Annotated in this window: 44 protein-coding genes and 1 pseudogene (1 of these 45 running past the window's edge); 19 read left to right on the top strand and 26 right to left on the bottom strand. The window is 69.3% G+C overall.

The window, feature by feature from the left end:
• Window positions 1-1,113: the 5' portion of a plasmid pRiA4b ORF-3 family protein gene (locus ACYVD1_RS16990; protein WP_460773388.1), read on the bottom strand. It extends 972 nt beyond the left edge of the window; 1,113 of the gene's 2,085 nt are visible here — the first part of the coding sequence; its start codon is at window positions 1,111-1,113; its stop codon lies off the left edge, out of view.
• A gap of 217 nt (window positions 1,114-1,330) precedes the next feature.
• On the opposite strand from ACYVD1_RS16990, the gene ACYVD1_RS16985 reads away from it, so the two are divergent.
• The 8 genes from ACYVD1_RS16985 to ACYVD1_RS16950 all read left to right on the top strand — a co-directional run bounded on the left by ACYVD1_RS16985 (window position 1,331) and on the right by ACYVD1_RS16950 (window position 15,160).
• Window positions 1,331-3,022, top strand: coding sequence for a TIGR02677 family protein (locus tag ACYVD1_RS16985; RefSeq protein ID WP_460773386.1), 1,692 nt, complete (start codon window positions 1,331-1,333; stop codon window positions 3,020-3,022).
• Window positions 3,012-4,220 carry a TIGR02678 family protein gene (locus tag ACYVD1_RS16980; RefSeq protein ID WP_460773384.1) on the top strand — a complete coding sequence of 403 codons (1,209 nt, stop codon included), beginning with the start codon at window positions 3,012-3,014 and terminating at the stop codon, window positions 4,218-4,220. The genes ACYVD1_RS16985 and ACYVD1_RS16980 overlap by 11 nt, the downstream gene beginning before the upstream one ends.
• Window positions 4,217-8,434, top strand: a complete 4,218-nt coding sequence (locus tag ACYVD1_RS16975) for a TIGR02680 family protein (RefSeq protein ID WP_460773382.1) — start codon at window positions 4,217-4,219, stop codon at window positions 8,432-8,434. Before ACYVD1_RS16980 ends, ACYVD1_RS16975 begins: the two co-directional genes overlap by 4 nt.
• Window positions 8,425-9,693: a TIGR02679 family protein gene (locus tag ACYVD1_RS16970; RefSeq protein ID WP_460773379.1), complete on the top strand. Its 1,269-nt coding sequence runs from the start codon at window positions 8,425-8,427 to the stop codon at window positions 9,691-9,693. Before ACYVD1_RS16975 ends, ACYVD1_RS16970 begins: the two co-directional genes overlap by 10 nt.
• Window positions 9,694-9,771: 78 nt before the next feature.
• The gene (locus ACYVD1_RS16965; RefSeq protein ID WP_460773377.1) at window positions 9,772-10,788 is read left to right on the top strand and encodes an SEC-C domain-containing protein; all 1,017 of its coding nucleotides are present in this window, start codon (window positions 9,772-9,774) and stop codon (window positions 10,786-10,788) included.
• Window positions 10,789-10,920: 132 nt separating this feature from the next.
• Window positions 10,921-14,106, top strand: coding sequence for an SNF2-related protein (locus tag ACYVD1_RS16960; RefSeq protein WP_460773373.1), 3,186 nt, complete (start codon window positions 10,921-10,923; stop codon window positions 14,104-14,106).
• Window positions 14,106-14,840 carry an SWIM zinc finger family protein gene (locus tag ACYVD1_RS16955; protein ID WP_460773371.1) on the top strand — a complete coding sequence of 245 codons (735 nt, stop codon included), beginning with the start codon at window positions 14,106-14,108 and terminating at the stop codon, window positions 14,838-14,840. The genes ACYVD1_RS16960 and ACYVD1_RS16955 overlap by 1 nt, the downstream gene beginning before the upstream one ends.
• Window positions 14,841-14,926: 86 nt before the next feature.
• Window positions 14,927-15,160 (top strand): hypothetical protein, encoded by a 234-nt coding sequence (locus ACYVD1_RS16950; protein WP_460773368.1) that lies wholly within the window; start codon window positions 14,927-14,929, stop codon window positions 15,158-15,160.
• A 107-nt stretch (window positions 15,161-15,267) separates the two neighbouring features.
• Here ACYVD1_RS16950 and ACYVD1_RS16945 read toward each other — a convergent pair whose 3' ends face one another.
• The 12 genes from ACYVD1_RS16945 to ACYVD1_RS16890 all read right to left on the bottom strand — a co-directional run bounded on the left by ACYVD1_RS16945 (window position 15,268) and on the right by ACYVD1_RS16890 (window position 28,086).
• Window positions 15,268-15,825, bottom strand: a complete 558-nt coding sequence (locus ACYVD1_RS16945; protein ID WP_460773365.1) for a dihydrofolate reductase family protein — start codon at window positions 15,823-15,825, stop codon at window positions 15,268-15,270.
• A 158-nt stretch (window positions 15,826-15,983) separates the two neighbouring features.
• Window positions 15,984-16,787 carry an SAM-dependent methyltransferase gene (locus tag ACYVD1_RS16940; protein WP_460773363.1) on the bottom strand — a complete coding sequence of 268 codons (804 nt, stop codon included), beginning with the start codon at window positions 16,785-16,787 and terminating at the stop codon, window positions 15,984-15,986.
• A 116-nt stretch (window positions 16,788-16,903) separates the two neighbouring features.
• Window positions 16,904-17,944 carry a hypothetical protein gene (locus tag ACYVD1_RS16935; RefSeq protein WP_460773360.1) on the bottom strand — a complete coding sequence of 347 codons (1,041 nt, stop codon included), beginning with the start codon at window positions 17,942-17,944 and terminating at the stop codon, window positions 16,904-16,906.
• Between the two features lie 293 nt (window positions 17,945-18,237).
• The gene (locus ACYVD1_RS16930; RefSeq protein ID WP_460773357.1) at window positions 18,238-19,410 is read right to left on the bottom strand and encodes a methyltransferase domain-containing protein; all 1,173 of its coding nucleotides are present in this window, start codon (window positions 19,408-19,410) and stop codon (window positions 18,238-18,240) included.
• Window positions 19,411-19,619: 209 nt separating this feature from the next.
• Window positions 19,620-19,766, bottom strand: coding sequence for a hypothetical protein (locus ACYVD1_RS16925; RefSeq protein WP_460773354.1), 147 nt, complete (start codon window positions 19,764-19,766; stop codon window positions 19,620-19,622).
• A gap of 213 nt (window positions 19,767-19,979) precedes the next feature.
• Window positions 19,980-21,209, bottom strand: coding sequence for a phenylacetate--CoA ligase family protein (locus ACYVD1_RS16920; RefSeq protein WP_460773352.1), 1,230 nt, complete (start codon window positions 21,207-21,209; stop codon window positions 19,980-19,982).
• Between the two features lie 24 nt (window positions 21,210-21,233).
• Entirely contained in the window at window positions 21,234-22,079 is an 846-nt protein-coding gene (locus ACYVD1_RS16915) for an ABC transporter ATP-binding protein (RefSeq protein WP_460773349.1), read from the bottom strand.
• A 5-nt stretch (window positions 22,080-22,084) separates the two neighbouring features.
• Window positions 22,085-23,239 carry an ABC transporter substrate-binding protein gene (locus tag ACYVD1_RS16910; RefSeq protein ID WP_460773347.1) on the bottom strand — a complete coding sequence of 385 codons (1,155 nt, stop codon included), beginning with the start codon at window positions 23,237-23,239 and terminating at the stop codon, window positions 22,085-22,087.
• Window positions 23,240-23,305: 66 nt separating this feature from the next.
• Window positions 23,306-24,367 carry a branched-chain amino acid ABC transporter permease gene (locus tag ACYVD1_RS16905; protein ID WP_460773345.1) on the bottom strand — a complete coding sequence of 354 codons (1,062 nt, stop codon included), beginning with the start codon at window positions 24,365-24,367 and terminating at the stop codon, window positions 23,306-23,308.
• Window positions 24,368-24,371: 4 nt separating this feature from the next.
• Entirely contained in the window at window positions 24,372-25,244 is an 873-nt protein-coding gene (locus ACYVD1_RS16900) for a branched-chain amino acid ABC transporter permease (protein WP_460773342.1), read from the bottom strand.
• Window positions 25,245-25,246: 2 nt separating this feature from the next.
• Window positions 25,247-27,250, bottom strand: coding sequence for an AMP-binding protein (locus ACYVD1_RS16895; protein ID WP_460773339.1), 2,004 nt, complete (start codon window positions 27,248-27,250; stop codon window positions 25,247-25,249).
• Window positions 27,247-28,086, bottom strand: coding sequence for an ABC transporter ATP-binding protein (locus ACYVD1_RS16890; protein WP_460773336.1), 840 nt, complete (start codon window positions 28,084-28,086; stop codon window positions 27,247-27,249). The genes ACYVD1_RS16895 and ACYVD1_RS16890 overlap by 4 nt, the downstream gene beginning before the upstream one ends.
• Window positions 28,087-28,254: 168 nt before the next feature.
• Between ACYVD1_RS16890 and ACYVD1_RS16885 the strand changes: the two genes are divergently transcribed.
• The 4 genes from ACYVD1_RS16885 to ACYVD1_RS16870 all read left to right on the top strand — a co-directional run bounded on the left by ACYVD1_RS16885 (window position 28,255) and on the right by ACYVD1_RS16870 (window position 32,933).
• A complete protein-coding gene (locus ACYVD1_RS16885) occupies window positions 28,255-29,037 on the top strand; it encodes an IclR family transcriptional regulator (protein WP_460773333.1) in 783 nt (260 codons plus the stop codon).
• Entirely contained in the window at window positions 29,030-30,841 is a 1,812-nt protein-coding gene (locus ACYVD1_RS16880) for an AMP-binding protein (protein ID WP_460773330.1), read from the top strand. Before ACYVD1_RS16885 ends, ACYVD1_RS16880 begins: the two co-directional genes overlap by 8 nt.
• Window positions 30,842-31,044: 203 nt before the next feature.
• Entirely contained in the window at window positions 31,045-32,001 is a 957-nt protein-coding gene (locus tag ACYVD1_RS16875) for a type IV toxin-antitoxin system AbiEi family antitoxin domain-containing protein (RefSeq protein ID WP_460773327.1), read from the top strand.
• Between the two features lie 47 nt (window positions 32,002-32,048).
• Window positions 32,049-32,933: an oxygenase MpaB family protein gene (locus ACYVD1_RS16870; protein ID WP_460773323.1), complete on the top strand. Its 885-nt coding sequence runs from the start codon at window positions 32,049-32,051 to the stop codon at window positions 32,931-32,933.
• Between the two features lie 155 nt (window positions 32,934-33,088).
• Here ACYVD1_RS16870 and ACYVD1_RS16865 read toward each other — a convergent pair whose 3' ends face one another.
• Together ACYVD1_RS16865 and pglX (ACYVD1_RS16860) are read right to left on the bottom strand one after the other, a co-directional pair.
• Window positions 33,089-33,214 carry a hypothetical protein gene (locus ACYVD1_RS16865; protein WP_460773319.1) on the bottom strand — a complete coding sequence of 42 codons (126 nt, stop codon included), beginning with the start codon at window positions 33,212-33,214 and terminating at the stop codon, window positions 33,089-33,091.
• Window positions 33,215-33,321: 107 nt separating this feature from the next.
• The gene (gene pglX, locus ACYVD1_RS16860; protein ID WP_460773317.1) at window positions 33,322-36,864 is read right to left on the bottom strand and encodes a BREX-2 system adenine-specific DNA-methyltransferase PglX; all 3,543 of its coding nucleotides are present in this window, start codon (window positions 36,862-36,864) and stop codon (window positions 33,322-33,324) included.
• 245 nt (window positions 36,865-37,109) lie between these two features.
• On the opposite strand from pglX (ACYVD1_RS16860), the gene ACYVD1_RS16855 reads away from it, so the two are divergent.
• The gene (locus ACYVD1_RS16855; RefSeq protein ID WP_460745940.1) at window positions 37,110-37,313 is read left to right on the top strand and encodes a hypothetical protein; all 204 of its coding nucleotides are present in this window, start codon (window positions 37,110-37,112) and stop codon (window positions 37,311-37,313) included.
• A gap of 217 nt (window positions 37,314-37,530) precedes the next feature.
• Window positions 37,531-41,814 (top strand): BREX system serine/threonine kinase PglW, encoded by a 4,284-nt coding sequence (gene pglW, locus ACYVD1_RS16850; protein ID WP_460773315.1) that lies wholly within the window; start codon window positions 37,531-37,533, stop codon window positions 41,812-41,814.
• 67 nt (window positions 41,815-41,881) lie between these two features.
• Here the strand turns inward: pglW and ACYVD1_RS16845 are convergent, their stop codons facing one another.
• The gene (locus tag ACYVD1_RS16845; RefSeq protein WP_460773312.1) at window positions 41,882-44,221 is read right to left on the bottom strand and encodes an AAA family ATPase; all 2,340 of its coding nucleotides are present in this window, start codon (window positions 44,219-44,221) and stop codon (window positions 41,882-41,884) included.
• Between the two features lie 339 nt (window positions 44,222-44,560).
• Here ACYVD1_RS16845 and ACYVD1_RS16840 point away from each other — a divergent pair, with 339 nt between their 5' ends.
• Complete coding sequence (locus ACYVD1_RS16840; protein ID WP_460773309.1) at window positions 44,561-44,995, top strand: transposase; 435 nt, start codon at window positions 44,561-44,563, stop codon at window positions 44,993-44,995.
• A 132-nt stretch (window positions 44,996-45,127) separates the two neighbouring features.
• Here ACYVD1_RS16840 and ACYVD1_RS16835 read toward each other — a convergent pair whose 3' ends face one another.
• The 7 genes and pseudogenes from ACYVD1_RS16835 to ACYVD1_RS16805 form a co-directional block, all read right to left on the bottom strand.
• A complete protein-coding gene (locus tag ACYVD1_RS16835) occupies window positions 45,128-46,003 on the bottom strand; it encodes a DUF3800 domain-containing protein (protein WP_460773438.1) in 876 nt (291 codons plus the stop codon).
• Between the two features lie 326 nt (window positions 46,004-46,329).
• The gene (locus ACYVD1_RS16830; protein WP_460773306.1) at window positions 46,330-47,238 is read right to left on the bottom strand and encodes a phosphotransferase; all 909 of its coding nucleotides are present in this window, start codon (window positions 47,236-47,238) and stop codon (window positions 46,330-46,332) included.
• A 199-nt stretch (window positions 47,239-47,437) separates the two neighbouring features.
• Entirely contained in the window at window positions 47,438-47,614 is a 177-nt protein-coding gene (locus tag ACYVD1_RS16825) for a hypothetical protein (RefSeq protein ID WP_460773440.1), read from the bottom strand.
• A complete protein-coding gene (locus tag ACYVD1_RS16820) occupies window positions 47,559-48,020 on the bottom strand; it encodes a helix-turn-helix domain-containing protein (RefSeq protein ID WP_460773303.1) in 462 nt (153 codons plus the stop codon). Before ACYVD1_RS16820 ends, ACYVD1_RS16825 begins: the two co-directional genes overlap by 56 nt.
• A complete protein-coding gene (locus tag ACYVD1_RS16815) occupies window positions 48,021-48,575 on the bottom strand; it encodes a DUF6879 family protein (protein WP_460773300.1) in 555 nt (184 codons plus the stop codon).
• Window positions 48,572-48,778 (bottom strand): hypothetical protein, encoded by a 207-nt coding sequence (locus ACYVD1_RS16810; RefSeq protein ID WP_460745968.1) that lies wholly within the window; start codon window positions 48,776-48,778, stop codon window positions 48,572-48,574. The genes ACYVD1_RS16815 and ACYVD1_RS16810 overlap by 4 nt, the downstream gene beginning before the upstream one ends.
• 160 nt (window positions 48,779-48,938) lie before the next feature.
• Window positions 48,939-49,103: pseudogene (locus ACYVD1_RS16805) on the bottom strand (DUF397 domain-containing protein); the annotation flags it as partial.
• Window positions 49,104-49,204: 101 nt separating this feature from the next.
• Here ACYVD1_RS16805 and ACYVD1_RS16800 point away from each other — a divergent pair.
• Window positions 49,205-52,735: an nSTAND1 domain-containing NTPase gene (locus ACYVD1_RS16800; RefSeq protein WP_460773297.1), complete on the top strand. Its 3,531-nt coding sequence runs from the start codon at window positions 49,205-49,207 to the stop codon at window positions 52,733-52,735.
• Here ACYVD1_RS16800 and ACYVD1_RS16795 read toward each other — a convergent pair.
• The 3 genes from ACYVD1_RS16795 to ACYVD1_RS16785 form a co-directional block, all read right to left on the bottom strand.
• Window positions 52,729-53,028 carry an NIPSNAP family protein gene (locus ACYVD1_RS16795; protein ID WP_460745973.1) on the bottom strand — a complete coding sequence of 100 codons (300 nt, stop codon included), beginning with the start codon at window positions 53,026-53,028 and terminating at the stop codon, window positions 52,729-52,731. The genes ACYVD1_RS16800 and ACYVD1_RS16795 overlap by 7 nt on opposite strands.
• A gap of 103 nt (window positions 53,029-53,131) precedes the next feature.
• Window positions 53,132-53,311, bottom strand: coding sequence for a DUF397 domain-containing protein (locus ACYVD1_RS16790; RefSeq protein WP_460773295.1), 180 nt, complete (start codon window positions 53,309-53,311; stop codon window positions 53,132-53,134).
• Complete coding sequence (locus ACYVD1_RS16785) at window positions 53,308-54,171, bottom strand: helix-turn-helix domain-containing protein (RefSeq protein ID WP_460773294.1); 864 nt, start codon at window positions 54,169-54,171, stop codon at window positions 53,308-53,310. The genes ACYVD1_RS16790 and ACYVD1_RS16785 overlap by 4 nt, the downstream gene beginning before the upstream one ends.
• 231 nt (window positions 54,172-54,402) lie before the next feature.
• Between ACYVD1_RS16785 and ACYVD1_RS16780 the strand changes: the two genes are divergently transcribed.
• The 3 genes from ACYVD1_RS16780 (at window position 54,403) to pglX (ACYVD1_RS16770) (ending at window position 57,598) form a co-directional block, all read left to right on the top strand.
• Entirely contained in the window at window positions 54,403-54,966 is a 564-nt protein-coding gene (locus tag ACYVD1_RS16780) for an ATP-binding protein (RefSeq protein ID WP_460773293.1), read from the top strand.
• Between the two features lie 115 nt (window positions 54,967-55,081).
• Window positions 55,082-55,420 (top strand): hypothetical protein, encoded by a 339-nt coding sequence (locus ACYVD1_RS16775; protein WP_460773290.1) that lies wholly within the window; start codon window positions 55,082-55,084, stop codon window positions 55,418-55,420.
• 183 nt (window positions 55,421-55,603) lie between these two features.
• The gene (gene pglX / locus ACYVD1_RS16770) at window positions 55,604-57,598 is read left to right on the top strand and encodes a BREX-2 system adenine-specific DNA-methyltransferase PglX (RefSeq protein WP_460773288.1); all 1,995 of its coding nucleotides are present in this window, start codon (window positions 55,604-55,606) and stop codon (window positions 57,596-57,598) included.
• The last annotated feature ends 73 nt before the right edge of the window (window positions 57,599-57,671 follow it).

The raw sequence follows: 57,671 nt of genomic DNA, 5'->3' as shown, positions 1-57,671 counted from the left end.
ACGGACGGCGAAGTCGGTCACCTGCGGATCGAGCGTGTGCGCCTCCTTGCCCAGTGGTTCGCCGTCGAGGGCGTTATCGAAGAGCTGGGCCCACATGCCGAGGATCTGCTCGTCGGGCAGCCCTTTGAGGACCCCGTCCGCCCCGCGTGCCCGCTTGCCCAGGGTCTCGATCAAGCGCAGGTCGAGGGCGACCTCCCACAGTTCCGGGAAGCCGGGAAGATCCCGGGCCGAGCGGAGCCGTCGCAGCTTCTCGTCCCAGGCCGCGGCCTCCTCCGCGGCGGCGGGCCGCAGCAGTCCGAGCTCGGTGACGGCGGCGCGCACGTCCGCGGGTTTGGGGACACCGCTGCCGGTCAGTTCCCTGCCGGACCCGAACCACCGGGCCAGCGCCAGCAGTCCGCGCAGCGGTTCGGTCTCCGCGGCCGTGCGGGCCAGTTCCTCTTCGGGTGCCAGTGACACCGGACGCATGGGCAGCGGGGTCTCCTCGGGCAGGAGCTCCGGGTCGGCCTGAGGCAGCTCCCCCTTCTCCAGAGCCTCGAACATCGCCCGCACATCGGCCCGGAGCTCGTCGAGGTCCAGGTCGTCTGGTTCGACCAGCTCCACCCAGGCACGCTCTGCGTCGGTGTCCCCGCCGAAGTACACGCCGTCGATCTTCTCGGGGTGGTCGCGCAGGTGGCGCAGGTGCTCGAAACCCCCGACGCCGCCGCAGTCCTCGGGCGGCCCGGCCCCGGCAGCGTCCAGCAGCCGGGGGTAGAAGGTGTCGGGCTCGGCCTCGACGGTCGCCTCCACGGTGATGAGGAGTAGCCAGTCGTCGCCGAAATCGTAGGTGTAGGTGCCCTTGGAGCCCTTGCGGCTCAGCACGTCGCCCACCCGGTACTCGTACTCGTCGAGATCGCCGTGGTCGAACCCGGGGCCTTCGCTGCTGTACCGGCGCCGGCCGAACTCGAAGGAGTGCAGGTGGAAGTTCTCCCAGTCCATCACGGCCTGGATGAGCATGTGCAGGTGGACCAGCGGCATGGCCGCCGGCACTTCGACCCGCCGCCAGACCGAAGGGTGGGTGCCGTCCAGTTCGATCAGGAGCCGGTAGACCCGGTTCTCCGGTTTCCGCTGCGCCATCGTCGCTTCCCGTCCCGCTGCTGTGCTCCGCCGCCGTGTTGTGTGTTCTCCTTCCTACCGGCTGTGGCGGTCCTTGGCACCCTTTTCCGCCGCAGAAGACACCGCCTCCCGATGCGGGCAGCCCTGGTTCGTGTGCTCGTACCATGACCCGACGGCAGGGACACCGATACGGCCGAACCGGCACCGCCGGTCCCCACCGTGGGCGATACTGGACGCGATGTCTCCGCTCCCCCACCACCAGCCCGGTGACCCCTCGAGCCAGGACTCGCGCGAGGGCCCGTACAGCACCTTCGCCCACCTCAACGCGCCCAACTCCGAGCTCTACCGTGCCGTGATGACGGTGTTCGTCGGCGCCAAGGAACGCTTCCAGGTGCACCTGCGCCCCGAGGAGGTCCACACCGGCCTGCCCGAGGAACTCCGTCCGGCCACCGCCGACCCCGTCGCCGAGGCGCTCGTCAAGCTCGCGGGCTGGGGCAACCTCCGTCAGGACCCGGACACCGAACGGGTCACCGCGGTGGAGGACTTCTACCGGCGACGCCACATCTACCAGCTCACCCGGGAGGGCGAAGCCGCCGAACGGGCTCTGACCGCCTACGACGAGGCGCTGGGCCAGCGCGGCGCCCTCCAGACCGTGGCCCTGGCCGATATCGCCACCCACCTGCGGGCCCTGCTCGAACTGGCCGGCAAGCCCGATCCCGACCCGGCCAAGACCCACGCGGCGCTGCTCATGCTGGTCGACCGGTTCACCGGCCTCGCCGACAACGCCCGCGCGTTCATGGGCTCGCTCCAGCGCACCATCGACCTGCACGACGCCGACGTCGACGCGTTCCTGGCCTACAAGGACCGCCTGATCTCCTACCTGGAGCGGTTCATCGCCGACCTCATCACCCGGGGCGCCGAGATCGCCCACGTGCTCGGCGAACTCGACCGGGACGGCACCGGCACCGGCCCGGTCGGACGCCTGCTGCGCACCGCTGCCGCGCGGGAGGCCGCCGACGCCGCCCCCGGCAGCCAGGAGAGCAACAGCCAGGTAGCCGACAGCCGGGGCACCGGTGGCCGGGAAGCCGATGGTGCGTCGGCCCAGGCGCCCGCCGAGGACTCCCCGCAACTCCAGGAGGCCCTGGAGGCCTGGCGGCGCCGCTGGGAAGGCCTGCGCTCCTGGTTCGTCTCCGAACCCGACCGGCCCGCCCAATCCCAGCGGCTGCGCGTCAGCGCCCGCAGCGCCATCCCCCAGCTGCTGCGGGTGGTGTCGGTGATCAACGAACGGCGCACCGGCCGCTCCGACCGCTCGGCCGACTTCCGCGCCCTCGCCCGCTGGTTCGCCGAGGCCCCCGACGACGATTCCCGACACCGGCTGTGGCGCACCGCGTTCGGGCTCCACGCCTCCCGCCACCTGACCGTGGACGCCGCCACCCTGGACGCCCGCGACCGGGAGCCGGTCCCGCCGCACACCCCCTGGTCCGAAGCCGACCCGCTCACCATCAGTCCCCGCCTGCGCCGCACCGGCAGTTACGAGAGGCGCGGCCGCGCCCGCAAGGTCGTCGACCGCAGCGAGGAACGCCGCTACCTGGCCGAACTCGCCCGCAAACAGGCGCGGGAGATCGCCGCGGCTCGGGCCCGGCTGGCGACCGACGGCACCGTGCGCCTTTCCGAGCTGGGTGAACTCGACCCCGTCGCCTTCGGCCTGTTCCTGCAACTGCTCGGCGACGCGTTGGCCCGGTGGGGGCACGACACCAGGGAAACCTTCGCGACCAGCAACGACGGAACCATGGAGATCCACCTGAGCACCCTCACCGACGGTGAGGCGGCGGGGAAGGCCACCATCCGCACCCCGGGCGGCACGTTCACCGGCCCCGACCACCTGGTGCGCATCATCGACGTGACCGGAGGGCAGGACCGTGGCCGCTAGCGCCTCGCACGACCTCGACCGGGCCCGGCTGCACCGCGCCGCCCGGGCTCTGCTGCGCCGCCCGCTCCTGCGCGTCAGGGGAGACGACGCCGACTTCCGGCTGGTGCGCGAGCACGCCGCCCAGCTGCGGGCATGGTTCGACCGCAATACCGGGTGGGCCCTGCACGTGGACGCCGAGACGGTGCGCCTGCGCAAGGTCCCCGGCGACCCGCACGACCCCACCCACCCGGCCCGGGAGCAGGGCCGGGGCCGCCTGGCCTTCGACCGGCGGCGCTACGTCCTGCTGTGCCTGTCCCTGGCCGTCCTGGAGCGCGCCGAGGCACAGATCGCCCTCGGCCGCCTGTCGGAGCAGGTCATCCTGGAGGCGGCCGCCCCCGAGTTCGACTTCGCCTTCACCCTCGCCACCCGCGACGAGCGCATGGACCTGGTGGCCGTGGTCCGCCTGCTGCTGGACCTGGGCGTGCTCGCCCGCGTCGCCGGAGACGAGGACGCCTTCGTGCGCTCCTCCGGCGACGTCCTCTACGACGTCGACCGCCGGGTCCTGGCCGGGATGCTGGCCGGGGCGCGGGGACCCTCCACCGTCGCCGACACCGACCCGCAGGAGCGGCTGCGCGCCCTGGCCGAGGACTCGGTGGCCCACCACCTGGACAGCGACGATTTGCGCAACATGGCGATCCGCCATCGCCTCACCCGCCGCCTGCTCGACGACCCCGTGCTGTACTTCGACACGCTCACCGACGCCGAGCACGCCTACCTCACCAGTCAGCGTGCCGCCCTCACCCGCAGGATCACCGAACTCACCGGGCTGGTCCCCGAGGTGCGCGCCGAGGGTATCGCCATGGTCGACCCCGATGACGACCTCACCGACGTGCGGATGCCCGAACAGGGCACGCAAGGGCACGCCACCCTGCTGCTGGCCGAACACCTGGCCGCCGCCCAAGGGCCGGTCACCGTCGAGGCGCTGTGCGACCGGGTGCGCGCACTCGCCGTCGAACACGCCTCCTACTGGTCGAAATCCGCCCGAGCCCCCGGCAACGAACCCGAACTGGTTGCCCGGGCCCTGGAACGGCTCCGCGCCCTGGGCCTGGCCGCGAACACCACCGTCGACGGCCGCGCCGCCGTCGTAGGACGCCCCGCCCTGGCCCGCTACGCCGTGGCCGAACCCGTCGTCACCGCACCCAAGGGAGGCACCCCGTGACCGCACCGCTGCCCGCAGCCGCACGGCTGCCCCAGCCCGGACGCGAACGCTGGCAGCCCCTCCGGGTGGGATTGATCGACCTGTTCTACTACGAGGACGAGCAGTTCTGGTTCCGCGACGGGCGACTCCTGATGCGCGGCAACAACGGCACCGGCAAGTCCAAGGTGCTCGCCCTGACCCTGCCCTTCCTCCTGGACGGCGAACTGTCCGCGCACCGGGTCGAACCCGACGGCGACCCCAAGAAACGGATGGAGTGGAACCTCCTCCTGGGCGGCGACCACCCGCACGGCGAGCGCCTCGGCTACACCTGGATCGAGTTCGGCCGCCGCACCGCCAACGGCGGCACCGAGTTCCGCACCCTGGGCTGCGGCCTCAAGGCCGTCACCGGACGCGGTATCGCCCGCCACTGGTACTTCACCACCACACAGCGCATCGGCGACCCGGACGGTCTCAGCCTGCTCGACGCCACCCGCACCGCCCTGTCCCGGGACCGCCTCGCCGACGCCGTCGAAGGCCACGGCATGGTCTACGACCGCGCCCGCGACTACCGCAGGGCCGTGGACGAGGCCCTGTTCGGGCTGGGGGAGCAGCGCTACGGGGCCCTCGTGGACCTCCTCGTGCAGCTGCGCCAACCCCAACTGTCCAAGCGACCCAGCGAGGCCGCCCTCTCCAAGGCGCTCACCGAGTCCCTGCCGCCGGTGGACCAGGCCATCATCGCCGATGTCGCCGAGGCCTACCGCGAACTCGAGGACGACGAAACCGAGCTCAACGCCATGGCCGAAGCCGAACGCGCCGCGTCCGCCTTCCTCGGCCACTACCGCGACTACGCCCGCGTCGCGGCCCGAAGGGCGGCCCGCCCGCCCCGGACCGAACACTCCCGCTACGAAAAGCTCACCTCCGACCGCAACGAGGCCGAAACCGCCCGCACCACGGCCGAGACCGAACTGGCCAGCGTCGACACCCGCACCGCCGAACTCGACGAACGGGTGGCCCGGCTGCGCGGACAGGACCAGACCCTGCGCCGCAGCCCGGAAATGGACAGCGCCCGCGACCTGGACCGCGCCCGCGTCGAGGCCCACCAAGCCGCAGACCGCGCCGAGCAGTCCTCGGGTGACGCCGCGCGGGCCGGACAGGACGCCGCCCGCGCCGAGCACCGCGGCGCCCAAGCCCGAGAACGGCTCGACCGGGCCACCGAGGCGTTGGAGGCCGCCCACCTCCGCGCCGCCCGCGCGGCGGCCCAGGCGGGCCTCGAGGCTGGCCACCGCGACACCGTCGACGCACCTCTCAGCACCCTCTCCGCAGGAGAGTCCGCGCACGCCGCACAGATCAGCCCGGTTCTCGCCGCCGCGGAACGGGGAGCTGAAGCGCTCGCGGAACGCCGCACCCGCGCCCTCGACCACACCGCCTCCCTCCTCACCGCCGCCGAGAACGCGGCGGCGGCGCACCGCACCGCCCTGCAACGGCTGGAGGAGACCGAGGGCGAACTCAACGAACTGGCCGACCGCAAGGCCGAGTCCGAACAGCACCTGACCGCGACCGCCGACGCCCACGTCCGCGCCGTCCGCGACCACCTCAGCAGCTGCTCCGAACTGCGCCCCGAAGACCTCGAAGGCACCCTCGACCAGGTCGAGGCCTGGGCCGGCGCCCTGGACGGACCCGATCCGGCCCGGGGCCGCGCCCAGGAAGCCGCCCAACTCGTCGAAGCCGGCCTGGCCTCCCGCGAAGCCGAACTCGACCTGACCCGTACCGCCCTGCGAGACGAACGCACCGGACTGCAGGAAGAACAGAGCCAGCTCGTCGCCGGCGGCCCCGCCGCACCGCCCGCACCCCACACGCGCACCGCCGACCGCGCCCCCGGGCGCCCCGGCGCGCCCCTGTGGAAACTCGTCGACTTCGCCGACCACCTCGACGAAGGCGAGCGGGCGCTGCTGGAGGCGGCCCTGGAGGCTTCCGGCCTGCTCGACGCCTGGGTCGGCCCCGACGGCGCCCTCACCGACCCCGACACCCACGACGTGTACGCGGTCAGCCACACCCCGGCCGCCGGGGACCACCTGGGCACCCTCCTGCACCCGGCGGTCGATCCCCGGGACCCCGACGCCAGCGCGGTCAACCCCGACACCCTGCACGACCTCCTCGCCGGAATCGGGGTGGGCCCCGACTCCGCGGCCGCCACCCGGGTCGGCACCGACGGCTCCTTCCACGTCGGAGCCCTGCGCGGCACCTGGGCCAAGGACACCGCCCGCTACCTCGGCGAGGGCGCCCGCGAACAGGCGCGCCGGGACCGCCTGGCCCGCATCGAAGAGGAACTCGGCGCGATCGCGCACCGGATCCAGGCGACCGTACACGCACTCGACACCCTGGGGCAGCGGCGCCGCACCCTGCGCGCCGAACTGGCCGCGCTGCCCGACGACACCGCCCTGCGCGCCGCCCACGCCGCCGTCGCCGACGCCGTGCGCGCGAAGGTCGCCCTCACCCGCCGCCGCGACGAACGCGCGGCCCGCACCGAACAGACCCACCGCGACCGCCAAGGGGCCGAACGCGAACTCGCCGACACCGCGGCGGAACTGGGCACCCCCGCCGACCCCGACGCCCTGAACGGGCACCGCGAAGCCCTCTCCGCCTACCGGGTCGCCCTGGCCGGGCTGTGGCCCGCGGCCCGCACCCGCTCAGAAGCGCAACACGCCCTGTCCGACGAGCGGGCCGAGGCCGAACGCAGCCGCGCAGTCGCCGCCGACCTCTCCGAACGGGCCGAACAGGCCCGGTTGGAGGCCAGCGCCGCCGACCAGCGCCACACCACGCTCCGCGACACCGTCGGCACGGCCGTCGCCGAACTCAACCGCCTGCTCGCGCAGGTGGCAACGGACCTGGAATCCTGCCGCACCGAGGAGCGGGCCCTCGCCGCCGCCCGCGCCGAAGCCCTGGACCGGCGCGGCCGCGCCGCCGGGCTCCTCGAGCGCCTGGACGAGGACATCGAGGACAGCCTGAAGGCCCGCGCCGACGCGGTCGAGGGGCTACGGGCCTTCTGCGCCACCGGCCTGCTGGACGTGGCCCTACCGGACCTGGAGGCCCCCGATCCAGGCCAGCCGTGGGCAGCGGGACCGGCCGTGCGGCTGGCCCGGGCCGTGGAGCGTGAACTCGACGGCACCGACGACGCCGAGCAGGTCTGGGACCGGTTGCAGAAGAACCTGTCCCAGCAGTTCAAGAACCTCCAGGACGCCCTGTCCCGGCACGGGCACAGCGCCTCCTCTTGGCCCGTGTCCGGGGTCATCATCGTCCGCGTCACCTTCCAAGGGCGCGAACAGCCCGTGCCCGAACTCGCCGAAGCGCTGGCGTCCGAGGTCGCGGCCCGCCGCGAACTGCTGTCGGCCCGCGAACGCGAGGTCCTGGAGAACCACCTGCTCACCGAAGTCGCCGGAACCCTGCAGGACCTCATCGGCACCGCCGAACGGCAGGTGCTGCGCATGAACGGCGAACTCGAGGAGCGGCCCACCAGCACCGGGATGCGGCTGCGCCTGTCCTGGCGGCTGAGCGGGGACGCCCCCGAAGGCGTGGCCACCGCACGCGACCGCCTCCTGCGCCAGAGCGCCGACGCCTGGTCGCCCCAGGACCGGGCCGCGGTCGGGGACTTCCTGCAGCGCCTCATCGAACAGGAACGCGCCAAGGACCCGACCGGATCCTGGTTCGACCGGCTCACCCGGGCGCTGGACTACCGTTCCTGGCACCACTTCGCCGTCGAGCGCCACCAGCACGGCAAGTGGAACAGCGCCACCGGACCGGCCTCCGGCGGCGAACGGGTGCTGTCGGTGTCGGTGCCCCTGTTCGCGGCGGCCTCCTCCTACTACGCGACGGCGGCCAATCCGCACGTGCCCAGGCTCATCACGCTCGACGAGGCGTTCGCCGGGGTGGACGACGACTCCCGGGCCAAATGCCTGGGGCTGCTGCGCGCCTTCGACCTCGACGTGGCCATGACCAGTGAACGCGAGTGGGGCTGCTACCCGCAGGTGCCGGGGCTGGCCATCGCGCAGCTCTCCCGGGTGGACGGGGTCCCCTCGGTCCTGGTCACCCGGTGGGAGTGGGACGGCCGTGAACGCTTCCTGGCCGTCGACCCGGGCGGGGCCGACGACTCGGCGGTGCCCGAACCGGACCACTCCGGAGTCGGCGCTGGGTCGGACACCGATGCGGGGGCGGGAGAACAGGAGGGCCTGTGGGACTGAGGGATTCTGACGCTGACCCGGGCCCGGACTCGCACCGTCTGAAGCGGCTGCTCGGCACACCCGAGACCGCCCGGCTCCTGGCCCGGCTCCGCCGCCGGATGGCGGACGGCGCACCCCTGACCGGAGCTCTCACCCTCAGCGGCGTGGGGGAGGGTGAACGCGCGGCAGTGGAGTCCCTGCTCGGCCGCCGCCCCGGAACGGGCAGCTCCCTGCGTGTGCCCCTGGACGCCCTGGACGCGGTGCTGCGCTCCAGCGGCGCCAGCCCCGGCGGGCTGGCGGCCGCCGTCATCCACCTGACCGGTCCGGTTCGGCCCCGCGCGGATGTGGCCGAGGAGCGCCAGCGCGCCTGGAACGCTGCGTTCGCACCCCTGGAACGGGCCTGTGCACGCGAGGCAGTCCTGGCGGCATGGTGCGCCGGGGTGCGCGCCGACGGCCGGGTGCGCCGCCTGGAACCCGACCCTGTGGCCGCCGCTGACCTGCTGGAAACCGTGGCCGCCGCCGTGTCCGCGCTGCCGGCTGACGGGGTGGCCCTGACCGAATTCTCCGCCCGGGTGCTGGGCGACTCCCACGCCCTGGACGACGACCGGCCCGCGTCCGGCCTGGTCCTGGGTGCGGCCCGGGCCCTGTTCGGCGAACCCGAAGGCAGCGGGGCCGCCTGGCGCCGACGCGTGTGGGCGAGCGCGGGGGTGCTCAAGGACGAGCTTTCGTCCACGGTGCTCACCCTCAACCTGCCCGGTGAAGACGCCACCGCCACCGGGCGGGCCCTGACCGCCCTGGGCGGGGCGGGCCAGCCCGCCGTGCTCACTCTGCGCCAGTTGGTGCGGGACCGCCCGAGGCCGGACTGGTCCGGGGTGACCGTCTCGGTGTGTGAGAACCCGACTGTCCTCGCTGCCGCGGCGGACCGCCTAGGCGCCGACTGTGCCCCGTTGGTGTGCCTGCAGGGGCAGCCGAGCGCGGCGGCGCTGACACTGCTGCGTCAGGCCGCCAGCGGTGGTGCGCGTGTGCGCCTGCACGCCGACTTCGACTGGGGCGGGGTGCGGATCGCCTCGCGCGTGGCCGCGCAGGTGGGATGGACGCCGTGGCGGTTCGGGGCCGCCGACTACACGGCGGCGGACTCGGAGGCGGGGCCCGCGCTCACCGGCAGGCCGTCCCCGACCGAGTGGGATCCGGCGCTGGCCGAGGCGATGGCCGAGCGCGGCCGCCGGGTGGAGGAAGAGGCGGTGCTCGGGGACCTGCTCACCGACCTGTCCCTCGGATAGTGGGCCGTGAGGCCGACTTCTCGCGTCCAGATGGCCGGTTCCGCCCCGGACCCGGGACACGCGGGTTAGCTTGGCACCATGGTGTACAACTCCCTGTCTCCCCAACACCCCGTGGACGCCTCCGGATCGGCTCTGGCGGTCTCCTGTACCCGACTGGGCCTGCCCGACCACGTGCTCAGCGAACTGAAGCGGTACCCGGAATCCGCCGGGGAGATCCTCCTGGAAGAGGCTGGAGCACACAGCGCCACCGGAAACACGGAGCTGGCAGTCCCGATCCTCGACGCGCTGATGGAGCACGCCCCAGATGTCGACGACCGCCAGTACGCGGCCGCGGAGAAGCTCAAGATCCTGCTTGAAGGGGACGGCCCCGAAGCTCGCACAGGGATCGAACGCCTCGTCTCCGACCTGACCGCGCCCCGGGTGATCCAGGACGGTCCCGCGAACATGGTGGCCGAGGTCCTGGCCGAACACGGATGCCTGGAGCAGGCGTTGAACTGCTACAACGCCGCTGCGCGCACGTATCTGCGGGGCAGCGCCGAGGACCTGGGCCAGGTGGAGCTGATGCTCGCATTCCCCCTGATCGGTCGTGCCAACGTCCGTGCGGAGCTCGGGTACGCACCCGACGAGTTCGACCGGGCGGTGCGCGACCGGGACGATCCCGAGAAAGTCCTGCAGGGGTTGGCCGGCCCTCCCGGGCCGGGCCCGCACCAACCCGTGCACAACAGGGCGCGCCAGGTGCTGTGTTCCCGGAAGGACTTCGCCTTGGCGAGCGAGCGCGGACTGATCAGTGGAGAGCATGTCGACGAAGGGGCCGACGCCTACTTCCGGGCCGGGGAGCGGACACTGCGCGAGTACGCGGTGGAGCGGCCGGACCTGTGCTGGGAAACGGTGCTGTTCTCGGTGGAGGAGATGGAGGAGTTCGCCCGCAGCAGGGGAGGGGATGCCTCTGACCGCCAGCTCCGTGGTGCGTGGGCCGAGTCCCTGCCCCACGACGACAAGCGACCGCAGCCTTGGCCGCCCGAACGCAACAAGCCGTGCTGGTGCGCCTCGGGACGAAAGTACAAGAAGTGCTGCGGGTCCCCGTCCCTGCACTGACCATTCGCGCCGGCCTCCGCGCTGAACGGCCCTCGGCGGTTTCAGTCACCGAGGGCCTCAGCCGGGCGCTACGGTCCCCGGATTGCGCGAAGACGGACTCGCCACCCGGTCCCAGGGCTGACAATGGAACCCGTGCGTGCCATCGAAGCCTTCTGGGAAGCGGACCTTCTACGCGTGTGGGGGCTGGACTCCGGTGCGCCAGCCGCGACGTACTCACGTAAACGGGTCCGTCCCCACCCCTACGCCCTCGACCACGACGCGCTGTCCCGTGCGCTGTCCGAGGTGCTCGGCCCGTCCGCTCTGACGGCCGCCTCCCCCTCGGAGGAGGTGCTGCACCTGCCGGGGATTCCCCGACACCCGGTTCCACCGCCCTGGTTCCCCGCCATGGACGGAGTACCCGCATACGATCCCGGCCGAGTATCGGTCCGTCCCTGGCGCGTGCCCGCTCTGGACCTGGCCGGAGCCGACGCTCTGGCCCTGCTGCGCGGCATTCGGGCACACTCGGACAGCGTCTCGCTGCCGCACCTGGCCGCCCTGCTGGACGCCGCCGAGGGCTTGGTCGAAGCGCGCCGGGTCCTGCCGCGCCTGGTGGAGGAGAACGTCCCCTACGGCGACTCGTACACGGCTGTGCGTCCCCGTGCCCGGTGGCGGCCCCTGTTGGATGCTGCGGCCTTCGCCTGGCTGCGCGCCCACGTCGAGGCCCTGCCGCCCGCGGCCCGCGCCCACCACGACCCGGACCTCGACGCACACGGCGCGGGCGCTGACGCGATGGCGTCCGCTCTGAGCACCCTGCGCGCCCTCACCGACCTCGTCGCCCGCGAACACCTGGTCGGCCACGATGTCGCGCTGCCCGAACGCCCGAGTGTCCAGCACCGGTGGTTGGACGCGCTGGTCAACGCCGACGGCGATCTGGGCCACTCCGTCCGTTTGCCGACCACCGGTACGCACCGGCTCGCCGAGGACCTGCAGGACTGGTTCGCCGCGGCCCACCAGTTCGCGGGTGCGATTCGGCTCGTCTTCCGCCTGGTCGAACCCGAACCCGCACCCCAACAGGTGAGTGCGGAGTGGGACGTGCACGACGAGTGGCACGCGCACGAAGAGTCGTCCGAACCAGCGCACGACGTGTCGGACGGGGGGAACGGAGCCGGGCTGTACGCACCGGCCGACGACCCCTGGCAGTTGCAGGTCTGGGTCCAGTCCGTGGAGGAGCCTTCCCTCATGGTCCCCCTGAGCCAGCTGCGTGCGGGGGAGGACGTTGACTGGCTGCCCCGCGACGCCGCCGAACCGGTCAACCGGGACCTGGTTCGGGCCGCGCGCGCCTGCCCGTCGCTGGCACGCGCCTTGCAACCCGAGCACCCGGGAACCCTCGAACTGGCCCTTGAGGAGGCGTGCGACTTCCTGGACCGGCACGCCACCGCCCTGCGTGATGCCGGGTTCGGCGTGCTCCTGCCGCCCTGGACCGGCGACGTCGGGGTGGCGACCCGGCTCGCCCTCTCCGAACACGGTCCCCACCGGGCCGAGGACGGTACGGGGATCGGGCGCACACTGGTCGACTTCGACTACCGGGCCGCGATCGGCGACGTGGAACTGACCCCCGGCGAGCTGGCCGAACTGGCCCGGCTCAAACAGCCCCTCGTGCGGCTGCGCGGCGAGTGGGCCCGACTGGACCCGGACCAGCTCCGCCGCGCCGCCGCCTTCCTGTCGGGCAAGGAGAGCGGGACGGTGGGGATGGCCGAGGCTCTGCGGATGGCCGTGCTCCCCGACCCCACCGCCCCGGAACCGGTCGAGGTCGAAGCGGACGGGGACCTGGGCGCCCTACTGGCCGGACGCGCCGAGAAGGCCTTCGCCCCCATGGCCGAACCCCCCGGCCTGGAAGCCGACCTGCGCCCCTACCAGCAACGCGGGGCCGCGTGGCTGCGCTACCTCGACGGACTCGGGCTCGGCGCGGTCCTGGCCGACGACATGGGCTTGGGCAAGACGGTGCAGCTGCTCGCCCTGCTAGCCGACGAACGTACCGGAGGGCGCGGCCCGGCGCCCACACTGCTGGTGTGCCCGACCTCGGTCGTCGGCAACTGGCGCAAGGAGGCCGCCCGGTTCACCCCCAAACTCCGGGTGCACCTGCACCACGGATCCGGGCGGCCCAAGGGGGAGGAGCTGGCGCGGACGGCGTCCGAGACCGACCTGTTCGTGACCACCTACGGGGTGTTGCTGCGCGACGCCGAAGAGCTCTCCGCCCTGGACTGGGCACGGGTGGTCTGCGACGAGGCCCAGAACATCAAGAACTCCCGTACCAAGCAGGCCGGGGCGGTACGCGCCGTCCCCGCGCCCTCGAGGATCGCGCTCACCGGCACCCCGGTGGAGAACCACCTGGGCGAGCTCTGGTCCATCCTGGACTTCGCCAACCCCGGGCTGCTCGGTTCCCGCGAGGCCTTCGAGAAGGGTGTGGCGGCCGACATCCAACGCGACCTCAAGGCGGACTCCGGCCGTTCCGCCACCGCGCGGCTGCGCCGGGTCACCGACCCGTTCGTGCTGCGCCGCCTCAAGACCGACGCCTCCATCATCTCCGACCTGCCCGCCAAACAGGAGATGCGGACCTGGTGCACGCTCACCCCGGAGCAGGCCTCGCTGTACAAGGCCACCGTCGACGAGATGACCGCGCTCGTCGACGAGGCCACCGGTATCCGGCGCAAGGGCCTGGTCCTGGCGACCATGACCAAACTCAAGCAGGTCTGCAACCACCCCGCGCACCTGCTCGGTGACGGTTCCCGGCTGCCGGGGCGTTCGGGCAAGCTGGCCCAACTGGAACAGCTGCTCACCGAGATGGCGGCCGAGGGCGACAAGGCGCTGTGCTTCACGCAGTACACCGACTTCGGTTCCCGCCTGGCCCCCTACCTCGAAGGCAGGCTGGACATGCCGGTGCTGTGGCTGCACGGCGGCACCCCGAGGAAGAAGCGCGAGGCCATGGTCGAGCGGTTCCAGACCAGTGCCGAACCGGCGCTGTTCCTGCTCTCCCTGAAGGCGGCGGGGACCGGGCTGAACCTGACCGCCGCCAACCAGGTCGTGCACTTCGACCGGTGGTGGAACCCGGCCGTGGAGGACCAGGCCACCGACCGGGCCTTCCGCATCGGGCAGGAACGCAACGTGCAGGTGCGCAAGATGGTCTGCGTGGGGACCTTGGAGGAGAGGGTCGACGAGATGATCGAACGCAAGAAGAGCCTGGCCGAGGCGGTCGTGGGCTCCGGCGAGGACTGGCTCGGCGACATGAGCGTGGCCGAGCTGCGCGACGTCGTGCGCCTGGCGCCGGAGGCGGTGGCCTGATGGGCACCGGGAACCAGATCTGTACGAGCTGGTGGGCGCACCGGCTCATGGAAGGGATGGCTGACGGCGACCACGCGCGGTTGGCCAGGGGCCGCACCTACCTGCGCAAGGGAGCCGTCTCCCAGATCACCGTCGACGTGGACCGGTCCGCGGTCGTGGCCAGCGTGGGGGGCTCGCGGGGGCGTCCCTACCGGGTGTCCGTCGTCTACCAGAGGGTCGAGGACCACCGGTGGGAACGCATCCTGGACGATCTCGCCCGGGACGGGGAGGCCGTCGCCGACCTGCTGTCCGGCGAGATGCCTCCCGACATCGACGAGGTCTTCGCCGACCACGGGGTGCGGCTCTTCCCCGACAGCATCGACGACTTCGGTTTCCGCTGCACCTGCCCGGACTGGGGCAACCCCTGCAAGCACGGCGCGGCCGTACTGTTCGCCCTGGCATCCCGGATCGACGACGAACCGCTCCTGCTGTTCACGTGGCTGGGGCGGCCCGAGGACGAGGTGGTCAGCGCCCTGGAAGGGGCGGGGCGGCAGCCGGGTCAGATGGGTGAGCTCGAGGTCGAGGTGGCGCCGCTGGCCGCGGCCGTCGACGGTTTCTGGGTGAGCGGCGAACCCGCGCGGCTGCCACCGCAGCGCCCCTTCGACCCGCTCGCACACTGGGAGGGAGCCACACCGGGTGTGGCCTCCCGGCTGGCACCCGTGTACGAGCGCCTCGGCCGCGGGTCGGTCGGGTGACGGGCAGCTGGACCAGGTGGGTGAGGGGCAGCCGGACAGCCGGTCCGGTGCATCCGGCACCGTCGAACATGCCCTAGCGTTGGGCCGTGCCAGACCCAGAATCCCTCGAAAACGCTACGCCCGCACCGGTTCCCGCACTGCTCACCCCGCGGCTGTGGCATACCGTCCAGGAACTGGATCTGCCGGTAGAGCTCCTGAGCGACATCCACGAGATCGGCGAGCTGATTGGTGACACCCTCCTGGACGCCGCCGCTCACCTGGAGAGCGTGGACCGCCCCGACCGGCACAAGAAGTGCTGCGGGTCCTCATCCCTGCGCTGACCATTCGCGTCGTGGCACCGACTGTGCCCGCAGCGGTGCCGGTCTTGCCGGGTCCACCCGTTCCGGTGGGCCCGGCAGGTCTTGCCGTCACTTCCGAGTGCGGGCGTTCAGACCGCGTACCTCAGGTAGACCACCCCGGAGTCGAAGGTGCGGCTCTCGACGAGCCGCAGCTTCTCGGGTCGGTTCAGGCCGGGGAAGAAGGGCAGCCCGTCGCCCAACACGACCGGGAAGACGAACTGCCGGTACTCGTCGACGAGGCCGTGCCGGATGAGCTCCGCCGCCAGGGTGGGCCCGCCGACGTCCACCTCGCCCGGGAGTTCCCCCTTGATCCGGGCGACCGCTCCCGGCACGTCCTCGCCGATGACCCTGTCTGCCCACTCGTGGGATCCCAGGGTCGTGGAGAACACGATCTTCTCCGTCTCCCTCCAGAACCGGGCGAAGTCCGCCTCCACCCGGGGCGTCTGCGGTGTGTCCTGCACGGTCGGCCAGTAGTCGGCCATGAGCTCGAACAGGCGGCGGCCGTACAGGGACGCCGTAATCGCGCGCGACTGCTCGTTGACGAATCCGTGGAGCTCCTCGTCCGGGAACAGCCAGTCCAGGCCGCCGTCGGCGGAGGCGACGTAGCCGTCCACCGAGGCGAACATGGAGTAGATGACCTTCGCCATGGGTTCCTCCGGTGCAGATGGTGTGTTTCCACTCTGTCCCGTACGGACCCCACCCGGACGTGAAACTCATCGCGGGTTCCACACCCTAGGCAGATCGCGGGGGCCGCACCTTGGGTGGTGGGCCGCCCGGACACCGGTCCCCCGCCGCCGGTGCAGCCCTATCCCTTGCGGGCCACGCCCCCGAAGTCGTCCAGGGGGCGCGGAGAACCGACCTCGGTGGGGTCGGGACGCCATTGGGTCACCGAGACCACGCCCGGGTCCAGCAGCTCCAAACCGTCGAAGAAGGCGGCGATACCCTCCGGTGTGCGGTTGATCCGGGGATTCTCACCCGACTCGTTCCACTGCCGGATCATCTCGTCCATCTCGGCGGGCGCGATGACGTTGGTGTCATCGCACAGCACCAGGAAACTTCCCGGAGGCAGCGCGTCCATGAGACGCCTGACGAGCACGTGGGCCTCGTCGTCATCGGTCACGTGCGCGATGATGCCCAGGAGCATCAGGGCTACCGGCCGACCCAGGTCCAGGGTTCGGGTCGCCGCCTCGATGATCCGGTCCGGTTCGCGGAGGTCGGCGTCGGTGTAGTCGGTGGCTCCCTCCGGTGTTCCGGTGAGCAGCGCGCGGGCGTGGGTGAGGACGAGCGGGTCGTGGTCGGTGTAGACGACACGGGCCGCGGGGTTGATGGCTTGGGCCACCTCGTGGGTGTTGTTGGCGGTGGGCAGCCCGGTGCCCACGTCCAGGAACTGGTCGATGCCTTCACGTTCGGCGAGGTGGCGGACCGTGCGGACGAGGAAGGCGCGCTGAGCGACGGCGATCTCGGCGATCATGGGGTTGGCGGCCCGGATGTGGTCACCCACCTCGCGGTCGGCCGGGTAGTTGTCTTTGCCGCCCAACCAGTAGTTCCACACCCTTGCCGAGTGCGGCACAGAGGCGTCGATGGACTGGTCGGGGGAGGGGCCGGGCATAGGGGGTCCTTCAGGTGTAAGACGGTGTGCGCGACCAACCTAGATCACCCCGGAGCCCCGTGCCAGGGAACCCGGATCCGCCGACGCACAGGCGGATCCGGGCCATCACCGGTGAACTAGTACCAGGTGCCGGTGCCGTACACGCGGCCGTGGTCGGTGGGCTCCTCCGGGTCGCCCCGGACGTGTGCCGAGGCCGCCAGCACCGCGCCCGCGCCGTCGGGGACGCTGGCCAGGCCGCCCAGGTTGATGTCGTGCTCCTCGCCGACGATCTCCTGACGGGTGGTCACGCCGTCGGCGGTGCGGTGCTCCAGCACCGGGTTCCAGTGCCCGTCGGACAGGTACAGGCCGCCCTCGCCGTCGTCGGCGACCGCCTCGTAGACGCCCTCGTCCTCGCCCACCTCGACGGTCCATTCGGTGCCGTCGTACCGGGCGACGACCGCGCGCCGGTGGGTGATCTCGTCGCTGTCCTTCCAGCTGATGTTGCCCACCGCCCACACGTCGTCGGCGGAGCGCACGAGCACGTCGTTGAATCGGGCACCGGGCTCGCCGCCGGGGATGTCGACCTCGGGGATGTCCTCGGGGGTCCAGCCGGTGCCGTCCCAGCGCTCCACGACCAGTTCCGCGTTCTGGCCGCCCACGGCGAAGACCTCCCCGGCCTCGGCGGCTCCCACCCCCGTGTTCACCGAAGGTGCGGGCTGCGGGGTCCACTCGACGCCGTCGAAGTAGGCCGCCTCGGCCTCACCGGCGGTGGGGCCGGACAGCAGCCAGGCGTTGCCCTCGCCCACCGCGGCCACCGCATTCGGCTCCAGCTCCGGGTCGATCTCGGAGGCCGTCCAGGACTCGCCGTCGTAGTGCGCCGCCGACGCGCCGTCGTTGGTGCGCGAGAGGGCCCAGATCTGGCCGTCACGTCCCGCGTCCGCGGCCACCGGCGGTCCCACCAACCCGTCCGGGGCGGTTTTCTCGTGCCACTCCTGACCGTCCCAGCGGTGGAACCACGGTGACCCGGTGTCCGACGAGTCACCGCCGAAGGCCCACACCTCGTCGGCCGCGGTCGCCGCGACCGCCGTGTACGAGCCGCCCTGTTCCTCGGAGCCGTGTACGTGCTCCCACTCCTCTTGGGCCTGCGCGGGCGCGGCCAGCGCAATGGCAGTGCTCATGCCGGCGATCCCGGCCACCACGGCCGCCCCGGTCCGCGTGCGTGCTGTTGTCCGTCGATGGGTAGGCGTGCGCGCCATTCCACTTCCCCCGTTGGCTGGAACATCCGTTGTCTTCGGCCCATCTTGGGCCGTTACCCAGGTGAGACGCCTGTGGCGCGCCTCACGTTCACGGTCGTAGCGGAGAATCGACGGGGTATCGGCTGCGACACGAGTGCTGGCCGACCAACGGAAATGGTCGAGCCCGGGGTCCGGGCCGCTGCTTCCCGGTCGAAGGGGTGCACCTCACACCCGGCTCACACCCGGTTCTGCGGCTCGTCGAGCCAGACGCACTGGGCACCCGCGGACACGGTGAGGCCGAACCGGGTGTGGTCCGGTCGTCCGGTGTCCTGCCACCACCGGTAGGCGGCTTCGAGTTCGGTGAACAGGGAGCGGGGTCCGTGCTGGCGGACCTCGTAGCCGCTCTCCTCCTCCCGCGGGCCGATGTGCCAGGACGCCCAGGAGGCGGTCTCGGGGTCGGCCAGGTAGACGGTGAACCGCTGTTGCGCCCCCGCCGAACCCGCTGCGCCCTCCGCACCGGTCCCGCCCTCCCCTTCCGCTGCGAACTCGACCCGGTTCAGCACGGTGGGCATGCGCAGGCCGATGGCGAAGGCCGCGTCGAAGTCGTTGATCGGCTCGTCGGGGTGGAGTGCGGTACGCGTGACCGTGGACCCCTGGTCCTCGGGGCGGGCGCAGGCCTCCACGGCCTGCCTCGGGGTGCGTTGGCCGCGCACCCACATGAACCCCACCCTGCCGTCGAAGCGTCCGTGCGCGGTGCCGTCCGGGCCCACGCGGAGGGTGGCGAGGACCCCGTTGTGGAAGGCGTTGCCCCAGGGGGTGAGGATCTTGCCGCCGGGCCGGGTCTGGGCGATCCAGTGGTAGGGCACGCGTTTGACGGCGGCGGTGCTGATCACCCGGTCGAAGGGGGCGCGGGCGGGCCAGCCCTGGGTGCCGTCCCCGGTGATGACGAGCGGTCCGAACCCCGCGCAGAGCAGCCGTTCGCGGGCCCGTTCGGCGACGGCGGGGTCGACCTCGACGGTGGTGACTTCTTCGTCGCCGAGCAGGTGGGAGAGGAGGGCGGCGTTGTAGCCGGTACCGGTTCCGATCTCCAGTACACGCATCCCGGGGGTCACGTCCAAGCGGCGGAGCATGTCGGCCACGACCGAGGGCTGTGACGCGGAGCTGGTGGGGAAGCCGGGACCGTCCCCGGTGCCGTCGTCGAGCTGGGTGACGACCGGGGCGTCGTCGTAGGCCAGCTCGAACCACCGGGCCTCGTCGCCGGCCCGGTCCACGGTGGTGCCCTCCCGGGTGGTGATCCGGTCCGGGAGGAAGCAGTGGCGCTGGACCCGGTGGAAAGCGGAACGCCAGTGCCGCGGCAGCACACCCTCCCGTTCGAGGCGGGCGGCCAGCTTCTCGTGCGGGGGAGTCAATGCTTGTCGTCCCTCTCGTGCTTGCCCGCGCCGGAGCCGCCGGTGCTCGTGCTCCGTGGCGGGCCCGGTGGCGGACCGGGTGGTGGGGGCGTGTGGGGGCCTGCCCGTAGGAGCTGGAATCGTACTACTGCCTATCGCGCACAGTGCCGCCGGAGGTTCACCGGGGTGCGTCCAGCGGGGGCGAGCCAGGAGGGCGGAGTCCAGGGCCGTCAGGATCCGCAGCCCTTCGGGGGCGTCGGTGCCAGGGGCGCCAGCTCGGTCTCGGTGTACTGATCGGCGGACAGGCCGCCGAGCCACAGCACCACCGGCCGGTCGGGACCGTGGTGGTCCGCGGCGGCGGTGACCGTCTCCTGCACCGTGTCGGGCCGTCGTACGGGCCGACCGCGGCGTGGTCGTTCAGGGACATGGGCCCCGGGCCCGCCTCCCATGGCCGCCTCAGTTCCAGGGTGCGGGTGTGTCTCCGAGGACGAGGACCTCCGGCACAGGCCCCTCCCTCTCGAAGGCCGCGAGTGCCTCCGGGGCCACCGTTCCGCGGCCCGCCGAACCCCGGCGGGCCACGGAAGGTTCTCTCAGGACCAGTCCCGGGTGTCGGTGATGACGTCGGCGTCGGCGGCGATCTCGGGGACCACGTCGACCTTGGAATCGAACCGCAGGGCGGCGCGGATGCGGGCGGACACGTCCTCGGCCACGCGCTCCGGGGCCGCACCGTCCACCGTGGTGACCTCGCAGCGCAGTTCGTCGCGGTGATCGGCACGCCGCACCACGAACCGGAACTTCCCGAGCCCGGGCATGCCGTCCAGCGCGGAGCTGGCCTGCTTCGGGTGCAGGAACATGCCGCGGACCTTCACCGCTTCGCCGGCCCGGCCGAGCACGCCGGCGAGCCGCGGTGCCCCGTCGGAGCCGTCGGGGCCCTCGACCCAGGCGGAGAGGTCGCCGGTACCGAAGCGGACCAGCGGGTACTCCGCGCGCAGCAGGGTCACCACGACCTGCCCCACCGTGCCGTCCCGGACGGGCAGCCCCGATGACAGGTCGCAGATCTGGACGAGGACCCCCTCTGCCAGCCGCAACCCGGAGCCCGGCGCCGTCTCGTAACCCAGCAGGCCGGTCTCGGCGGTGCCGTAGGACATGCGCACGTCCGCCACCCACGTCTCCAGCTCCGCGCGCAGCGAGTCGGGCAGCGGCTCGGCGGTGACCAGGGCGCGGCGGAGCTGCCAGGACCGGGGGTCGTGGCCGCCTTCGGTGAACCGCTCGCGCAGTGCCTTGAGGTAGCTGGGAAGGCCGGTGTAGGCGGTGACGTCCAGCTCCGCGACCATTCCGGCCTGCAGTTCCAGGTTGCCGATACCGCCCGGGACGACCGTGGCGCCGACGGCGGCGGCGCCTTCCTCGAACATCGCGCCGGCCGGGGACAGGTGGTACCCGAAGCAGTTCAGCAGGGTGTCCCCGGGTTTCAGTCCCAGGGAGCGCAGCGCCTCGCTCCAGCGCCACGGGTCCGGACCGGGCAGTTGCGGTTCGTGCAGCGGGCCGGGTGACTGGAAGATCCGGAGCGGGCGGACGTCGCCCGCCAGGTAGCCCCCGAACGGCGGATCGCTGCGCTGCTGGGCGATCATGTCGTCCTTCGACATGACCGGTAGCGCGTCGAGACCGGCCACGCCTTCGACCGAGCCCGGGTCAATGCCCGCCTCGGCGAGCCGCGCGGCGAAGCCGGGAACGCGGTCCGCGGCTTCCCGCACCATGGCGGACACCGCGTCGTCCAGGCCGGTGGTGTAGCGGTCCACGGCCCCCTGGAGTGTGTTGCTCACGATTCCTCCCATACTCTCGAGTGGTCACAGCCAGCGCTTGCGCCTCTTGTAGTGCTTGACGTCCCGGTAGCTGCGCCGCTCGCCCTCCTTGCCGACGCCCAGGTAGAACTCCTTGACGTCCGGGTTCTCCCGGAGTTCGGCCGCCGGACCCTCCAGTACCACCCGGCCGCGCTCCATCACGTAGCCGTGGTGGGCCACGTCCAGGGCCTGGCGGGCGTTCTGCTCGACCACGAGGATCGTGGTGCCCAGCTCCCGGTTGAGACGGGTGATGTAGGTGAAGATCTCCTCCACCAGGCGGGGGGCGAGCCCGAGCGACGGCTCGTCCAGCATGAGCAGCCGGGGGCGGGCCATCAGGGCGCGCCCGATCGCGAGCATCTGCTGCTCCCCGCCGGAGAGGAACCCGGCCACCCGGGAGCGCAGGTCCGCGAGGCGGGGGAAGTAGCCGTACACCATGTCCAAGTCCTCGCCGCGCACCCGTCCGCGGGTGTAGGCGCCGGCCACGAGGTTCTCCTGCACGGTGAGGTGCTCGAACACGTGCCGGCCCTCCATGCACAGCGACATGCCCTGTCGGACCCGCTGGGGAGGGTCGACGTGGGTGACGTCCTGCTCGTCCAGGAACACCTCGCCGGAGGTGATCTCTCCGTGCTCGCTGGGCAGGAGCCCGGAGATCGCCTTGAGCGTGGTGGACTTGCCCGCCCCGTTGGACCCCAGCAGGGCGACGATGGATCCGGGTGCCACCTCCAGGGACAGGCCGCGAAGCACCAGGATGACCTCGTCGTAGATCACTTCGATGTTGTTGAGGCGCAGGGCACCGGGGGCGGGGGCCGTGCCGCCCGGTGGCGTCTTCGCGCGCGGCGGGGATCCGGTCATGGCCGCTACGCTCCGGGTTCCATGTCCGCGGCGACCTCGACCAGCTCACCGTCTTGGACCTCGTAGACGCCGGTGCTGGTGGAGCCCCGGTGCGAGTCCTCGGTGAAGCTGACGGTGCCGCTGCCGACCACGCCGCCCGTGTCGACCTCGATGCCCTCCAGGGCTTCGCGCAGGTTGGCGCCGGTGACGTCCTCGCCGTTCTCGACCAGTTCCCGCATGCCCTCCGCCATCACGTGCATCGTGTACCAGCCCTGGGTGAAGTGCAGGCCCTCGTCGGCCAGCGACTCGCCGTGCTCCTCCAGGTAGGCCGCGGGCTCCTCGTGGCCGGGCAGTTCCGCCTCCGGCGGCGCGAACGGCTGGACGAACAGGTTCCCTTCGGACTCCTCCTCGCCGGCGGTGGTGATGAACAGCTCGTCGGCGCACCAGTTCAGGCACACGACCCGCATGTCCATGTTCTGCTCGGCGAGGTCCCGGGCGGCCTGCGCGGCCGGGGTGGACACGTTCTGGATCACGATGTGCGAGGCGCCCTGGGATTCGGCCTGGGCCAGCATGCCGACGAAGTTCGCGGTCTCGTCGGGCATGGCGTAGGACTCGTAACCCAGGTCGTAGCCCTGCTCCTCGATCCAGTCCTCGCCGTCGCCCACGGGCGCGGTTCCGAACGGCGAGTCGTGGTGGAACACGGCGATCTCGTCGGCGTCGTCCTCGGCCACGATGTAGTCGAGGGCCACCCGCATCTGGTCGGAGTAGGTCGGCCCCACCACGAAGTTGTACGGGGACTCCTCTGGGTCGGTGAGCTCCTCGGAATAGGACGCCGACATGAACGGCAGTTCGTCGGAGGCCACGCTGCCGCGCAGCGCTTCGGTGTCACCGGTGCCCCAGCCCTGGACCGCGACCACCCCGTCGGCGGTGTAGCGCCGGTACAGGTCCTCGGCCGCGGGCACCTCGTAGGCGTAGTCCTCGGACTGGGCGTCGATCTCCCGGCCCTCGATCCCGCCCTCTTCGTTGAGCTTGTCGATGTAGGCGAGCATGCCGTTGTTGTAGATGGTGCTGACGTCGGCGGTCGCACCGGTGAGGTCGGCGATGATCCCGATGGGGATGTCGCCGTCTTCGGCGTCCTCGCCGCCGGAGAACACGCTGCCGCTGCACGCGGTCGCGCCCATGACGAGGGCCGATGTTATGGCCAGGGAGCGGAGTGGGATGCGCATGGAGGGTCTCCCGTCAGATGGTTAATAGCGGAACGGCCAGAAGCGGAAATAGTCCTTGACGCGCTGCCAGATGCGGTCCAGCCCGCGCGGTTCGAAGATCAGGAACAACACGATGACCAGGCCGAACGCGGCGATTTCGAGCGCGGGAAAGTGTCCGCTGAGCCAGGGAGCGACGTCATGGAGTGCCCGGGTGAGTTCCAGGAGCAGCGGGGAGAGCAGGATGATGAACGCCGCGCCGTACACGGAGCCGGCCACGCTGCCCAGGCCGCCGACGATGATCATCGCCAGGAAGAGGATGGACTCCTCCAGCGTGAACCTCTCCCACGAGACGGTGGAGTTGTAGTGGGCGGTGAGCGCGCCGGCCAGGCCGACGAAACCGGAGGAGACGGCGAAGGCCATCACCTTGGTGTAGGTGACGTTGACGCCCATCGCGGCCGCGGCGATGTCGTGGTCGCGCACCGCCATGAACGAGCGCCCCAGGTTCGCGCGGAACAGGTTGCGTGCGGCCAGCACGGCGAGGGTGGCCACGGTCAGCAGGGTGACGTACCACATCAGCTCCCGCATCGGTCCGGTGAACTCGACGCCGAAGAGCTGGAACGGCCGGATGTCCAGGTAGCCCTCACCGCCGGTGAGCCACTCCCAGCGGCGCACCACGAACAGGATGATGGTCTGCGCGGCCAGGGTCGCGATCGCCAGGTACAGCCCCTTGAGCCGGAGCGCCGGCAGCCCGAAGAACGCCCCGATGACGGCGGTGAACAGGACCGCGGCGGCGATGGACACGGGCGCGGGCATCCCGGCGCGCTCGTACAGCAGCGCGGAGGTGAACGCGCCGACGGCGAGGAACCCGCCCTGGCCGAGGGAGATCTGGCCGGTGAAGCCGACCAGGATGTTCAGGCCTACGGAGCCCACGACGGCGATCAGGATGGTGTTGACGACGCTGAGCCAGTACACGTCCACGACGAACGGCAGCACGGCGAGCGCCAGGACGACGACCAGGAGGCGGGCTCGCTCGGCACGGGTGTGCCGCAGCGCGAGGTCGGAGCGGTAGGTGCGGTGGTGCACCCCGGTGGCGGTCGCTGGCATGGCCTCAGACCCTCTCTATTCGTTTCTCGCCGAACAGGCCGTACGGGCGGACCAGGAGGACCAGCACCAACACGATGTAGGGCACGACGTCGGCGAGCCCCGGGTCCAGGTAGCCGAAGGTGTACATCTTGATGAGCCCGATGGTGAGCCCGCCGATGATGGTTCCGGGTACCGAGTCGAGTCCGCCCAGGATCACCACGGGGAACACCAGCAGGCCGAAGGTGGCGATGTGCGGGTCCACCGCGGTGATGTCGGCCAGCAGTACACCGGCGATGAGCGCGCTCACCGCGGCCAGCGCCCACGCCATGGCGAAGACCCGCCGTACCGAGATCCCCATGGTCAGCGCGGCCTGCTGGTCGTCTGCCACCGCGCGCATCGCCACCCCGTGCCGGGTGTAGCGGAAGAACAGGGTGAACGCGGTCAGCACGGCGGCGGCGACCACCACGACCAGCAGCCGGTGCAGGGGGAGCGAGGCTCCCAGCACCTCCACCGTGCCGCGGGGCAGCACCGGGGCCATGGAACGGGCCTCGGTCCCGAAGATCAGCTGCATGACCCCGGTGAGGACCGAGGAGAGTCCGATCGTCACCATGATGACGCTGATGGCGCTGCGTCCGACCAGCGGGCGCAGGACGAAGCGCTCCACGAGGAGGCCGAGGACGATCGCGATCGCCACCCCGTTGAGCACCGCCACGGTGATCGGGAGCCCGAACAGCACGAACGAGGTGTAGAAGGTGTAGGCGCCGACGAGGAGGAACTCGCCTTGGGCGAAGTTGATGACGGCGGTGGCCTTGTAGATCAGCACGAAGCCGAGGGCGGCGAGGGCGAGCACCGCGCCGTCGGCGAGCCCGTAGGCGGTCAGTGTCACGAAGGTGGTCATGCTCAGCGCCGTCCCGTCCAGATCGGCCGGCGGCGGTACCCGTCCGGCAGTTCGAAAACGGACATGTCGAAGACCCGCAGGTCGATCTCCCGCTTCACGTTGGTGCCGTCCTGGTAGGTGACGGTGTTGGTGACCCGTGCGGTCTCGGCCCCGGTATCGAGGGCGTCGAGCACCTCCGCGTACCGTTCGGCGATGACCGAGCGGCGTACCTTCCGGGTGCGGGTGATCTCGTCGTCGTCCGGGTCGAACTGCTTGTGCAGCAGCACGAAGCGGCGCACCTGGACGCTTTCGCTCAGGTCGGTGTTGCCGCGGTACACCTCCTCGGCGATGAGCCGGTACACCTCGCCGCGCTGCGCGAGGTCGGTGTAGGTGGTGTAGGAGAGGTGCGCGTGCTCGGCCCAGGAGCCCACCGTGGTGGGGTCGATGGTGATGATGGCGGAGATCCCCGAGCGGTCGGGGGAGCCCACGGCGACGGCCTCCTCCACGAACGGGGAGAACTTGATCTTGTTCTCGATGAAGGCGCTGGAGAACTGGGTGCCGTCGTTGGCCTTGAGCACGTCGGAGGCGCGGTCGATCACCACGAGGTGGTCGTTGTCGTCGAGGTAGCCGGCGTCACCGGTGCGCAGCCAGCCCTCGGGGGTGACCGCCTCGGCGGTGGCTTCGGGCCTGCGGTAGTAGCCGCGGAACACCGAGTCCGAGCGGAGCAGGATCTCGCCGTCGTCGCCGATACTCACCTCGGTGCCCGTGATGGGCACCCCCACGGTGTTGAACCGGACGTCGTCGTCCCTGTGCACCACCGCGATGCCGCAGATCTCGGTCTGGCCGTAGATCTGTTTGAGGTTGACCCCGATGGTGTGGAAGAACCCGAACACGTCCGGGCCCAGGGGAGCGCCGCCGGTGTAGCAGCGGCGGATCCGGGCCAGGCCGAGCTGGTCGCGTACGGGGCGCAGGGCGACCGCGTCGGCGATGAAGTGCAACACGCGGCCCGCCAGTCCGGGTTTGCGTCCGCGGGTCCGCAGCTGGGCGGTGCGCTCACCGACCCGGTAGCCCCAGCCGAACACCTTCCGCTTGAGCCAGCCCGCCTCGTCGATGCGGACCTGGACCTCCGAGAGCATCGACTCCCAGATCCGCGGCGGGCTGAACATCACGTCGGGGCCGATCTCCCGCAGGTCGCTGCGCTGGGTTCCGGCCTCCTCCGGGAAGGACAGCGCCATCCCGGTGGACAGCCCGCAGGCCACCGCCAGCATCTGCTCGCCGATCCAGGCCAGCGGTAGGAACGACACGTAGCGGTACCGGGCGGTGATGGGGTCCACCGCGGTGAGGTTCGCGGCCATGGCGAGCAGGTTGCGGTGGGAGAGCTCGCCGAGCTTGGGCCGGGACGTGGTGCCCGAGGTCGTGCAGATGACCGCGATGTCGTGCGGGCTGGCCGCGGCCACGCGCCCGTCCAGCCAGCCGGGGTTTTCCTGCTCCCATTCCCGGCCGGCCCGCTCCACCTCGGTGAACTCCCGCAGCCAGGACTCGGTGTAGCGCTCGAGGCCGTGCGGGTCGTAGTAGACGGCCGTGGTCAGGTGCGGGAGCTGCTGCTTGAGTTCGAGGAGCTTGTCGACCTGTTCCTGGTCCTCGGCGATGACGACGCGGACCTCGGCGGTACTGAGGACGTGCAGGACCTCCTCGCCGATGCTGGTGGGGTAGACGCCCACGACCGCCGCGCCGATCGACTGCGCGGCCAGTTCGGCGATCAGCCACTCCGGGCGGTTGTCGCCGATCACGGCGACGATCTCACCCGCCTCCACGTCCAGGGACGCCAGGCCGTGCGCCAGGTCCCGGACCCGCTGCTGGTACTCCCGCCAGGTCAGGGTCTGCCAGATGCCGTAGCGCTTCTCCTGGAGCGCCACGGCGTCCGGGGTCTCGCGGGCGCGTTCGGCCAGCAGCCGGGGAAAGGTGGTATCGGCCGCGCTGTTGCCGTCGGCGGCGGTGTCCGTGCTCACCAGAGTGTCCTCGTTCATTCCTGTACCGCCGCGGTTCCGAGGTAGGCCGCGATGACGTCGGGGTCCTGCTTGACCCCGTCCGGCGGGCCGTCGGCGATGACCTTGCCGAAGTCCAGCACCGTGACCCGGTGGGAGATGTCCATGACCACGTTCATGTCGTGCTCGATGAGGACCACGGTGAGGCCGGCCAGCTCGTGCACGTCGAGGATGAACCGGGCCATGTCCTCCTTCTCCTCGGCGTTCATGCCGGCCATGGGTTCGTCGAGGAGCAGGAGTCCCGGCTGCATGCACAGCGCGCGGCCCAGCTCGGTGCGTTTCTGGATGCCGTAGGCGAGCGCGCCCACCGGGGTGTTGCGCACCTCCTGGATGTCGAGCAGGTCGATGACCTCCTCGACCAGTTCCCGGTGCGCGATCTCGGCCCGGCGCGCGGGACCGAACCACACCAGCGCCGGCAGCAGGGCGGTGGACATGTGGATGTGGCGGCCCAGCATCAGGTTCTCCAGCACGGTGAGGTGCTCGAACAGCTCGATGTTCTGGAACGACCGGGCGACACCCAGGCGGGCGATCCGGTGCGGGGGCTTGTTGGCGAGTTCGTGGTCGCCCTTGGGGGTGCGCAGCTTGATGCTGCCCTGCTGGGGCCGGTAGAGCCCGCTCACGCAGTTGAGGAGACTGCTCTTGCCGGCGCCGTTGGGACCGATCACCGAGTGGATGCGGCCCTGGACCACCTCCAGGGAGACCGCGTCGAGGGCCTGGACGCCGCCGAAGCGCAACGACAGGTCGGCACACTCCAGCACGGTCTCGCCCGCGGTGAGCTGACTGCCGTTCAGGTCGTGTCGGTAGGCACGGGGGATCACCGGTTATCGCCTCCCTGCGGATCAGGAACATGTCCGCCCGATGTGAGGGGCAACACACTACGTTTCCACTATGTGCAAAGCAATAGGTCGTATCTGGAATGTGAGGGTCTCTGGTAAGCTTCCGCTGCGTTTTATTCGAAAAGTGCGGAGCAGTGGAGGGGGAAGCAGGTGGCAGAGTCGACCCCGTCGGCCCTACCGGACGCCCGTGGAACACTGGGGACCGTCCGCAACGCCGTCGTACTGCTGGACCTGCTGAGCTCGGGACCGCCCTACCAGTACCTCAACGACCTCTCCGCGGACTCCGGACTGTCGGTGGCCACGGTGCACCGGCTCCTGCGCTCCCTCGTGGCCGCCGACCTCGTCGAGCAGGACCCGCGCTCCTCCCGCTACGGGCTGGGGGCCGGCGTAACCCGGCTCTCCGAGAGCTATTTAGGGCGCCTGCCGGTCCTCAACGCGCTCGCCCCCTACCTGGTGCCACTGCGCGACGCCACCGGCTGCACCGTCCAGGTCGCGCTGCTGGTGCGGGGCAGCGCCACCTACGTGGACCGCGTGGACGCCCCCGACGGCGGCATCTACCGCGACGCGCACCGTGTGCTTCCCGCGCTCGCCACCGCCGCGGGACGGGTCCTCGCGGCCAACGCCGAAGAAGCCGTCTGGGCCCAGGCGCTGGAGACGGCCGACCCGGAGCTGCGCGAGGCCGCCAACAAGGAACAAGAGACCTGGCGCCAGGCCCCCTACCTGTACGTGTCCGGCGCCGGTTCCGGCCCGGCCGTACTGCCGCAGCCGGACTCGGCCGAGCTCGCCGTCGGCGTGCCCGGCCCAGCCGACCGCTCCGCCGCCGCGCTCGCCCTGACCTGCGACGCCGACCTGCCCGAGAAGCGGGTCCAGGAGCTGGCGCGCCACCTGTACCAGGCCGCCACCGCCGCGGGGAGGACACTGAGCCATGGTTGAGGACTGGGCCGACCGCTGGACCCGGGCCGCGGCGGATCTCACCTGGGACACCCCGTGGAACGCGCTGCACACCCCCAGCGAACCCCATGGCCAGTGGTTCACCGGCGGCCGCCTCAACCTCGCCACCAACTGCGTCGACCGGCACGCCGAGCACGACGGACAGCGGGCCGCGGTGCTGTGGGAGGGCGAACCGGGGGACCGCCGCGAACTCACCTACGCCGAGCTGCGCACCCAGGTCCGCTCCTTCGCCGCCGTGCTGCGCGGGCTGGGCATCGGCGAAGGGGACCGGGTGGCGCTGCACCTGGGCTGGCTCCCGGAAACCGTCGTGGCCGTGTTCGCCTGCGCCCGCCTCGGCGCCGTGCACAGCATCCTGCCCACCCCGCTACCGGCCGAGGCCCTGGCCGAGCGCCTGGCCGACTTCCACCCCCGGCTGCTGATCACCCAGGACGGCGCCTGGCGCCACGGCACCATCCTGCCGCTGAAGGCGCGCGCCGACGACGCCCTGGCCGCGGTGGGCGGGGTGGAGCAGACCATCGTGGTCCGGCGCACCGGGGCGGACGTCGCCTGGTACGCCGGGGACCGCTGGTGGCACGTGGCCATGTCCTCCGCGGACCCCGCCGGCGAACCCGCGTCGCCCGACGCCCTGCCCGCCGAGCACCCGCTGCTGACGACCCCGCTGGCCAACCGCCGCGGCCGTCCGGTCTCGGCGGTGCACGCGACCGCCAACGTCCTGGCGGCCGCCTCGGCCCTGCACCGCTACGGACTCTCCGGCGGCGGCGTGTACTGGTGCGCGGGCGACATCGCCTGGCTCGGCACCCAGGTGCACGGCGTCTACGGCCCGCTGATCTGGGGCGACACCGCGGTGATGTTCGAGGGCACCCTGGACGTACCCGACCGCAACCGGACGTGGGAGATCGCGGCCCGCTACGGGGTCCGCACCATGGTGACCTCGCCGTCGGTGATGCGCCGCCTGCGCGGCTGGACGCACCGCGAAGCCGAGGACCGGCCGATGCCCTCGCTGCGGCGCATCGTCACCCTGGGCGAACCCATCGAGGCGGAGCTCACCGCCTGGCTGCACGACCGGATCGGTTCGGGCTCCCTTGAGGTGGCCGACGGGTGGGGCCAGGCCGAGCTGAACGGGATCGTGCGCCTGGACAGGCCCGTCGACCCCGCCCGGATCCCCGACCCCGGGCTGCGGATCGTCGACGAGGACGCGCGTGCCGTCACCCCCGGCACCCGCGGCGAACTGGTGCTCACCCGCCCGTGGGCGGGGATACTCCAGTCCCTGGAGGGGGCCGGGGCCGAGGACGCCGCCCGGCACTGGCACCGCTACCCCGGGGTGTACGCCACCGGGGACATCGTCAGCCACCGGGAAGCCGACGACGCGGGTGTACCGGTACTGACCTTCCACGGCCGGATCGACGAGGTGACCAGCGTGTCCGGGCAGCTGGTCTCACTCACCGAAGTGCGTGACGTGCTGAGGACGCATCCCTTCGTGGCCGATGCCGAAGTGTGCGAACGCAGCACCGCCCACCTGGGCCGCTCCCTCGCCGCCGCCGTGGTCCTGGTCCCGGACGTCACGGGTGAACCTGAGCTGGCCCGCGACCTGCTGGACGCGGTCCGCGAGGTCCTGGGAGGCCTGGCCCGCCCCCGCGCCCTGTGCTTCGTGGACCGGTTCGGGACGGAGCTGTCGACCGCGCAGCGCCGGGAGGCGCTGGCCGCGCTGCTGTCCGACGTCGGCAGGGAACCGTCCCGGCTGTCCTGGGACCGGATCGTGGCCGTCGCCCGGGCGGAGAGCGGGTAGGCGTGTAAGGGCGGAGGTCGGGTAACCGGCCGGATACGGGTCCGGGGTGGCCGCGCCCCGGGGCGCGGCGAGCCCCCGCCTTGGAGTCATCGAGACGGGTGAGAGTGACTCCAGAGTGGGGGGTCACGGGGGCGTTCGACCGCTTATCCACAGGCGCGCGCACGCTCTGGCAGCTGCCCGGGCGTGCGCGGATAGTTGAAGGTATGAGTCCTACGCCTCAGAGTCCCATGGCGGCAGCCGCCGCGACCGCGATCGGTCAGTACGGCGTCCTTACCTCAGCGCAGGCCCGGCGGTGCGGGCTCGCCAAGAACGACCTGCGGCGGCTGGTCCGGCAGGGGGAGTGGTTGCGTCCGCACCGCGGGGTCTACGTCGTGCGGTCCCTCATCCCGGAGAAGCGCAGCCCTGACCGGCTGCGCTGTGTGGTCATGGTCGCCCAGCTCGCGCTGGGGCCGCCCGCCTGTGCGGCCGGGCGGACTGCCGCGAGGCTGTGGGGGATGCGGGGGCTGGAGCGGTGGGGCGGGCGTGAGGTGCACATGGCTGTCCCGGAGTTGAGGGTGCAGCGGCGACTGGCGGGGGTGAAGCTGCACGGATGGGACGTGCGGCCGGAGGAGACCACCGTGGTCGGCGGCGGGGTGCGTGTTACCGATCCCGGGCGGACCCTGCGCGACACCCTGCCGGGGCTGGACCGAGACACCGCCGTGTGCCTGATGGACTCCGCTCTCAACCAGGGCCTACTCAGGAAACAGGAGGTCGTGGCCCTCAACGATGCGCTGCAGGGACGCCGGGGGTGTGTGGACGTGCGCCGGTGGTGGGGGTTGGCCGACGGGAGGTCGCAGAGCCCGCTGGAGACCCGGATCCGCCTGGTTTGCCGGGACGGAGGGTTGCCACCTGACGAACTCCAGCGCCGTTTCACGGACTCCGACGGTAGGACGGTCGCGGTGGTGGACTTCTGGTGGGAGGGGCCCCGGCTCATCGGGGAGGCGGACGGGATCGGGCCGCACAGCACCCCGCGTGCTCTGGCCGGGGACCGGGAGCGGCAGAACGCGCTGCAGTGGCTCTACCCCGGGGTGCGTATCGTCCGCTTCACATGGGCGGATCTGCACAGGCCGGAGTACATCCTGGCGCTGGTGGCGGGGGGAGGGCGCACTACCGGTGTCTGATGGGGGACGGACCGGTGGGGCCGCACGGCCGACTGCATACTGGAGCTATGAGCGACTCCACCGCCACGGGAGAACCGGCCGCGCAGTCGCCGCGCGCCCGGGTGGGCGCGTGGCTGTTCGCCCGCGTGGCCGGGCCCCAGGGACCGGCCAACCGCGACCGCATCCACAATGCTCCGGGGCCGCGCTGGTTCGGGCCCGACCGTCCGATCCGGCGCGTGCACGGTGACGCGGCGATGTTCGTCGGCGGGCTGCGCGCGCTGCTCTTCCAGTCCCTGCACCCCCTGGCCATGGCGGCGGTCGACGCCCACTCCGGCTATCGCGGCGACCCGTGGGGCCGACTGCAGCGCACCAGTACCTTCATGGCCGTGACCACCTACGGCGCCGACGCCGACGCCACCCGAGCCGTCGAACGGGTGCGCGGGGTGCACGCCCGCGTACACGGCACTACACCCGACGGGCGCGACTACCGCGCCGACGATCCGCACCTGCTCGGCTGGGTGCACGTCGCCGAGGTGGAGAGTTTCCTCCAGTGCCACCAGCGCTACGGCAAGCAGCCCCTGGACCGGGCCGAGCGCGATGCCTACGTGGCCGACACCGCCCGGGTCGCCGAGGCCCTGGGCGTGGTCGACCCGCCGCGTGACATGGCCGAGCTACATGCGTGGCTGTCGGCGTACCGGCCCGAGCTGAAAGGAACCCCGGAGGCCCGGGACACGGCCCGTTTCCTGCTGCGCCGCCCGCCCCTGCCAGCCGCCGTCCGTCCCGCCTACGCGGCTCTGGCGGCCGGTGCCGTCGCCGAGCTTCCGCCGTGGGCGCGGCGCGAGCTCGCCCTCATTGATCCTGCCGGTCTGGGCTCCGTTATCGGCCCTGTGGCCGGCCACACCGTGGTCCGCGGAGTCCGGTGGGCGATGGCGGCGAACAGACCGAAGCACTGACGCCGCACCACGGGCGGCGTCGCGACGGCCCGCGTCACCGAGAGAACGGATGTGTGTGCCATGTCCCGCGGACACGACCCCGCCCGTCGGGGGCCTCCACCCCCGGGGGACGGTGTTTTCTCGCTCCGTGTGACATTCGGGCACTTCTTGAGCACTCATGCTCGGGTGTGCTGGTGGACCCAGTTGGGTCCGGCCGGATCGCGCAGCCATACGCGGTGCTCGCTCTCGCCCGTCACGGTCAGCCCGTACTCGGTCAGGCCGGGGCCGGTGTCGCGTGCCACGTAGGGGTACTCAGCGTCGGCGCCTCACCCCCCGGGGGAGGATAAGGCGCCGACGTAGGTGGGCGTGTGGTGGTGCGAGCCTGCGGGGTTGTGTGCTCCGAGGCACTTCAGCCTGTTGCTCTTTTCGGCGGGCGACCCCGCCGGGGGGCGGGGGGAGCCCACGAGGCCAGCTCTTCCTCCGTCAGATCCAGCCCGGCCAGGAACTCCTCGAATCGACTTCGGAGCTTGGCGGAGCCACCCCGAGCGGACACCGGACCGATACCCGCCGCGACTCGATCGGTCCAGGGCAGCACCTCGGCCAGTCCCGCGAGCAGGGGGATGACGGCCTCGGTCGGGGCGGCGGGGGGAGCCAGGTGTCTGTCGATGATGTCCACCAGGACTTCAGCGCGCTCGGTAGCGTCCCAGCCTGCCCAGCCGACAACGCTCGTGGGTGAGAGCCGGGATGAGGTGCCGGAGGGGTAGGAGATGAACCGCTCGTTCGGCATATCGAACTTGCCGCGGTTGGCCCAGTAGGAACTCCTCAGGAAATCGGCGGACGTGAACTTCCGCGGTGTGGGAGTCACCTGGCTCTCTGACGTTCCCTCTGTTGTGTCCCCTGAGACCGCGGGGTGCTCCGCTCGCCACCGCTCTGCCCAGTGCTGCTTCCATTTCGCGTGCTTCTCAAGCCCTTTGGGACGGAAGCGGAGCGCGGGGAGAAAGGGGACGTGCTCCGGGGCCAGCAGTTCGGGCACCAGCTCTCTGAGGGAGGATTCCGGGTTGAGAACTTCCGCCGCCGCGGTGACCCCTGGGTCGTCCTCGAGGAGGGCGATCAGTTCGGCGAGGGTGCGGCTGGTCGGCCGTTCGGTGCCGTCCGCCTCCTGCGTGTACCAGAGTTCCCGGCGCTCGCAGCGGTCCAGCAGCCAGGACGTGACGACTGGGCGCCAGACTCGCTCCCAGGAGGGGGTGGTCCAGCGGTGTTTGAAGTCCGGCCGTTCCAGGATTTTCAGGGCAGGAGTGGACTCCAGAGCCGCTACGCGCTCTGTAACGGCGTGGCGGTACTCCGCGCTCCAGTGCGCGGGAGGTTCTGTCACTGGAGTCGCGGCGTGTCTGGCGAACCAGTCGTTTTCCTCTTCTCCGTCCGCGATCCTGTGGGCTAGGGCGATCTCGAATGCGCGGTGGCCCAGGTCGATCCCGTCGGGGAGTGCCCCGGGGGACACATGAGTGGGGCTTTCCGCGGAGACGAGCCCGTACGCCTCGTACAGGCGCCAGTCCAGTTCCTCTTGCAGCAGCACCATGCGCCTGAGGGTGTCGTTCCACTCCCGCCCCAGCTGGGCGATCCGATCACCTGCGGGTACAGAGGCGGAGTCAGCGACTTGAGCGCTTATTTCCTGCAGTTGGCACGCCAAGGCGTCGAGCCTGCGGGGCAGCTCCGTATCGGTCTGGCTAGGCAGGGGCAGGTCTCTCATCCGGGTGGCGGTGAACTCGTAGATGGTGTCCCAGGTGTCACCCGACCTGAGCTGCCCTTCCCTGGGGTTCCCCTTGGCGTTGCTGACCTGCTTCAACCAGAAGCACGCGACGGAGCTGTTGAGTGCGCCGAGGAGACCGAGCACGTCCTCCTCGGACACGGACAACGGCAGCTCGATGACGGGAGCCGAGTTCAACGGGGCGTTGTCGGCCTTCCTGAGGGCGAAGTGCGGGTGGGACGCCACCCAGGGAAAGATGATCGACCACGGAGACGCGTCCTGGTTGGCCGTCAGCTGATGCCAGTCGTACCAGGCTTTGCCAGTGGTGCGGAGGCGGTCTTCGAGCGGTGTCCGGTAAGGCCACAGCCGCCTCCGGTGCCCCGGCAGATCGTCGATGTCCACGAGCCTGGAACGATCGGTCCGGTCGCGTGGGAAGAATGCGACCTGTTCACTCCGGGCCTGCCAGTCGCGGACCTCGGAACCGGTGATGATGTCGATGGTCGCCGAGTCCTCGCCTCCCCAGCGGTGCATTGACGCCGGGGAAGCCGTGAACAGGTCGTCGGCGCCCGTGCTGGCGACGTACCCGATGCGCTGTACCTGGTCGCCCAGGGTCCGTGGTGAACGCAGCGATCGGAAGAGCGTCTCGGTGGACGGAGAGGTGAGTTGCCACGGGTGCGAGCGGTAGTCCGCCAATGGCCGTTCCTGTGAGACGGTCCACGGGTCCTCGCTGGGAACGCGTGCCAGTCGCCCCCGGATCGAGGTCCACACCTTGCCGTGCTCGGGTTCGGCGGGAAGGGTGGGCTCGCCGCGCAGGCCAGCGACCACGGTGACCGTGGATTCCGGGGTGGGCCTTCGGTTGCGTCCGGTGAGGATGAGAGTTGGTGTTCCGTGCCCCGGTATGTAGGCCCCTGAGGTGTCGATGATGCGGTCCAGCCTCACGGTGGGCAGGAAGTCCTCGATCAAGCGCTTGCCGAACTCCCGCCGGGCGAAAGAGCTCGATAGCAACAGGCCCACGCGGCCGTCCCAGCAGGTGAGCGAGAAAGCGCATTCGGTGAAGGGCACCGTCATTGCGAAGAGCCCGGACCGCGCGCTCGGGTAGGCGTCACGGTAGGCCAAGGCTTGCTCCTTGTCCCGGGGGACGTTGTAGGGGGGGTTGGCGGCCACGACGTCGTAGGAGGAACGTGCGAGCACGTGTGACTCCTTGGCACTCGCAGGCCAGGGAGACGGCGGCCGGGTGGGTGTTGGCGCGAAGAGGTCCGCCGAGGAGGGGGCACGCTCGCCCGCAAGGAGGGAATCCGCCTCGACCACGATCACCCGCCAGTTCGCCTCTTCGGCCCGACCGACGCCTCCGGAGAGCCGAAGAGCTTCCACCGCCAGCCGGAACCGGCTGACCATGACCGCGATCGGGTTCCGGTCGGCTCCGTGGACACAGGAGAGGGCGATCTCGACCGCCCTGTCCGGGGAGAGTCCGGGGTCCTCGGCGCGGACCTGGTCGAACACCCGGTGCAGAGCTTTCAGTAGGAAGCCGCCGGAGCCGCATGCGGGGTCGATGAACCGGATCCCGTGCTCGGTGACGGGCGCGGCCTCCTCCAACGCCGGGTCCAGCGTCTGGCGCAGGATCTCGTCGATGACGAAGCCCGGGGTGGTGAGCAGGGCGTCCATCTTGCGCGCGGTTTCCGACAGTTCCTGGTACAGCCCCCCGAAGAGCTCGGTGTTCGATTCCTCGCTTGAGCCTGAGGCGTGGGCCTTGGTGGCCTCCTTCATGGCCGCGCGGCCGTCCCCTCGGAGGTAGGTCAGCAAGCGGTGGGCGACCGCCGCACTCGGTCGGTACGTTCGCCACGATCCGGTGTCGGGGGAGAAGGCGGGGCCCAAGACGGGGTGTTCCCGAACCATGCTGTCCATCGCCTGTTCGAGTGTGTGTACTGGATCTTCGTGCGGACGGCGGTTGTCCGAAACGCCCGCTTCCTCCGTGGGGCCCGATCCGTGCGTGGGGCCCGGGTCAGAGGGCTCGCCCAGACCCAGCACTGTGGTGTCCACGAGCCCTTCTTGCTCACAGAAAGTGACGAACGTCGGGGCGAGGGCCCACATGGCGGCGGCGCACTCGATGTCGCGCCACGCCGTCGAGGAGGCCGAGACGGTTCCTCGGAAGTCGTCGAGGACGTGGAGCGTAAGTGAGCGGAGCTCTCTCAAGAGTGACGCGTAAGCCATGCCCTGCCTTCTCGATGGTGGATGTGTCCTGTTCATGGTCGCGAATATGCCGCCGTGGGGTGGTCCTCGGCCTCGGATCTCAGCATAATCTACATCATGAGTGCTTTAATTATTTGTGGGTGCTGAGATTGGCCGCTACATTGGGACCGTCCGACACCGCGACTGTGTCCCGCCCAGCTCCGCGGACCGCACCGTGCCCCTGCCCGTGACGTTCCGTTACCCCCCAAGAAAGGGGCCTTCCGCCCATGACCTCCCACGTTCTCGTGGTTCTCGCCTTCTTCGCCGTTATCGCTCTACTGAGCCTGGTAGTCGCCCTGGCCGCAGCTCTGGTCACCCGAGAGGACGGCAAGCCGTGGTCCGCGGCCATCCGGTTGGCCGGGACGGCCGTCCCGGCCACGGTGGTCGCGGTTACCGCGGTGGCGGCTTTCGTCTTCTCCGTGCTCGGGTGATGCCGGATACGGGGTCCGGGACAGGCGGCCCCGGACCGGTCGGCCCCTGAGATCCGCTGTCGGCACATGCACCATCCCGCCCACTGCCATCCGCGCTCCCGCCAGCCCTCCTCCCTCCATCCACCCGGTTCCCCAGCAGCCAGCAATCGGTGTCGTCGGCCACCTCTATGCTGGGTGGGCAGTCGGACAGGTAGAAAACGGGAGAGGGAGCGGCCGGATGGCGAACCGATGGTGGGGCAAACCCTCGGAGTTCCCCTGGGAGCAGGCCGCACTGGAGCACATCCGGGAGAAGTTCCCGACGACCGGGAACTACCGCGCCTGGGCAGGGTTCACCTTCACCGCCCGCAACCAGCGCATCCGTGAGTGCGACCTCTTCGCCGTCACCCCCACCGGCGCCTACCTGGTGGAGATCAAGAGCCACCCCGGGCGGGCCACCAACCGAGGATCCGACTGGACCTTCACCGATCGCAACGGGCGTCGCCGGACCTTCAGCAACCCCCTGCACCTGACCGACCTCAAGGCCAAGGAGCTCAAGAACCGTCTCCGGTGGGCGGCGCAGGAACTCGGCCTCGATGTCCAGGTTCCGTTCATTGAGGCCGGGGTATTCCTCTCCGACCCTGGCCTGCGGTGTGCCTTCGACGAGGTCCAGAAGGCCAATGTCTACGGGCGCAACGGCCTGGAGAAGCAGACCGGCCTGCCCGGAGTGTCTGATGGGCTGATCGACACTCCTCACAGCCGGGTCGACCCGAGGTTCCTGCGCCACGTCACCCGCCTCATGGAGAAGATCGGCATCATGCCGATGGACCGGGCTCTGCAACTGGGTGAGTACACCCTGGAGAAGCGCTCCTTCGACAGCGGTCCCACCTGGACCGACTTCAAGGCCGAACACCAGAGGCTCGGCGGTATGAGCCGCGTGCGCCTGTTCCACTACGGCGAGAACCCCTCCGAGGACGAACTCCGCTCGGTGGAACGCGCCGCCAAGCGTGAGTACATGTCCCTGGAGGGCATCTCCCACGAAGGCATCGTCAAAGCCGAGTACTTCGGGCTCATCGACGAGGGCGGCGCCGATCTCGGGCCCGCCATCGCGTTCCGGCACCACAAGTCCTGGCAGCGTCTCGACCACTTCATCGCCGAACACGGTGAAGGACTGGACGTCGACACCCGGATGGTGATGGTCCGCCAGCTGGCGGAGGCCGTCAACCACGCCCACCGCAACCGGCTCTACCACCGCGCCTTAGCCGCCCGCAGCGTGTGGGTGGAGATGGACGGCAACTACCCCCGCCTGTACATCGCCGACTGGCAGGTGGCCGCCCGGGAGAGCCTGCGTCTGCGCGGCAACCGCACCTCCCACGTCAGTTCCAGTGGCGGAGCCACCGAGCACCTGGAGTCGGCGCTGGGCAAGCGCGCCCTGGCCGCGCACGTGGAGAGGGCGGCAGAGGTCTACCTGGCTCCGGAGTTTCCCGACTTCGCCGGCCGGGCGGCGGCTCAGGACCTGTTCGGACTCGGCGCTCTCACCTATCTCGTCTTCACGGGCCGCCCACCGGCCCGGAACCGGGCTGAGCTGAGCCAGGCCATCCAGGAGCACGGCTGCCTCACCCCCGCAGCGGTGAGTGACGACATCGTGCCGCAGCTGGACACGCTGGTGCGCGAGTCCACTCAGCGTTCCCCCAACGACCGGTTGGCGACCGTGCAGGCCTTCCTGCGCATGCTCGACGAGGTCGAGGAGCGCCTGACCCTGCCCGAGGTCACCACCGATCCCCTGGTGGCCCGAACCGGCGACGAGATCACCCCGGGTTGGGAGGTCCGTGAGGTACTCGGTAAGGGGGCCACCTCCCGGGCCCTGCTCATGCGTAACGAGCGCACCGGGCGCGAGGTCGTCTACAAGGTGGCGCTGAACACCGACGCGGCAGCCGCCGCTCTGCGCAGCGAAGCGCAAACTCTGCGCGCCGTGGGTTCCCACCCGCGCATCGTCTCCATGGACAGCGCGGAGAAGGACGCGGACCCCGGGCTCCAGGAGATCGGGGAACGCACTGTTCTGGTCCTGCAACGGGCCGGCCAGCAGACGCTCGCGGAGTTCCTCGGGAAGGAGGGCGCGCTCACCAGCGGCGAACTCGACGCCTTCGGCCGCCACCTGTTCGAGATCTTCGAATACCTGGGTGAGAAGGAGATTCTGCACCGGGACATCAAGCCCGCCAACCTGGGGGTGCGGGAGATCCCCAAACAGGCACGGAGCCTGATGCTCTTCGACTTCTCCCTTGCCAGGGCGCCGCTGACCCACACCTCGTCGGGTACCCGCGGATACCTGGACCCCTTCCTAGGTGAGAAGCGCCCCTACGACGAGTTCGCCGAACGTTACGCGCTGGCCGTCACGCTCCACGAGATGGTCACCGGTGAGCTTCCCGTCTGGGATGAGGAGGGCATAGACCCAGAATTCCTCGCGGAGGACGTGCAGGTTCCCCGCCTGGCCGAGGAGGCGTTTCCCAAGCAGAGCCGGGACGCCCTGGTGAGCTTCTTTCACAGGTCTCTGCACCGACGTAGCGAAGAGCGCTTCGCGACGCTCGCGGAGATGCGCACCGCCTGGCAGGCATCCTTCCTCGCTAAGTCGGCGGCCGAGAGCCCGGTGGAGGACGAGAAGACCCGTCGGCGTAACCAGGAAAGCGCCACGGTGGACACCCCCCTCCACCTGTCCGGGCTCACCCCGCTCGCGGTGGACACCGCCCAACGGATCCTGCGCTGCGAGACCGTGGGGCAGCTCCTCCGTAAACCGGTGCGCAGCATCACGCACATGCGGGGCAGTACCCGCAGCATCCGCAACGAGCTGAGCAGCGCCACCGCGTACTGGCGCAAGCACCTGGACGTGGCCGAGTACGCCGTTCCGGCCAAGGCCAAACTGCCCAGTGGCGCAGACGACAAGGTCAAGCGCAACGCTCTGCTCGACCAGGTGATCCGGCAGCTGCTGCCCAACACCACCGACGCCAACCGTTGGTGGGTCCGGGTGGCGCGCGAGTTGCTCGGCATGCCCGAGGGCAGGCAGGGCTTCCTGGACTGGTGGCCCACCCGTCGCGAGATTGCCCGACGCTTGGAGCTGCCCGCGGAGCGGGTGGAGGAAGCGCTCCAGGAGGCCTTCGCCTACTGGGGGAAGAACGCGTCCCTGCTCGGCTCGGTCCGTGACGACGTGGTGGAGATCCTCGACGACAACAACCGGCTCCGGGAAGTGCGACAGATCGCCTCCGAGCTTCTGGCCACACGGGGTTCCACCCTGGAGACCGAGGAGCGTTCGGTGTACGCCCTCGCCACGGTGCGCGCGGTGGTGGAGTTCGAGGAGCAACGCAGCGAACAGCGCTTCGTGGCGCGGCGTTACCCCCGCAGGGTGATGGTCGCCCAGGTCATCGACAACGACCCCCTCGTTCCGGTGGAGGGCGACCTGTTCGACTACGCCGAAGCGCTCGGGGAGCGCGCCGATGAACTGGTCGCGCTCGACGGATCCGACGCCCTGCCCGGCCCCCGCACGGTCCGCGAGGTCCTGCGCGGTGCGGAGGCACCGGAGGGCATGAAGAAGTTCTCCGACACGGACCTGGTGCAGTTGGCCGCCGCTGCCTCCGAGCGGGCCGAAGCGACCCCGCGCCTTGAGCTGTACCCGGTCGATCTCGACCTGGAGCGGGCCCTGCGCATCACGCAGGCCATCGGGTACCTGGGCAAACCCGGGATCACGCCGGAACAGATCCGCGACCGCGTCCGGTCCCGGTTCCCGGCCCTTCCCGAACCGAGCCGAAAACAGCTGTACGCCCTGCTCAAGAGCAGGCACCCCAAACTCCGTGAGGAGAGGGTCAACGACACCGTCTGCTGGTACCTGGAACCGGAGTTCACCACCTACCAACCGTCCACCCACACCGGGCACCACAGCGCACCCGACCAGGTGGACACCGCCTCCCTGCAGGCCTGGCAGCGCCTGGAACAAGCCGTCCAGCGGGGCGGTTACCGCGCGCTCAAGACCTGGCTGCCCGACACCGAGCGCTCCGCCCAGATGCTCACCCGCGTGCCGGGCGCGGTGCCCTTCGACGTGTCCACCGAGTTCGTCCGGGTCGTGGACGAGGTCATGGACGCCAAGGGTCGAGGCCTGACCTGGGATCACCTGGCCAAAGCCGACAACAGCCAGCCCCGGCCCCGACCCTTCGAGACCCTGCTCCAGGAGGTGTTCCAGCACCTGGGCGACCGGATCCGCACCGCGAGCGCGGACTCACCCACCGGCCAGGGCGTGGTCGTGCTCTACCGGGCGACGCCCCTGGCCCGCTACGACGCGGGCCGCGCCCTGCTCGGCCGCCTCATCCAGGAGGCCCGCGAGGCCAACCGCGCCCCGTATGGCCTGTGGATTCTCTGCCCCATGCGCGGCCCTCAGGCCCCGGCTACCTTGGACGGTCACCCCGCGGGCATCATCGCCGATTCGGAGCAGGTGTTGCTTCCGAGGGGCTTCAGTGCCCCGGAGGCGACGCTGGTGAGCTGAGGGTCCGCGCTACCTCTGCTGATCGGAGCATCAGCAGGGGTAGCGCGATGGCCTGCCGGGCACTGGCTCACCGTCCAGTTAGCAGTGCAAGGTCGTCGGTAAGGCCCAACCTGGCGCACATCCCGTCGAAGTGCGCCGGGTCCAGCTGCTGGATCAGGGCGAACACGTCGACGAGAGCGTCCCTTCGCTCCTGGTCAAGAAGCTGCCAGTCGCCTCCTTTGGGGCTGCGGTGCGAGTTGTTGTGCACGTACGCCTTCAACCGGTCCCGACGGAGGGAATCGAGCTGGTTCCTCTCGTCCTTGAGCGCCTCATTGAGCCCAGCCGTCACATCCTCCCCCTGCTTGGGGTACCTGTACTGGAAGAAGTGCTCGAGGATCTTGCGCGCGTAATTGGGAGTGGAGGTAGCCAGCTGGACGTCGTCGCCCACCGACGTCGACTTGAGCGACGCCAACAGGTCCCGCGCCGCGCGGTGGAAGACGAGTGCGTACTCGGTGCTGAGGGCGTTGAGTTGGGGGCCGTCCAGCTCGATCGGATCCAGGACGGGAACCCGGACACTGCGACTCGTGTCGCGTGGATCCGGAGTGCGCCTCGACTTCATGATGTGCAGCGTGCCCTTCTCTGCCCACTTCTCCCGTTTTCCGGCGGTCAGGGAGTCCCGCCAGCAACGGAGGAAGGTGGTGCTGTGCGTGAGCACGAAGAGCTGCCGACACAGGACCCCAGGATCCAGGCGGGTGATCAGGGTGGAGTGGACCGCCTTCATCAGGTCGTCGTCCAGGCTGGAGACCGGGTCGTCCACCACGACGATGGTGCGTGCCAGTACGCGATCCTTCTCTTCCAAGCTCTTGAGGAAGTAGAGGAGTGCGATCGCCGTCTTCTCCCCTTCGCTCAGGTGCCGCGCAGGCTTGCCGTCCCGCAGGACCTGGTAGTTGCCGTCGACGTGGGCGAAGCTCAGTTCTTCGCGCCTGAGCAGACGGGCGATGTCGGCGTTGAGTGTCGAGAGGAAGTGTTCAGGATTCTCGCCCTCGACGGGTGTGTCCTTGAGCACTTCCTTGCACTCGTTGAGTTCGTTCTCGCAAGCTGTGAGCTGCTCGCTGAATGAAGCCTGCTCGTTGCAGTACTGCTGCCAGGTGCCCTTGATGTCGTACAGCATCTGGTGGAAGCGGCGTTCGGCTGCCTGAGCACGGTCGCGGTCCTGATTACCGACCCCTTCGTTGTGCTCGTCGATCAGGCTGCTGACCGCACTGAGATCCAGGGATCCCAGGGCTTCCGCGCCCAGCGGGGCGAGCGGGAGGAACATCGATCCCTTCTTCTCGTCAAGGCCTCCCGCGAGCTGGTCCAGGAGGAGGAGAAACTCCTGGATGTTCCCACGCACCTGCTTGACCGCGCGCTCGTAGTAGCCCTGCAGATGTTCGAAGAACTGCATATTCGGCGGAAGATCGTTGATGATGCGCTCGGCCTGGCGGCGCAGGCGGGCAATGCGCTCGCGCAGCGCCGTGATCTCCGCTTCGAGGCGGGTGTAGCCCTCGTCGAAGTGCTCCTCCAAACGGCGGACCCGAGCGCTCTCGATGGTCGAGTCGCAGAACAGGCAGGTATCGAGACCCTCGTGCAGCGCGAGCCCGGTCTGTACCCATGTGGAGTGTGAGTGGTTGCCGGTCAGCTCCTCGATCACGTTCGAGGTCACGGTACGCCCGCGCACCTCGTTGACCCGTTCCCAGAGATCCTGAGTGGTCAGACCGGGGTCGGTGAGCTCTGGAACCGGTTTCCACGCCTGGCTCACGAGCAGGGTGCGGTCCTGTTCCGTGAACCGTGCCAGCTCATCCAGCGGGGTGAGTGCTTCACGCAGGGCCGGTTCGACGTGGCGTGCGTCAAAGCCCCTCCTGAACCGGGGGTTGAAGGAGGAGAGCTCGTTCACCGCCCTCGTCCCCACCTCGCGGAGGGTTCTCTTGCGTCCGCTGTCGGCCTTGTTGTACTGCTTCTGCAGGTCTTTGCTCCGTGTGGTCAGTACCTGGATGCGTTCCAGGGTCTGCTCACGCAGTTGCTTCTGCTCGATGCTCGGTTCGCCGAAGTACATCAGCGCCGGGGCGCCTGTCTCGGCGTCCAGTGAGTCGAACCTCAGGCTCTTCCGGATGTACTCGGCGCCGAAGACGCACACGTCATCCCAGATCCAGTGTCCGGGGTCAGCGACCGCCTCCGGTTTCTCGCTGCTGTCGGACTGGATGAGCAACTCCAACCCGTGTGACCACTCGGTGTCCTCCGGAACCCCGCTGAGCAGCGTGGCCAGAGTGCTCTTCCCCGTGCCGTTCGGCGCGTAGATGACGTTCAGTCTCTCGAAGTCGATGGCGTGGGGGTGCTGCTTCCAGCCCTGGTAGCAGCGAAAGTTCTTGACATGAGTGATGCGCTTGATCACGGAGAGGGTCCTCGACGCCGATGTGCAAGGGGTTTTAGATTCCCACAGTGAGTCAGGGTTTGTGAGGGTTTTCTGTGAGTTGGGATGGCTTGAGGCGGGGGTTCCCTGAAGCAGGTGTGAACCATCCCTGAGCAGTGCTCAGCAGTCCCGGCGCCTCAGCGATTGGTCAGCTCCCGCTCCGCCCGATGAAGCTCGGACCCCGAGGCCCGGATATGCGTGGGGTGCCGCTCCTGCAGGAAGCGGCACCCCACGTTGGATCTGCGGCTGGTTACGGACCTTCCCCCTGAGTAGTGGACATCTCCCACACTGGAAACACGAGGAGGAGTCCACACCATGGTCATGAAGCACTACCCACCCGAGTTCAAAGCCGATGCTGTCGCCCTATACCGGTCCCGTCCCGGTGTGACCATCGCGCACATCGCCGATGAGCTCGGCATCAACCGCGAGACCCTGCGCAACTGGATCCGCGCTGACGACGACCAACGCTCGACACACACCTCCACACCCGCCAAGACCACCCGCCCCGGCACGGTTCCCGCTACCGAGAGCCTGGAAGATGAAAACCAGCGCCTACGCGCCCAGGTCGCCGACCTGATCCGCGACATCGGCATCCCCGGAACAGCGGTGCGCACTTCCGCGCTGCGCCAACTCGTGCTCCAGGCCCCCGCACCGGTGATTGCCCGGGCGCTGGGGTTCCACGACAAGACCACTCCCCGAGTCGTTGCCGAGGCCGGAGGGATCTGGAACCACTACGCCCCCAGCGACCACAAATAGTGATCATGGCGGCGAAAGCCACGGAATACATAGATCACTCGATCTACGGCTCTTACCAGTCTCGACCCCCGAAAACCAAAGCTCGGCGACAGGGTCTGGGGGCGGGAACAGAGGAACGGAAGCAAGCGCTACCTAAACCACACCTCTGGCTTGCTCTGCACAGTCGCACGGAGAATTATCGTGTTTCAGTCCGCATTCCTCTGCGAAGACGTTGCCCGAACTGGCGAAGGGGAGACCTTGGGGTTCGAGCGGCCTGTCATGGCGGGAGGTGTCTCCGGCGATCCAGTAATACAGGCCAACCAGAGGGGACCGTGGCCACAGTGCCAGCCCGTAACCGCCGGCAAGCCCCCAGCTGTTGCGGCGCATGAGTGGCCGCAACAGGTCGAGCAGATCCAGCCCTCGTCGGCGTCCGGCCAGAGCTGCGGTGGTCGCCGCAGCGACCAGGTCGGCCAACTGCAGCAAGGCCACGTGCTCCGAGGGGGCTGTCAGAAAGGGCAGGAGGATGCGGCCGGACTTGACGTAGTCGGTGCCCTCCGCCATCAAGGTCCGCGAGTCGACCAAGAACCGAGCGCGGTCCTTGGACCCGCCGCCGGGCTCGTCCCAGACAGCGATCCCTGTCCCTTCTTTGGCCGTGAGGTAGTACTCGAACCTCTCGAAGATCCACGGCCGTAGGAAGGGCTCACTGGCCGACTTCTCCCACCCCAGCCGTCCCTGGTCGCAGGCCACGACGATCGTCGTGATGTCACATTCGGCGGCAGCCTCCAACATGCCCCGAGCCAGGTCCACTCGGATTTGTTCGTCCGCTTCCTTGAGGAAGCTGTTCTTGGGAGGGTTCCACTTGTACTCGACATCCTCCGGGATGCTGAGACGAGAACGCAGCTCTGCGACCTGAGTGCTGTACTTCGCCACCTGGTGTTCATGAATGATCACCGCGCCCAGCACCACCAGTTCCTCCAGGCCCTCCCGAGGAAGAGGCCCTCGACCGCTCCCGCTGTCGTCCACGAACATCAGGTACACCACAGCCTCCTACATCTCCTACGAGTCCCTGTGCTGAACCCGTTCCACCTCTCATGGTCCTAGGGATCTGGGGCAGACAGGCCTGGTTCTCCCGAGGGCCCAGCAAGGGGGGCGAACCAAGTAAACCGGAAAGGGGCAACGGAGGCTCTCCGGCGAAGCCCGTTGCCCGTTTCCGACTTACCTTGTCGCCCCTCTAACATGACGCACGGTGACCAAAGAAGTCGGAGTCACGGAGAATACAAATCACTCGATCAAAGGCTCCTGCCAGTCAAGGCGGTTCGCAGAACCGAGGCGTGTGGGTGGGGATCTGAACCTTCTCAGCGACCCAGTCGGCGCAAGGCAGCCCGGAGAAAGGCATCGCGGCGGTCCGTGACCATAGCCTGGTCCAGGGTAGGGCCACCTTGCCCGGTGAGCGCCGACAGAAAGTCAGCCATGTCGGGTGGTGTACTCAGCGCGGCCACCACATCCCAATACGCCATGTTCTGGGCCTCGCGCCCTGACGACTCTTGCCAACCGGACAGAACTTCCTCGGCCGCTTGCAGCCCGAAGAAGATCGCTGCGTCGCAGCGTAGAGACCCAAGGTCGACACCGTAATGCCCGACCCCCGCAGCGTCCCAGTCAACGATGCCGGTCAGCGTGTTGCCGCTCCACATCGTGTTGCCCTGCCACAGATCGCCGTGCACCAACACAGACTCCTCACCCGAAGCAGGAGTCTTCGCAACTACCTGTTCCGCCTCCGCGAACAGCGGCGAAAGACCATGTTCGTGTCGCATACCTGCAAAGTCCACGTCCTCGAGAGGCCGGGAACGCAACGGCAACCCAGGGCGCGGTCCCATGGGCGCCGAGTGCAGTGTCGCGGCCGCTGCGCCTAACGCCCGCATGCGCTCGGTGGTGGCCCGAACCGGGATCCGGCTACTGCCCGGCACGACCGTTGTCACCACAGCAGGTACCCCGGTTTCTTCTCCCTCGATGTCGACCGCGATCAACCGAGGAGCGTCGACCCCCCGCTCAACCGCAGATTCCGGTGCCGCTGCCTCGGTTTCGAACCGCTTGCGCACCCCCTGCTCGGATCCACCGGTCCGAAGCACCACAGAAGCCCAAGGCCCGCTGCCGCGAAGACGCAGCAACCACGGGTTGGCCCCGTCACGCAGCCCCTCAACCGCGACCACCGGTGCGCCGACAACCGACGACACCCAGGCAAGCACCGCCTCAGAAGGACAAGTCACTCGGCAAGCCTAGACGTACAAGACCCCCGATGGGGGAGGACGGGAAACGCCCAAACCGAGAGCCCGTGCGCCCGCGTACGACCGCCATGTCCATGTCCCTCCGGTTGGGGGTGGTGCAGACGCCGCCGCCGAAGTCGCCCCCAGTGACCACGCGCAGTGACCGAAGCGGCAGAAGCCACGGAGAATACAGATCTCTCGATCAACGACTCTTACCAGTCTCAACCCCGTTGCCCTCGGCGCCGTCGCAGAGCAGAACCGTCGGCGCGTAGCCGGTCGCGGCGAGGGCCCGCCGCGCCCGCGCTGTCACGGCGGGGTCCGCCTCAAAGGTGACGACACGCCCTTCCGCGCCGACGAGTTCGCACAGCAGTGCGTGCATACCGGGTGAGTACAGCCCGAATATAGGCCTCGGTTTGGAGGATCCCAGGCACCACGGTGCACTCGTAGACACGGCGGCTCCGTGTCCCGGAGTCCCTGCTGAGGACCTCGTTCTGCGGACCCTGCATGCCCGCGCGTTCCTGGACACGCCACTCGACGTACATCGTTTCCAGGACACGGAGACGGGCGACGATCTCCTCAGCCGCGCGCGCCTGCCCGCACGCTGCGGCCCATGCATGGACGTCTGCGCAGGTAGGGGTCTGGCGTCCCGTTTCCAGTCGGGAGACCTTCGGCTGGCTCCAACCCAGTGACGCGGCGAGCTGCGAACCGGTCAGGCCCGCGCCGGTTCGCAGCTCTCGGAGGCTCCGCCCGATCTCGTGGCGGGCGCGTTCGAGGGAGTAGGACACCTACGCAGTAAACCGTTTCGGTGCATCGGGGGCGTAGTCGCGGTGGGGGACGGCGTAGTGCCAGGCGATGTCGCGCCACTGGCAGTGCTTGGCTACCGTCGCCGGGTCGTCGATGAACTCGTACTCGAAAGGGGTGTCGTCTTCGTCGAAGTGCAGGACGCAGACCCACCGGCTGTCGAAGAGCCAGAAGTCGCGCTGCGGTAGCTTCTCGACCGCGGTGTGGTGGCGGGGGAGCCATCGGATGTCCTCCCCAGCCTCCTCGTTGAACTGCGTGGCAGCGTGTTCCCAGCGGATGTAGTCGCTCAGCGGCTCACTGACCACGCGGACCCGCTGCCAGAGTTTCCCCGCACTACGGGCCTCGCGGACCTTGCTGTGCCAGGCGGAGGTGCGGGCGTGCTTCTCCTCGAGGGAGATATCGCCGGTGCGGAGCCAGTACTCGAACTCTTCCCGTTCCGCTGAGACGTTGTACCGGTCGCGGACCTCAAGCTTCCACGTGGTGTGCTCGAAGTCCAGGAACTGCTGTGCGAACTCTTCCTTGGTGAGAACCCTGGTCACGGGGACTTCTCCTTGTCGGCGAACCGGAGGAGCTTCTCAGGGACTTCCACCACCGTCTCGTTCTCGGCCAGGTCCCGCAGGTCGGCGAGTGCTTCGGGATCAGTCACCTTGTACCCCTGCACGACGATGGTGCCCCGGTCGGTTCGGTACAGGGTGGGGCAGTCGCCGTCCCGGCTGTCGGTACCCAGGAACTCCAGACGCATGGCATCAAGCCTCTCGGCTAGTCACGGATATTCATGACAGGTCCAGGATTGACGACAGAACGCATCCTGACAACTGCTATACGTGTCCGACGTTGGCCAGGAACGGCTGCGCCAGGGGCCCCGCTTGCGGTTGGGGGCCCTGGCGCGTCAGGTTCAGGTCTCAGCTGCGGGTGGAGGTGAGGAAGGCGGCCCACTCGGCGGAGGGGAAGGGCATATGGCCCTTGGCGGGGTTCTTCGAGTCCCGGACGGCAGCGCCGTCGGCACACAACGCCTGCCCTGTAAGGGTTTCCGGGTGTCCGGAAGGGGTCATCGCCTTTACCTCGACGTACCGTCACCGTAGCCTCGCCGGGGGCGTGCCCGCCCCTTGAAATCGGGAATACGCGACCCCTCGGAGACGATGTGCGGCGACGCCAAAGACTCGCACTGATGCTGCAGCTGTTTCTCGTGCTGGCTGCTGGTCTGCTGGGGGTGGTCACCAATTTCGCCACCGACGGGCAGCAGACCTCCCTTCCCCTTCAGGTTCTGGAGCGGGCCGCCGTGCCGGGGTTGGTTCTCATCCTCGCGGCCTTGCTCATCGGCCATTTCGTGGCCTACAGGCTGGAGAACCCGCCGTCTCCCTCGTTCACTTGGGAGCCGGGGCGCTCCCCCTACCCCGGCCTGGCCTCATTCCACGAGGACGAGGCCGCGGTCTTCTTCGGCCGTACCGCGCAGACAACCGAGGCCATACGCCGTCTCAACGCTGTCGGCACCGACTCCCACGAGCGCTTCCTGGCCGTTATCGGAGCCTCCGGCAGCGGCAAGTCCTCCCTCGTTCAGGCCGGAATCCTGCCCCGGCTGCGAAGTCGGAGCTGGAACGTGCTGCCCGTCATGGTGCCCGGAACCGATCCAGTCGGGGCTCTGGCCAATGCTCTGGCCGCTGCCACCGACCACGCGCACGCCGACGCCTACGCCCGCCGCATCCGGCGTGACAGCGGCGAGCTCCTCACCCAGCTGCAGAAAATCCGTCGCGAGGGCGGCGGACCCCGCCGCACCGTTCTGATCATCGACCAGCTGGAGGAGCTGGTCACGCTCAGCGGTGAGCACGACCGCTCCCTCTTCCTGCGCACCCTGCGCGAAGCCCTGCAAGGAGACCGTCACCTACGCGTTGTGGCCACCCTGCGTGTGGAGTTCCTCGGCGATCTCCTCAACGGTGAGGCCGCAGAACTGTTCACCAACCCCCTGGCCTTGGGTGCGCTCGACCGCCAGCACCTCGTCGAGATCATCGAACGCCCCGCCGAGGCAGCCGGTCTCCGCTTCGAGGACGGCTTGGTCGAGCAGATCGCGGCAGACACCGGAAGCGGTGACGCCCTGCCCCTGCTCGCCTACCTCCTGCAGGAGATCCACATCCGCGCAGGTACGCGCGGGACCGCCACCCAGGCCGACTACCGGGCGCTCGGCGGTGTGGAGGGAGCACTGACCCGCCACGCCGACCAGGTCACAGCGGAGCTGCGCGCGGACTCCGACCTCGACCGCATCCTCCGGATCCTGCTGCGATTCGTCACCGTTACCAGCGGCGACGCTACGCGCCGCCGAGTGCGCTTGGATGAACTCGACGAACGCGACCGACACATCGTTGACGCCTTCGTTGACGCACGTCTGCTGGTCAGCGATGTCCAGGACGGCGGCCCCGTCGCCCAGGTCGCCCACGAGGCACTCTTCCGCCAATGGGCTCCGCTGCGCCAACAGGTGGAGGCACACACCGAACGACTGCGCCAGCGCGCAGAGCTGGAGCGCTGGGCGGGTGACTGGCAGAGTTCGGGACACCACCCCGACTACCTGCTCACCGGGGCCCGGCTGGCCACCGCCGAACGCTGGTTGGAGGCCCTGCGTGACGATGAGCAGCAAACCTCGGCGCTCACCGCCTTCGTCGATGCTTCCCGGCGCCGCGACCACCGTTTCCTGCGCCGTGTGTCGCTCTCGATCGCCGAATACGTCTTGGCCGGTGTCGAGGAGCATCCCGAGCTGGCGGTCCTCCTCACTCTGGCCGCACTGGAGGAGTGCGACCCCGCTCCCGTCGTACGCGGCGCACTGCTGTCGGCCCTCGCACACAGCCACTGCTCCGCCGTCCTGACCGGCCACACGGACACCGTCCGCAACCTGTCCTGGTCACCCGACGGTGCCCGGATCGCCACCGCGTCCCGCGACGGCACCGCGCGTCTGTGGGACACCCGGGGCGGATTGCTCCGGGAGCTGCGCGGCCACATGGGGATGGTGGAGATGGCGGCCTGGTCGCCGGATTCACGGCGTCTGGCCACCGCCTCCCGCGACAACACCGTGCGGATATGGGAGGCCAGCACCGGTGCAACCCTCCTGCGTCTGACCGACGCCACCGACGTGGTGCGTGGTGTGGCCTGGAGCCCCGACGGAACCTACGTCGCCTCGGCCTCGCGCGATCGCGTCATCCGGATTTGGGAGGCGGAGACCGGGCGCTTGAGCGCACAGTTGACCGGACACACCGACAACGTCCTGGGCATCCGCTGGTCGCCCGACGGCACCCGCTTGGCCACCGCCTCCCATGACCGGAGCGTCATCGTCTGGGACGTCGTCGAAGCCCGCCAGGACGTTCGGCTCGCGGGCCATCGCGACTTCGTCGAGGGCGTGTCCTGGCACCCTGACGGAACCCGGATCGCCACTGCTTCGGGCGACCACACCGTCCGAGTGTGGAACGTTGCCACAGGTGAGCAGCTCCTCCTGCTGCGCGGTCACCGCGACCGCGTGTGGAACGTGGAGTGGTCACCCGATGGCCGTCTGCTGGCTACTGCCTCTGCCGACCGCACCGCCCGGGTCTTCAGCGCCGAGGACGCAGAGGAACGCGCTGTACTACGGGGCCATACCGATGCCGTCTGGGGCGTGGCCTGGTCCCCCGACGGCAGGCGGTTGGCCACGGGGTCGGAGGACGCCACAGCACGCCTGTGGGAGATGGAGCCCAGAACCGTGGAACACGCCGTCCACCACGCGGAAGGCACGGCGGTCAACGCCCTCAGTAGCCAGGGCGAAACCCTCGCCGCAGCGGGTGAGGACGGGAGCGTTCGCGTGTGGGAGCGGAGTACCGACCAGTCCATCCCCTTGCAGGGACACACCGGCACGGTGCGCGACGCAGCGCTGTCCCCGGACGGCAGAGTCCTCGTCTCGGGCGGTATCGACCGGTGCGCTCGGCTGTGGAACCTGGAGACAGGCGAGTCACTGGCCGAACTAGCCCATGAGGACGCCATCGTGGAGTCGGTGGCGTGGTCTCCCGACGGCGACCGCTTCGCCACCGGAGCCCAGGACCGGAGCATCCGCGTGTGGGACGCCAGCGACGGCACTCTGCTGGCCGTACTGCGCGGTCACCAGGACTGGGTCGTGGGCCTGGCCTGGTCCCCAAGCGGGCGGATGATCGCCTCCTGTTCCGACGACCGCACCGCACGGGTATGGGACCTGAGCACGGGTCGCGAGAGCGCCGTGCTCACCGGACACGAGAACTGGGTGGACTCTGTCTCCTGGGCCCCCGACGAGGCACGCTTGGCCACCTCGTCGGCGGATTGGACGGTGCGGGTGTGGAATCTGGCCACGGGGCAGACCGAACGGGTGCTCACCGGTCATGGCGGCCGTGTGCCCGCTGTGGCCTGGTCACCAGACGGTGCGCGTCTGGCGACCGTCTCCCACGACCGCACCGTCCGTGTCTGGGACACACAGAATGGGGGCGAACCCCTGACGGTGGGCGTGCACCGGGACCGCGCCCTGAGCCTCACCTGGAGCGGGGGATCACGACTGCTCGCCTCCGGTTCGGCCGACGGCACCGTACGGGTATGGGACGCTGACATGTCCTTGGAGGAGTTGATGCGCGTGGCACGGCGGCGCACCTTCCGGGCACTGACACGGCAGGAGCGACGCGCGCACCTGCTCACGTTCGGTGAGGAGGAAGAACCGGGTCAGTAGACCCGGGTGACCTCGCGGGTCTCGGTGGAGACCAGGTAGTCCTTGGGGTCCAGGGCCATCGCTTCGCGCTTGGGGGAGTCCCAGTACTGGCGGTTGCGCTCGGCGAAGGTCTCGGGGCCGTCGTAGGAGATCTCCCAGATGAAATGGTGGCGCTCCCGGTCGGTCCAGGCGCCGCCGAGGGAGAACCCGAACTCCAGGCGTAGCGGGACGATCTCCTCCCTCCAGCGCTGGACCCACTCGTCGAGCAGGCCCTCTTTGACGGTGTAGGTGCGTACCTGCGTGGTGGTGGCCACGGCGGTGCCTTCCTTGAGGTGGTGGCGTGGTGTGGAAGACGTCGGCGCCTCACCTGGGATGGGTCAGACGCCGACGGTGGGGTTTGGCTCGTGGTGGCGGGGCTCAGGCGCGGGTGGAGGTGAGGAAGGCGGTCCACTCGGCGGAGGGGAAGGGGACGTGGCCGTGGGTGGGGTGCTTCGAGTCCCGGACGGCAGCGCCGCAGGGCAGGTCAGCGACCTCAACACAGTTCTGGCTTTGAGCGCTGCTGTAGCTGCTCTTCTTGAAAATCAACTCGTCGTTCACGGTTTGCTCTCTAGGGCTTCTAGAACTTCTGTAATGACCCTGGCGGACTGCGCTGCGCTCATCGCAGAGCCTTGGACGTCACCAAAGGTGACGCTATGCGCTTCCACTTCGTCCGATTCTTCCAGAAAAAGCCCACCTGAGGCGGTGTCCACGAACACGATCGGGGCATCAAGCGGGTCCGGGAAGTCCAAGATGCTGAACGGCGCGACAAATGCTGCATGCGCACCTGCATCGAAGGGCACTACCTGAAGATCGATGTTGGGAAGCTTGGCCATGTGAAGCAGGTGACGTAGTTGCTCAGCCATGACCTCTGAGCTGCCGATCACGCGGCGTAGAGCGGCTTCATCCAGGGTCACGCGCAGGCTTGCGGGTTTGAACTGCGTCAGAATATCGCGTCGTCCCATACGTGCGTTGACACGGCGTTCGCTCGCCTCTGCGCTCGTGTAGCGTCCACCTTCGAACAAGGCGCGGGCGTAGTCGGGCGTTTGAAGAAGGCCGGGGACCACCAGCCCTTCAAAGGTGCGGATGGCTGACGCTTCCGCCTCGAAGTCCGGAAGCGACTGCGGCCCGAACACCTCCTTGTACTTCGACCACCAACCTCGGACTCGCGCGTCTCGGGCTAGAGCGTGTAGGGCCTCGCGTTTGTCGGCATCAGTGACCTGGTATAGGTCCAACATCCTGTCGAGGTCATCGGCCTTGATCGTCTGTGTCTCAGCAGTTTCGATCTTGCTCAGTTTGCCGGTAGCCCACTTGAGCGACTTCACCACCTGCGTAGTGGTCAGATTCGCTTCGGTGCGGGCCCGCTTGAGCTCAGCGGACAGACGTCGGCGACGGAGGGTAGGGCTATGAGGACGCTGCATGCTGACAGTGTAGCCCGTATTGAGTGAATATCCCATCCAGAGGTTGACTCTAGTGATATTCACTATTAGCTTGAAGGTGTAGTCAGTGATCGGTGCCTCACCCAGAGTCCCGGTTCCTCAGACTATGCCGTGCCCCTTTCCCTCCGCGGGGAAATCGTGAAGGTCACTCAGCCTTGCGGGCACACCCTCGAACCACTCACTGCTTCCGCCTGCGTAAGGAGTCTGTTCGTCATGCCCGCAACCGCCCCCATGCCCCCGCTCCCAGAGGTCACCCTCCCTCTCGCGGAGCTGGTCCCGGCCCACCAGCGGCACTACTTCACCGGCCGCGCCGGGATGCGCTACTTCAGCACCCGCTGCTACACCTTCGGCCGCTCGGTGCAGTACATGCCCCTGGTCCGGGCCTTCCTGGACACCTGCGCCGCCGAGCACAGCGGCGACTTCCGGTACCTGTTCACCCTGCTCGGCAGCGAGCTCGCCAACAATGCGCTGACCCACTCGCGCTCGGGGGAGCCCTACGGGGTCTACACGCTCAAGTGCGAGCGTCGTGACAACGGTCTGCGTCTGACCTGCCGGGACCAGGGCGCTAAGGCAACGGCTCAGGACACCCCGGGCCGTTTCGAGTACCTGTCCACCGACGCCTCGCGGCTCAACAGCGAGGCCGAGTCCGGCCGGGGCCTGGCGATGGTCGAGGCCCTGGCCACCAGTTGGGGTGACAACGGGTTCACCGGTACCCGTCAGGTCTGGTTCTTCCTGGCCGCGGACCTGTCTGGCAGCCGCTGGAACGCGCTGCTCTAACCAGCACTCACGCAGCACACGCCAAACGTGAAGAGGGCCCAGGAAAGCGCGGCAACGCTTCCCGGGCCCCGACAATCCCGAATCCCAGACCTCGCATAGTCAGAAAGCAGGATCAGTGACGCATCCTATCCCCGCACCCCGCCCCTCCAGCGACCCCCTCTACCGGACCCCGCCCCGACGCGGCCCGCTGCCCGGCCCGTTCTGCCCTTCCTGTGAGCACCCGTCCTGCCGCCGTCGCCGAGCCCAGCACCTGCCCCGCCTGGGCGGGCACCGCTCTGAGTACTCGCGCGAGCACGCCCGAGTCGCCGCGCTCCAGGCCCGCAACCCGCACCTGCTCCTCTGGTTCGGGGAGGCCACGCTCTCTTACTGGGTCGCCGGGCCCACCGGCCTGACCGAGGCCCGAACGCCGCGTGAACTGCTGCTCCTGCTGGACCCGGCCCCGGCAATGGTCTGACCCGTTGGCCCCTTCATCGGCGGTGGCTCACCCCGGAACACGGGTGGTCACCGCCGCTTCAACCGTTCCCAGACCAGATGTGGCATGGACCTACCGTGGAGTGGGCTTTCCGGGTGCGAGCAGGTGCTTTCAGCGGACAGAATGGAGGGGTACCCCGTCCCTCATCGTTGTTCTGGAGCCCTCGTGGTCGATCACGCCCTGTTGCTGAAGGACCTACAGAAGCAAGTCCGCTTGCTGGAGACGGATCTACGGGAACGCAGTGAGGACCCCACGGCTATCAAGGGGCTCAACTCGGAGGGCAAGCCGGAGACCTTCGACGCGGCTCTGAAGCGCGAGTATCAGAAGGCCCGGGACGCCGAACGCACCGCGACCACCGAGAGCGCGTGGCGTGAAGGCCAGGTGACACAGGCCGCCGTGGCGTGGGTGCTGGCGACGGTGTTCGTCCGCTTCTGCGAGGACAACGAACTTCTCGAACAGCCCTTCATCGCCGGGCCGAAGGGCGAGCACGACCGGTACAACATCGCTCAGGAACTCAAGGACGCCTGGGTCCTCCAGGGGCGCAGCGAGAACCCGGATGCCCCCGAGCGGACCGACCGTGACTGGCTGGAGCACGCCTTCGCACAGATGAGTGTGTCATCGGTGATGGCCGGACTGTTCGACAAGAAGCACAACCCGATGTGGAGCATCACGCCGTCCCACCAGGCGGCCGGGACCTTGATCGGCTTCTGGCGGTCTGTGGGCGACGACGGGCACCTGGTCCACGACTTCACCGACCCCGAGTGGAACACCCGCTTCCTCGGCGACCTCTACCAGGACCTGTCCGAGGAGACGCGTAAGACCTACGCACTGCTCCAGACCCCAGAGTTCGTCGAGGAGTTCATCCTCGACTACACCCTTGAGCCTGCTGTGGAGGAGTTCGGGCTTGACGGGAATCGGATCTACCAGTCCAAGAGTGAGGGCTTCCGCCTGATCGATCCGACCTGTGGTTCGGGGCACTTCCTGCTGGGGGCTTTCCACCGGCTGCTTGAGAAGTGGCGCGAGGCCGAGCCTGGTGCTTCGGACTGGGACTTGATCAACCGCAGTTTGCGCAGCGTGCACGGCGTCGACAAGAACCCCTTCGCGGTCGCGATCGCACGCTTCCGTCTCCTCATCGCCGCGATGAAGGAGGGCGGGATCACTGGTCTCAGCGCAAGCAACCCTGAGTGGCCCATCGTCGTGGCTTCCGGAGACTCCCTTCTGCACGGGCGAGGGGCGCCGCAGCGTCAAGATGATTTGTTCAGTGTCAGTGACGTTCACCGATATTCAACTGAGGATGTCGACGAGTACGATCGAAAATTCGATCTCTTGGGAGTGGCCAGCTACCATGCGGTGGTCGGCAACCCTCCCTACATTACAGTAAAGGACAAGCAGGAGAACCAGAACTACCGGGATAGGTACGGGACCTGCTCGGGTACGTATGCTCTCTCTGTGCCGTTCGCGGAACGGTTCTTCAATCTCGCTAAGCGTGCGGGGGGCGACAGGGTCGGTGCCGGGTTCGTTGGCCAGATTACTGCTAACTCGTTCATGAAGCGAGAGTTCGGGAAGAAACTCATTGAGGAGTATTTTCGGAACGAGGTTCGCCTCACGCATGTGATCGACACCTCAGGTGCTTATATTCCTGGCCATGGTACACCGACGGTGGTCCTGTTTGGGAGAAACGAGAAGAACTCGCACAAGGGTTCAATTCGAGCTGTGCTTGGAATCCGGGGGGAACCACAGCAGCCCGAGGTTCCAGCTGAAGGCTTGGTCTGGTCTTCGATTGTCAGCCAGATCCGGGAAGTCGGAGAAACAGAATCGGAATGGGTCAGTTCCGGAGATCTTCCTTGGGGAAGCTTTAAGGAACACCCTTGGAGTATGGCTGGTGGTGGGGCTTCGGACTTGATGTCGCTCATTGACTCTCCTGATCGAACCTGTCTGAAAGAAGTGGCTTCATCTATCGGAGTGTCGGTGACCAGTGGGGATGATGATGCCTATATCGTGCCCGCTGATCTAAAGAATCGATTTCCAGCACTCCCGTTGATGCGGATAGTTGAAGGTGACGAGATTGGAGACTATGTTATTGGGGGGTCCACCCTCTCGGTTTGGCGGCTCTTCCCAGATGAAGGTGTAGGTCGGCCGGGCGCGTCGGTCCGCAGATAGACGTCGAGGTCTCCCGACGATGGAGGTTCCTACGCCATCCATCCGAAAGACCTCGACGTGCCCGACGCTACCC

The organism is Nocardiopsis nanhaiensis (assembly GCF_054778635.1).
Note: the sequence above shows the minus strand (reverse complement) of the source record. Positions and strands in the feature narration are given on the sequence as shown.

Bases quoted from the DNA above. Each gene is read 5' to 3' on its own strand.
- ACYVD1_RS16985 (WP_460773386.1), top strand. From the start codon at position 1,331: ATGTCTCCGCTCCCCCACCACCAGCCCGGTGACCCCTCGAGCCAGGAC.
- ACYVD1_RS16840 (WP_460773309.1), top strand. From the start codon at position 44,561: ATGAAGCACTACCCACCCGAGTTCAAAGCCGATGCTGTCGCCCTATAC.
- ACYVD1_RS16935 (WP_460773360.1), bottom strand. From the start codon at position 17,944: ATGAGCACTGCCATTGCGCTGGCCGCGCCCGCGCAGGCCCAAGAGGAG.
- ACYVD1_RS16880 (WP_460773330.1), top strand. From the start codon at position 29,030: ATGGTTGAGGACTGGGCCGACCGCTGGACCCGGGCCGCGGCGGATCTC.
- ACYVD1_RS16955 (WP_460773371.1), top strand. From the start codon at position 14,106: ATGGGCACCGGGAACCAGATCTGTACGAGCTGGTGGGCGCACCGGCTC.
- ACYVD1_RS16900 (WP_460773342.1), bottom strand. From the start codon at position 25,244: ATGACCACCTTCGTGACACTGACCGCCTACGGGCTCGCCGACGGCGCG.
- ACYVD1_RS16895 (WP_460773339.1), bottom strand. From the start codon at position 27,250: ATGAACGAGGACACTCTGGTGAGCACGGACACCGCCGCCGACGGCAAC.
- ACYVD1_RS16945 (WP_460773365.1), bottom strand. From the start codon at position 15,825: ATGGCGAAGGTCATCTACTCCATGTTCGCCTCGGTGGACGGCTACGTC.
- ACYVD1_RS16785 (WP_460773294.1), bottom strand. From the start codon at position 54,171: ATGCAGCGTCCTCATAGCCCTACCCTCCGTCGCCGACGTCTGTCCGCT.
- ACYVD1_RS16810 (WP_460745968.1), bottom strand. From the start codon at position 48,778: ATGCGTCTGGAGTTCCTGGGTACCGACAGCCGGGACGGCGACTGCCCC.
- ACYVD1_RS16905 (WP_460773345.1), bottom strand. From the start codon at position 24,367: ATGCCAGCGACCGCCACCGGGGTGCACCACCGCACCTACCGCTCCGAC.
- ACYVD1_RS16855 (WP_460745940.1), top strand. From the start codon at position 37,110: ATGACCTCCCACGTTCTCGTGGTTCTCGCCTTCTTCGCCGTTATCGCT.
- ACYVD1_RS16800 (WP_460773297.1), top strand. From the start codon at position 49,205: ATGCTGCAGCTGTTTCTCGTGCTGGCTGCTGGTCTGCTGGGGGTGGTC.
- ACYVD1_RS16940 (WP_460773363.1), bottom strand. From the start codon at position 16,787: ATGCCCGGCCCCTCCCCCGACCAGTCCATCGACGCCTCTGTGCCGCAC.
- ACYVD1_RS16915 (WP_460773349.1), bottom strand. From the start codon at position 22,079: ATGACCGGATCCCCGCCGCGCGCGAAGACGCCACCGGGCGGCACGGCC.
- ACYVD1_RS16825 (WP_460773440.1), bottom strand. From the start codon at position 47,614: ATGCACGCACTGCTGTGCGAACTCGTCGGCGCGGAAGGGCGTGTCGTC.
- ACYVD1_RS16835 (WP_460773438.1), bottom strand. From the start codon at position 46,003: ATGTTCGTGGACGACAGCGGGAGCGGTCGAGGGCCTCTTCCTCGGGAG.
- ACYVD1_RS16910 (WP_460773347.1), bottom strand. From the start codon at position 23,239: ATGGGCGCGACCGCGTGCAGCGGCAGCGTGTTCTCCGGCGGCGAGGAC.
- ACYVD1_RS16875 (WP_460773327.1), top strand. From the start codon at position 31,045: ATGAGTCCTACGCCTCAGAGTCCCATGGCGGCAGCCGCCGCGACCGCG.
- pglX (WP_460773317.1), bottom strand. From the start codon at position 36,864: ATGGCTTACGCGTCACTCTTGAGAGAGCTCCGCTCACTTACGCTCCAC.
- pglW (WP_460773315.1), top strand. From the start codon at position 37,531: ATGGCGAACCGATGGTGGGGCAAACCCTCGGAGTTCCCCTGGGAGCAG.
- ACYVD1_RS16965 (WP_460773377.1), top strand. From the start codon at position 9,772: ATGGTGTACAACTCCCTGTCTCCCCAACACCCCGTGGACGCCTCCGGA.
- ACYVD1_RS16870 (WP_460773323.1), top strand. From the start codon at position 32,049: ATGAGCGACTCCACCGCCACGGGAGAACCGGCCGCGCAGTCGCCGCGC.
- ACYVD1_RS16780 (WP_460773293.1), top strand. From the start codon at position 54,403: ATGCCCGCAACCGCCCCCATGCCCCCGCTCCCAGAGGTCACCCTCCCT.